Origin of the sequence: Pseudomonas sp. M2, from assembly GCF_015751845.1 — a bacterium.
Taxonomy (GTDB): domain Bacteria; phylum Pseudomonadota; class Gammaproteobacteria; order Pseudomonadales; family Pseudomonadaceae; genus Aquipseudomonas; species Aquipseudomonas putida_E.
On record NZ_JADOUD010000001.1, the window covers coordinates 2,871,758 to 2,928,022 of the forward strand.

General features: G+C 61.8%; 50 protein-coding genes, 1 tRNA gene and 3 pseudogenes (1 of these 54 running past the window's edge). 24 read left to right on the forward strand and 30 right to left on the reverse strand.

Going from position 1 to position 56,265, the window contains the following annotated elements; genetic code table 11:
* Positions 1–151 precede the first annotated feature (151 nt).
* Both IWW33_RS13280 and istB read left to right on the forward strand, forming a co-directional pair.
* A pseudogene (locus tag IWW33_RS13280) lies at positions 152–442 on the forward strand (transposase); the annotation flags it as partial.
* Positions 443–444: 2 nt separating this feature from the next.
* Positions 445–738, forward strand: a pseudogene (gene istB, locus IWW33_RS13285) (IS21-like element ISPre4 family helper ATPase IstB); the annotation flags it as partial.
* Between the two features lie 103 nt (positions 739–841).
* Here the strand turns inward: istB and IWW33_RS13290 are convergent.
* The 8 genes and pseudogenes from IWW33_RS13290 to rpsU form a co-directional block, all read right to left on the reverse strand.
* A pseudogene (locus IWW33_RS13290) lies at positions 842–1,083 on the reverse strand (nuclease-related domain-containing protein); the annotation flags it as partial.
* A 221-nt stretch (positions 1,084–1,304) separates the two neighbouring features.
* The gene (locus tag IWW33_RS13295) at positions 1,305–2,639 is read right to left on the reverse strand and encodes a type II toxin-antitoxin system HipA family toxin (RefSeq protein WP_174141937.1); all 1,335 of its coding nucleotides are present in this window, start codon (positions 2,637–2,639) and stop codon (positions 1,305–1,307) included.
* A 2-nt stretch (positions 2,640–2,641) separates the two neighbouring features.
* On the reverse strand, positions 2,642–2,902 hold the full coding sequence (locus IWW33_RS13300) for a helix-turn-helix transcriptional regulator (RefSeq protein ID WP_115273038.1): 261 nt from the start codon (positions 2,900–2,902) through the stop codon (positions 2,642–2,644).
* 286 nt (positions 2,903–3,188) lie between these two features.
* A tRNA-Ile gene (locus IWW33_RS13305) sits at positions 3,189–3,265 on the reverse strand.
* A 16-nt stretch (positions 3,266–3,281) separates the two neighbouring features.
* Positions 3,282–7,025 carry an EAL domain-containing protein gene (locus IWW33_RS13310; RefSeq protein ID WP_174141936.1) on the reverse strand — a complete coding sequence of 1,248 codons (3,744 nt, stop codon included), beginning with the start codon at positions 7,023–7,025 and terminating at the stop codon, positions 3,282–3,284.
* Between the two features lie 121 nt (positions 7,026–7,146).
* A complete protein-coding gene (gene rpoD, locus IWW33_RS13315; protein ID WP_046787566.1) occupies positions 7,147–8,997 on the reverse strand; it encodes an RNA polymerase sigma factor RpoD in 1,851 nt (616 codons plus the stop codon).
* A gap of 67 nt (positions 8,998–9,064) precedes the next feature.
* A complete protein-coding gene (dnaG, locus tag IWW33_RS13320) occupies positions 9,065–11,047 on the reverse strand; it encodes a DNA primase (protein ID WP_046787567.1) in 1,983 nt (660 codons plus the stop codon).
* 299 nt (positions 11,048–11,346) lie between these two features.
* Positions 11,347–11,562: a 30S ribosomal protein S21 gene (gene rpsU, locus IWW33_RS13325; protein ID WP_003255575.1), complete on the reverse strand. Its 216-nt coding sequence runs from the start codon at positions 11,560–11,562 to the stop codon at positions 11,347–11,349.
* Between the two features lie 204 nt (positions 11,563–11,766).
* Here rpsU and tsaD point away from each other — a divergent pair, with 204 nt between their 5' ends.
* Positions 11,767–12,792 carry a tRNA (adenosine(37)-N6)-threonylcarbamoyltransferase complex transferase subunit TsaD gene (gene tsaD / locus IWW33_RS13330; protein ID WP_012316572.1) on the forward strand — a complete coding sequence of 342 codons (1,026 nt, stop codon included), beginning with the start codon at positions 11,767–11,769 and terminating at the stop codon, positions 12,790–12,792.
* Between the two features lie 16 nt (positions 12,793–12,808).
* Here the strand turns inward: tsaD and plsY are convergent, their stop codons facing one another.
* Positions 12,809–13,378 carry a glycerol-3-phosphate 1-O-acyltransferase PlsY gene (gene plsY, locus IWW33_RS13335; protein ID WP_012316571.1) on the reverse strand — a complete coding sequence of 190 codons (570 nt, stop codon included), beginning with the start codon at positions 13,376–13,378 and terminating at the stop codon, positions 12,809–12,811.
* A 74-nt stretch (positions 13,379–13,452) separates the two neighbouring features.
* Between plsY and folB the strand changes: the two genes are divergently transcribed.
* On the forward strand, positions 13,453–13,809 hold the full coding sequence (gene folB / locus IWW33_RS13340) for a dihydroneopterin aldolase (RefSeq protein ID WP_009682799.1): 357 nt from the start codon (positions 13,453–13,455) through the stop codon (positions 13,807–13,809).
* Positions 13,800–14,309, forward strand: a complete 510-nt coding sequence (gene folK / locus IWW33_RS13345; protein WP_039602169.1) for a 2-amino-4-hydroxy-6-hydroxymethyldihydropteridine diphosphokinase — start codon at positions 13,800–13,802, stop codon at positions 14,307–14,309. The genes folB and folK overlap by 10 nt, the downstream gene beginning before the upstream one ends.
* Positions 14,310–14,365: 56 nt before the next feature.
* On the opposite strand, the gene IWW33_RS13350 is transcribed toward folK, so the two are convergent.
* From IWW33_RS13350 to IWW33_RS13400, 11 genes are all read right to left on the reverse strand, one after another.
* Positions 14,366–15,478 carry a multifunctional CCA addition/repair protein gene (locus tag IWW33_RS13350; RefSeq protein WP_174141935.1) on the reverse strand — a complete coding sequence of 371 codons (1,113 nt, stop codon included), beginning with the start codon at positions 15,476–15,478 and terminating at the stop codon, positions 14,366–14,368.
* A 58-nt stretch (positions 15,479–15,536) separates the two neighbouring features.
* Complete coding sequence (locus IWW33_RS13355) at positions 15,537–17,105, reverse strand: SpoVR family protein (protein WP_012316568.1); 1,569 nt, start codon at positions 17,103–17,105, stop codon at positions 15,537–15,539.
* Positions 17,102–18,373, reverse strand: a complete 1,272-nt coding sequence (locus IWW33_RS13360) for a YeaH/YhbH family protein (RefSeq protein WP_012316567.1) — start codon at positions 18,371–18,373, stop codon at positions 17,102–17,104. Before IWW33_RS13360 ends, IWW33_RS13355 begins: the two co-directional genes overlap by 4 nt.
* A 176-nt stretch (positions 18,374–18,549) precedes the next feature.
* Positions 18,550–20,472, reverse strand: coding sequence for a PrkA family serine protein kinase (locus tag IWW33_RS13365; protein WP_012316566.1), 1,923 nt, complete (start codon positions 20,470–20,472; stop codon positions 18,550–18,552).
* Positions 20,473–20,753: 281 nt separating this feature from the next.
* Entirely contained in the window at positions 20,754–21,083 is a 330-nt protein-coding gene (gene glpE, locus IWW33_RS13370; protein WP_046787571.1) for a thiosulfate sulfurtransferase GlpE, read from the reverse strand.
* Between the two features lie 15 nt (positions 21,084–21,098).
* Entirely contained in the window at positions 21,099–21,965 is an 867-nt protein-coding gene (locus IWW33_RS13375) for a symmetrical bis(5'-nucleosyl)-tetraphosphatase (RefSeq protein WP_115273034.1), read from the reverse strand.
* On the reverse strand, positions 21,965–22,345 hold the full coding sequence (apaG, locus tag IWW33_RS13380) for a Co2+/Mg2+ efflux protein ApaG (RefSeq protein ID WP_012316563.1): 381 nt from the start codon (positions 22,343–22,345) through the stop codon (positions 21,965–21,967). The genes IWW33_RS13375 and apaG overlap by 1 nt, the downstream gene beginning before the upstream one ends.
* A gap of 159 nt (positions 22,346–22,504) precedes the next feature.
* Positions 22,505–23,305 carry a 16S rRNA (adenine(1518)-N(6)/adenine(1519)-N(6))-dimethyltransferase RsmA gene (gene rsmA / locus IWW33_RS13385; RefSeq protein ID WP_046787573.1) on the reverse strand — a complete coding sequence of 267 codons (801 nt, stop codon included), beginning with the start codon at positions 23,303–23,305 and terminating at the stop codon, positions 22,505–22,507.
* A complete protein-coding gene (gene pdxA / locus IWW33_RS13390) occupies positions 23,302–24,291 on the reverse strand; it encodes a 4-hydroxythreonine-4-phosphate dehydrogenase PdxA (RefSeq protein ID WP_115273033.1) in 990 nt (329 codons plus the stop codon). Before pdxA ends, rsmA begins: the two co-directional genes overlap by 4 nt.
* Entirely contained in the window at positions 24,288–25,607 is a 1,320-nt protein-coding gene (gene surA, locus IWW33_RS13395) for a peptidylprolyl isomerase SurA (RefSeq protein WP_046787602.1), read from the reverse strand. The genes pdxA and surA overlap by 4 nt, the downstream gene beginning before the upstream one ends.
* The gene (locus tag IWW33_RS13400; protein WP_119687865.1) at positions 25,588–28,398 is read right to left on the reverse strand and encodes an LPS-assembly protein LptD; all 2,811 of its coding nucleotides are present in this window, start codon (positions 28,396–28,398) and stop codon (positions 25,588–25,590) included. Before IWW33_RS13400 ends, surA begins: the two co-directional genes overlap by 20 nt.
* A gap of 130 nt (positions 28,399–28,528) precedes the next feature.
* On the opposite strand from IWW33_RS13400, the gene IWW33_RS13405 reads away from it, so the two are divergent.
* From IWW33_RS13405 to IWW33_RS13415, 3 genes are read left to right on the forward strand one after another with little or no spacing between them, the layout of a single operon-like run.
* Positions 28,529–29,548, forward strand: a complete 1,020-nt coding sequence (locus tag IWW33_RS13405; protein ID WP_115273031.1) for a phosphotransferase — start codon at positions 28,529–28,531, stop codon at positions 29,546–29,548.
* Positions 29,545–30,216 (forward strand): N-acetylmuramate alpha-1-phosphate uridylyltransferase MurU, encoded by a 672-nt coding sequence (murU, locus tag IWW33_RS13410; protein WP_115273030.1) that lies wholly within the window; start codon positions 29,545–29,547, stop codon positions 30,214–30,216. The genes IWW33_RS13405 and murU overlap by 4 nt, the downstream gene beginning before the upstream one ends.
* A gap of 1 nt (position 30,217) precedes the next feature.
* Positions 30,218–30,982, forward strand: coding sequence for a TerB family tellurite resistance protein (locus tag IWW33_RS13415; RefSeq protein WP_046787603.1), 765 nt, complete (start codon positions 30,218–30,220; stop codon positions 30,980–30,982).
* A gap of 78 nt (positions 30,983–31,060) precedes the next feature.
* Here IWW33_RS13415 and IWW33_RS13420 read toward each other — a convergent pair whose 3' ends face one another.
* Positions 31,061–32,056, reverse strand: a complete 996-nt coding sequence (locus tag IWW33_RS13420) for an alpha/beta hydrolase family protein (RefSeq protein ID WP_174142586.1) — start codon at positions 32,054–32,056, stop codon at positions 31,061–31,063.
* Between the two features lie 95 nt (positions 32,057–32,151).
* Between IWW33_RS13420 and IWW33_RS13425 the strand changes: the two genes are divergently transcribed.
* The 9 genes from IWW33_RS13425 to trpE all read left to right on the forward strand — a co-directional run bounded on the left by IWW33_RS13425 (position 32,152) and on the right by trpE (position 42,928).
* Positions 32,152–34,539, forward strand: a complete 2,388-nt coding sequence (locus IWW33_RS13425) for a sensor histidine kinase (protein ID WP_174142585.1) — start codon at positions 32,152–32,154, stop codon at positions 34,537–34,539.
* Between the two features lie 7 nt (positions 34,540–34,546).
* A complete protein-coding gene (locus IWW33_RS13430) occupies positions 34,547–35,179 on the forward strand; it encodes a response regulator transcription factor (RefSeq protein WP_174142587.1) in 633 nt (210 codons plus the stop codon).
* Between the two features lie 211 nt (positions 35,180–35,390).
* Positions 35,391–36,515: an ABC transporter ATP-binding protein gene (locus IWW33_RS13435; RefSeq protein WP_039601666.1), complete on the forward strand. Its 1,125-nt coding sequence runs from the start codon at positions 35,391–35,393 to the stop codon at positions 36,513–36,515.
* 40 nt (positions 36,516–36,555) lie between these two features.
* A complete protein-coding gene (locus IWW33_RS13440; protein WP_115273027.1) occupies positions 36,556–37,590 on the forward strand; it encodes an ABC transporter substrate-binding protein in 1,035 nt (344 codons plus the stop codon).
* A gap of 67 nt (positions 37,591–37,657) precedes the next feature.
* The gene (locus tag IWW33_RS13445) at positions 37,658–38,905 is read left to right on the forward strand and encodes an ABC transporter permease (RefSeq protein WP_046787582.1); all 1,248 of its coding nucleotides are present in this window, start codon (positions 37,658–37,660) and stop codon (positions 38,903–38,905) included.
* Positions 38,906–38,916: 11 nt separating this feature from the next.
* Positions 38,917–39,744, forward strand: coding sequence for an ABC transporter permease (locus tag IWW33_RS13450; RefSeq protein ID WP_012316549.1), 828 nt, complete (start codon positions 38,917–38,919; stop codon positions 39,742–39,744).
* A gap of 145 nt (positions 39,745–39,889) precedes the next feature.
* Positions 39,890–40,564: a ribulose-phosphate 3-epimerase gene (gene rpe, locus IWW33_RS13455; protein ID WP_012316548.1), complete on the forward strand. Its 675-nt coding sequence runs from the start codon at positions 39,890–39,892 to the stop codon at positions 40,562–40,564.
* The gene (locus tag IWW33_RS13460) at positions 40,561–41,379 is read left to right on the forward strand and encodes a phosphoglycolate phosphatase (RefSeq protein ID WP_174142584.1); all 819 of its coding nucleotides are present in this window, start codon (positions 40,561–40,563) and stop codon (positions 41,377–41,379) included. Before rpe ends, IWW33_RS13460 begins: the two co-directional genes overlap by 4 nt.
* Positions 41,380–41,446: 67 nt before the next feature.
* Positions 41,447–42,928 carry an anthranilate synthase component I gene (gene trpE, locus IWW33_RS13465; RefSeq protein WP_174142583.1) on the forward strand — a complete coding sequence of 494 codons (1,482 nt, stop codon included), beginning with the start codon at positions 41,447–41,449 and terminating at the stop codon, positions 42,926–42,928.
* Between the two features lie 36 nt (positions 42,929–42,964).
* On the opposite strand, the gene estP is transcribed toward trpE, so the two are convergent.
* Positions 42,965–44,854, reverse strand: a complete 1,890-nt coding sequence (gene estP, locus IWW33_RS13470) for an esterase EstP (RefSeq protein ID WP_174142582.1) — start codon at positions 44,852–44,854, stop codon at positions 42,965–42,967.
* Between the two features lie 373 nt (positions 44,855–45,227).
* Here estP and IWW33_RS13475 point away from each other — a divergent pair, with 373 nt between their 5' ends.
* The 4 genes from IWW33_RS13475 to IWW33_RS13490 are packed head-to-tail and all read left to right on the forward strand — an operon-like array spanning position 45,228 to position 48,460.
* Entirely contained in the window at positions 45,228–45,821 is a 594-nt protein-coding gene (locus IWW33_RS13475) for an aminodeoxychorismate/anthranilate synthase component II (protein ID WP_046787586.1), read from the forward strand.
* Between the two features lie 9 nt (positions 45,822–45,830).
* Entirely contained in the window at positions 45,831–46,880 is a 1,050-nt protein-coding gene (trpD, locus tag IWW33_RS13480) for an anthranilate phosphoribosyltransferase (protein WP_115273023.1), read from the forward strand.
* A complete protein-coding gene (trpC, locus tag IWW33_RS13485) occupies positions 46,877–47,710 on the forward strand; it encodes an indole-3-glycerol phosphate synthase TrpC (protein ID WP_115273022.1) in 834 nt (277 codons plus the stop codon). Before trpD ends, trpC begins: the two co-directional genes overlap by 4 nt.
* Before the next feature lie 45 nt (positions 47,711–47,755).
* Positions 47,756–48,460: a lipoate--protein ligase family protein gene (locus IWW33_RS13490; protein WP_125924639.1), complete on the forward strand. Its 705-nt coding sequence runs from the start codon at positions 47,756–47,758 to the stop codon at positions 48,458–48,460.
* On the opposite strand, the gene crp is transcribed toward IWW33_RS13490, so the two are convergent.
* Positions 48,457–49,101 (reverse strand): cAMP-activated global transcriptional regulator CRP, encoded by a 645-nt coding sequence (gene crp, locus IWW33_RS13495; RefSeq protein ID WP_046787604.1) that lies wholly within the window; start codon positions 49,099–49,101, stop codon positions 48,457–48,459. The genes IWW33_RS13490 and crp overlap by 4 nt on opposite strands.
* 191 nt (positions 49,102–49,292) lie before the next feature.
* Here crp and IWW33_RS13500 point away from each other — a divergent pair, with 191 nt between their 5' ends.
* The gene (locus tag IWW33_RS13500; RefSeq protein WP_004376171.1) at positions 49,293–49,715 is read left to right on the forward strand and encodes an OsmC family protein; all 423 of its coding nucleotides are present in this window, start codon (positions 49,293–49,295) and stop codon (positions 49,713–49,715) included.
* Between the two features lie 111 nt (positions 49,716–49,826).
* Here the strand turns inward: IWW33_RS13500 and IWW33_RS13505 are convergent, their stop codons facing one another.
* From IWW33_RS13505 to hemJ, 6 genes are all read right to left on the reverse strand, one after another.
* The gene (locus IWW33_RS13505) at positions 49,827–50,867 is read right to left on the reverse strand and encodes a DUF2157 domain-containing protein (RefSeq protein WP_174142581.1); all 1,041 of its coding nucleotides are present in this window, start codon (positions 50,865–50,867) and stop codon (positions 49,827–49,829) included.
* Positions 50,868–50,877: 10 nt separating this feature from the next.
* Positions 50,878–51,525 carry a 2-polyprenyl-3-methyl-6-methoxy-1,4-benzoquinone monooxygenase gene (gene coq7, locus IWW33_RS13510; protein ID WP_012316538.1) on the reverse strand — a complete coding sequence of 216 codons (648 nt, stop codon included), beginning with the start codon at positions 51,523–51,525 and terminating at the stop codon, positions 50,878–50,880.
* Positions 51,526–51,591: 66 nt separating this feature from the next.
* On the reverse strand, positions 51,592–51,930 hold the full coding sequence (locus IWW33_RS13515) for a histidine triad nucleotide-binding protein (protein ID WP_115273019.1): 339 nt from the start codon (positions 51,928–51,930) through the stop codon (positions 51,592–51,594).
* Between the two features lie 65 nt (positions 51,931–51,995).
* Complete coding sequence (locus IWW33_RS13520) at positions 51,996–52,778, reverse strand: SDR family oxidoreductase (RefSeq protein ID WP_115273018.1); 783 nt, start codon at positions 52,776–52,778, stop codon at positions 51,996–51,998.
* A gap of 67 nt (positions 52,779–52,845) precedes the next feature.
* The gene (locus tag IWW33_RS13525; protein ID WP_115273017.1) at positions 52,846–53,802 is read right to left on the reverse strand and encodes a nitronate monooxygenase family protein; all 957 of its coding nucleotides are present in this window, start codon (positions 53,800–53,802) and stop codon (positions 52,846–52,848) included.
* Between the two features lie 30 nt (positions 53,803–53,832).
* On the reverse strand, positions 53,833–54,258 hold the full coding sequence (gene hemJ / locus IWW33_RS13530) for a protoporphyrinogen oxidase HemJ (RefSeq protein WP_046787594.1): 426 nt from the start codon (positions 54,256–54,258) through the stop codon (positions 53,833–53,835).
* Between the two features lie 142 nt (positions 54,259–54,400).
* On the opposite strand from hemJ, the gene argC reads away from it, so the two are divergent.
* Positions 54,401–55,435 (forward strand): N-acetyl-gamma-glutamyl-phosphate reductase, encoded by a 1,035-nt coding sequence (gene argC, locus IWW33_RS13535; protein WP_046787595.1) that lies wholly within the window; start codon positions 54,401–54,403, stop codon positions 55,433–55,435.
* Between the two features lie 167 nt (positions 55,436–55,602).
* The gene (gene erpA / locus IWW33_RS13540) at positions 55,603–55,953 is read left to right on the forward strand and encodes an iron-sulfur cluster insertion protein ErpA (protein WP_046787605.1); all 351 of its coding nucleotides are present in this window, start codon (positions 55,603–55,605) and stop codon (positions 55,951–55,953) included.
* A gap of 59 nt (positions 55,954–56,012) precedes the next feature.
* Here the strand turns inward: erpA and IWW33_RS13545 are convergent, their stop codons facing one another.
* Positions 56,013–56,265 carry the final stretch of an anhydro-N-acetylmuramic acid kinase gene (locus IWW33_RS13545; protein ID WP_115273016.1) on the reverse strand. Its footprint extends 839 nt past the window's final position, so only the last 253 of its 1,092 coding nucleotides appear in the window; its start codon lies off the right edge, out of view; it ends in the stop codon at positions 56,013–56,015.

Below are 56,265 nucleotides of genomic sequence, written 5' to 3' on the forward strand. Positions count from 1 at the left end.
ACGCCGGCCTGTCCGTGCGCAATATCGATCGTGTCCCGGGAAGTGGTGTAACTGAACCAGCCGAAGGCGCCCTGCGGGCGAAAGAGGATGGTCATCGTGGTTCTTGGCTAACGTTGAGTTTGCGGACTTAACATTCACCAGAGAAACCACGATGACCAAGCCCACTATCGCATTGACCGAGTTGGTTGAGAAAGGGGCAGATGCTGATCTGCTCAAGCAAATGATCCAGTTCGTTGCCCAGCGCATGATGGAGTTCGACGTCGAAGGCCTGTGCGGTGCTGGCTTCGATGTCAAAAGCCCAGACCGGACAAATAGCCGTAATGGCTACCGTGATCGCCTTTGGCAAACCCGCGCCGGCGACGTTGACCTGAAGATCCCGAAGCTGCGCCAAGGCAGCTACTTTCCTGGCTTCCTCGAACCCCGACGTACCGCCGAGAAGGCCAGATGGCGGGTTATGCCAAGACCGACTTGCTGATCCTGGATGACTGGGGCCTGGCGCCGTTTACCGCCGCACAACGGCGCGACATGCTCGAACTGCTGGACGACCGCTACGGCAACCGCTCGACGCTGGTGACCAGCCAGATGCCGGTAGACAAATGGCACGCACTGATCGGCGATCCGACCTTGGGCGACGCGATCCTCGACCGGCTGGTGCACAACGCTTACCGGATCGAACTGAAGGGCGAATCGATGCGCAGGCGCGCAACGAAATTGACGACGACAGGGGCTTCAGACTAACAATGCAAACCTGCGTCCCTGCGCTCCGACTGCCTGTCCGAATGAGCGTGGAACGAGTGTCCGGATGTTCGTGGGCTGAGTGTCCGAATGGCGTGGAATCCGCAATCCAGCCGCTCATGTTCTTCGTTTCCAGCACGAGATGCCGTAGGGCGAAAGGAATATGTGGTCGATCTGCGTGGTGCCGTCGGGTGTGCTCAGGGTGACGTTGTGCAGGCGGCGGTGGGTCTGCTGATCCAGCTGCCAATGGGTAAACAGTCGCACCAGGAGTTCGCCAATATGGCCCTTGTTCCAGGGCGATTTAAGTAGACCGATCAACAGTGCTGCTGGAGTAAACCAGATCAGCATGCTTTAGACTTGCGCAATGACGGGGGTGAATTCCATTTTCCAACCTTCAGCAATCCTGAGTTAACCAAATAGTACCGAAATCTGGCGTAAAGGCGCGATGATATTTATTGGCTGTATTCGGCTCATTTCGTGAGTCGAATAGTTAAGGCCAATCAGCTCACTGTGGCGTCTTAGCGCACAGCTTCGGGGGGATCTGCAGCCATTGGCCCTGCGCCATGAATTCAGCGCTTCTTTGCCAGCAACTCAGAGCGGCCAATCACCTCTCGGCTGCATTGTGGTTTGCGCGGCCCGGAGAAGCCGGCGTCTTCAATGGCGGTATCCAAGCCGCGAAAGTGCGGGGCGGCGTTGGGGCTGCGCAATGTCTCCATTCCCTCGTTCCAGGCATGCACCATGTGTTTGGCCACATCGCGCCAGGCAGGCTCGTTTTTCGCGGCTTCGATCACTTCTCTACCGACCGCTACGGCGGACTCGCAGAGTTGCTCGACCATGGTGGCATACTGGCGCGGTGGAATACCTAGGACGGCTTTGAAAAAGGTTTCCAGCGAACGGCCCGGTGTCCAGGTTTGTCTGCCGCCTACGGACAGGCCAGGTGGGTTGCTGGCGAAGCGCGGGTAGGCCTGAGTGGTCACCAGGTCATAGGCCGGAGTAAAGGCCACGTCAGCACGCGAGGTGTAAAACAGCGCGATGTTCTTCGCGTGGCAATCAGCATTGCGTACCACGTAGTTGGTCAGCAGCTGCCAGCCTAGATGCTCGCGTTGCGTCTGCAGACGATCAGCGGGGATATAGGCCCGCGTGGCCTTCCACACCCGCTCGGTGGTGGGGGCGTACTTTTCATGTGGTGGTAAACCAAGCAGCCCACAGGCGTCTTCGACTCCGTAGCGGGGGATGCCGTGCGCGTCCACGTCGAAACGATCCACTACCAGGACTTTGCCGTCTTCTGACATACGACAGGTGGCGACAGGCACGACATTCAGCCGGGCCAGTACGCGCATGGTGTAGAACTCGTTGAAGCCTAGAAAAGGGGTCGTGTCGTCGGATCCCTTGATGATGTGCGAACCGGTGCGCAGTGTCGGTTTACCCAGCGGCTCCCGAGGTTCGGCGGCGTCGCTGGAGATGAACTTTGGCACGACCCCCGACACGGCTACCCGCGCGTATTGCCGCACCAGTGCGGCAAAGCGTTCGTTGGTGTTTTCTGCCTTGAGTAGGTGTTCTATCTCGAGCGGGGCGATCTCGGCGCCAGGCTGGACGCCTTCAGGCGTCACTGAGACTCTGCCGATGCCGGTGCCACCCACGACGCCCAGCAGCGACAGGTCGGTGCCATCAAGCAGCGGGCCGAACTCTTCGCGGATAACGCCCAGTAAATACCCTTCGGGCAGGTTCTGGCGGAAAAACGGGAACAGGTCACGGGGCCAGCGCCATGCTTCTTCGCGAACCGGCATAGTCAGGCTGACAAAGTCTTCCGCTGCGCTGCCTGGCAGGTATTTCAGCACGTATTCATCGCGCTCCCGATAGAGCTTGGCCACCAGCCTTGAGCTGACGTGGACATCGAGAATCATGCTCACGCGCTCCCTGACCGCTGCTCGCTGAGGATGTCTTCAACAGTGCGCTGGTGTCCGGCTTTGACTAGCTTCAGGTCGTAGCCGGCCGCTTCCAGCAGGCGAACCAGCACTGAAACACTCATATCGCCTTTGGCCAGTGTTTCCATACGTGCCACGGTCGTGCGCGAGACGCCGGCACGTCCGGCCAGCGCTTCCTGGCTCAGCTTCGCCTCACCACGCGCCTGTTTCAGCATTTCGGAGACATCGTAGAGAGAAGTCATTTGTAGCCCTTGGGCATCAAAAATAGGTGTAATGCTGTAAAATGTAGCCCGTAAGCTACATTCGAACAAGTGTCGCCGGGACAAATTTTGTAGCTCATAGGCTACATAGTGCGTGGGTCAGCGTGATTTTGTGGCTCAGGGGCTACAAGGACACAGGTATTGCTCAGCATCTGCATCGGTTTCCGGTGCTGTTAGCTTTTGCGCGCCCTACCTCACAGCCCTGGCGTGCTATTTCCTTCTGCGCACAGCGGACATGAAAAAGCCGCGCAATGCGCGGCTTTGAAGGTGGTGGGCCCACACGGACTCGAACCGTGGACCAAAGGATTATGAGTCCTCTGCTCTAACCAACTGAGCTATAGGCCCTCAGTAAGTGCCCGGATTATAACGAGGGTTTCGAAAGCGTGCCATCCGAAAGATCGGTTAGTGCTATGCGAAGAAACGCCGCTGCAAAATCATCTGGTGGCAGCGGCAGGCTGACGATATAGCCCTGGATCTGTTCACAACCTTCGGCGGCCAGGAACCGTTGCTGCGCCTGGTTCTCCACGCCTTCGGCAATGATGGTCAACTGCATGCTGCGCCCCAGCGCGATGATGGCGCGGGCGATGGCTGCATCGTGCGGGTCGTCCGGCAAGCCGCGGATGAACGACTTGTCGATCTTGAGGATGTCCAGTGGCAGGCGCTTGAGGTAGCTCAGGGATGAGTAACCGGTGCCGAAATCATCGATTGCCAATTGCACACCCAGCTGCTTTAGCTGGTGCAGCACGGCCAGGGCTTCTTCGGCCTGGCTCATGATGAAGTTTTCGGTAATTTCCAGCTGCAGGTCGCCTGCCTTCAGTTGGTAGGTCTTGAGCAACTGCTCGATGCGCTTGGCCAGGCCATGGTGGCGCAGCTGCGCCCCGGCGAGGTTTATCGACAGCGGGCCGAAGGCCTGGTAGTGCTTCTTCCAATGGTGCATCTGCCGGCAGGCCTGCTCCAGCACCCAGTCGCCGAGCTGCAGGATGGTGCCATTCTCTTCGGCGAGGTGGATGAAGTGCTCTGGCGGCACCTCGCCGAAGCTGGGGTGGCTCCAGCGGATCAGCGCTTCGGCGCCAACCAGGGTCTGGGTCTTGAGGCTGAACTTGGGCTGGTAGCACAGGCTCATTTCGTTGCGTTCTATGGCGCGGCGCAGCTCGTGCTCCAGGGCAATACGTTCGCTGGCCTGGGCTGTGAGGTCACGGGTGTAGGCTTCGACACGGTTGCGGCCTTTGGCCTTGGAGCGGTACATGGCGGCGTCGGCGTTGCGGATCAGTGTGGCAACGTCGGTGCCGTCCTGGGGATAGAGGCTGATGCCGATACTCGCGCTGGTGAAAAACTCGTGTTCGCCGGCCTGGAAGGGGGCGCTGAAGCAGGACAGCAGTTTGTTGGCGATGGCGCTGGCGTCACTGGGTTTGTGCAGGCCGGGCAGCAGGATGATGAACTCGTCACCACCCAGGCGCGCCACGGTGTCGACGTCGCGCACTTGCTCCTTGAGACGCTGGGCGATGCCCTTGAGCAGCAGGTCGCCGACCGGATGGCCGAGGCTGTCGTTGATGTGCTTGAAGCGATCAAGGTCAAGGAACAGCACAGCGCCCTGGCGGTTGGAGGCTTGCGGGCAGGTGAGCGCGGCCTGCAGGCGGTTTTCGAACAGCGCGCGGTTGGGCAGGCCGGTGAGCGGGTCGTGGTGAGCCTGGTAGTCGAGCTTGGCCTGAGCGTGCTTGAGGCTGGAGATGTCGGCAAACACGGCGACAAAGTGGGTGATCTCGCGGTCGCTATTGCGCACCGCGCTGATGGTCAGCCAGCCCGGGTAAAGTTCGCCATTTTTGCGTTTGTTGTAGATCTCGCCCTGCCAATGGCCTTCGGCTGTGAGCTGATGCCACATGGCGGCGTAAAAGGCGCTGTCATGCTGACCGGAGGCAAGCAGGCGCGGAGTCTGGCCCAGGGCTTCGGTCTCGTTGTAGCCGGTGATTTCGCTGAACGCACGGTTTACCGCGCTGATGCGCTGGTCGATATCGGTGATCAGCACGCCTTCGGCGGTGTTTTCGAACACGGTGGCGGCCAGTTGCAGTTTTTCCTGCATCAGGTGGCGCTCGGTGATGTCGCGGGCGATGGTCAGCATGCAGTCGACGCCGGCAATCGGCAGTGGCCGTGCGGACAGCTCGCAAAGGCGTATCTGCCCGTCGCTGCGGCGGATATGGCAGCTGAAATCGCGCACAAAACCATCGTGGGAGAGTTGAGCGATCAGGCGTTTACGTTCGTTGAGGTCGACCCAGATGCCCAGGTCGAAAGACGTCTGGTCCAGGGCAGGATCGAGGTCATAGCCAGTCAGCCGGCAGAAGCCCTCGTTGACCTCGATCAGCAGGCCATCGCTCTGGCGCGACAGCAGCAGGCCGTCCGGAGACGCGTGGAAGGCCTTGGCGAATTTCTCTTCGGAGGTTTGCAGTTGCTGCTGGGTTTCTTTCAGTTGGCTGATGTCGCGAACCGCCACGACGAAAGCCAGGGTGCCATCCAGCTCGAAGGTTTCGGCAGAGGTCAGGCCCGTGAACAATTGGCCATTGCTGCGACGGAAGCTCATTTCCAGGTTGCGGATACCTCCCTGGTGCAGGCGCTCGAGCAGCAATGGCCCGGCACCTTGCGCACCCCACAGGTTCAGCTCTGTAGCGGTGCGGCCGACCACCTGACCTGGGGTCAGGCCGATCTGCTCCTCGAAAGCTTCGTTGACCTCCAGCAGGCACCCATCACTGTGGCGCGCAATCAACAGGATGTCGGGGCATTGCTGGAATACCGAAGCGAACTTCTGCTCCGACAGGCGCAGGGCGTCTTCAGTGCGCTTGGTTTCACTGATGTCGATCATCAGCCCGCGCATCACAGGCCGGTGGCCGTGCTCGATCATGCTGACGATATTGCGCACCCAGAGTGAATGGCCATCGGCACGCATCACCCTGTAATCGAGGCTGTGGTCGCGCCCGGCTGCTGTTTCACTTTCGCAGTAGGCCTGGGCCCAGAGTGCGTCCTCCGGGTGCAGGATACTGCGCCAGAAGCCTGGTTTGAGCCATTCATGCAAAGGGTAGCCAAGCAGGTCTTCGGCATGGGGTGAGACGTAGCTATAGGTGAAGTCATTGGCGTCAGCTTCCCAGGCGATGGCTGAGAGGCTTTCGATCAGCCCGCGGTAGTGGTACTCGCTGCTGCGCAGTTCCTGTTCCAGGGCAATGCGCCTGGATATTTCCGAGCTGAGGCGGCGGTTGATGCGGATCACCACGGCCAGGATGGCGATCAGCAAAAGGACGCCGGGCAGCCCGTACATGAGCATGTCATTCCAGAACGTGCGTTGATCGACCACATTGCCGACCCAGCGTTGCTGGATCTGCCTGATCTCGTCACTCGACATGTCGGCCATGACCTTGTCGAGGATGCCGACCAGGACCTTCTTGTCGCGCGGTGCGGCCATGGCCAGCTGATAGCGATAGGGCGTTTCGCCGCTGACATAAAGGCCGTCCAGCTTGAGCTGGCGCAGGCTCCAGATGCTCGAGGCGAGGTCACCGACCACAGCATCCACCTCATCGGTGGCCAGTGCCTGCAAGGTCGAGCTGACATTGGGCATGGCGACCAGGTTGAGATCTGGATGGTGGGTACGCAGCAGTTCGTGTGGAGCGTAATTCTCCACCACAGCGATTTTCAGGCCGTACAGGTCCTTCAGTGTGCGGGGTTGCTGGCCGCCTTCATGGGCCAGGATGACGATGGGGAAATCCAGATAAGGGCGTGTGAAAGCCAGGAAGCCCTGGCGTTCGGGGGTTGACATGACGCCGGGTAAAAGGTCGATGCGGCTTTCGCGCGCCTGTTCAAGTACCTCGGTCCAGGTGCTGGGTTCGACCGGCTTGAATGCCACGCCCAGACGGTCCTGGAGCATGGCGATGTAATCGGCGGCCAATCCCTGGTACCGGCCTTGCTGGTCACGAAATTCGAACGGTGGCCAGGAGGCGTCGACGCCCAGCTTCAACTGCGGGTGGGCAGCGAGCCAGTTTTTTTCCTCGTCTGTCAGGGTCAGGGCGCCGGCCGTTGTGTTCCACAGGATCAGGAGCAGCAACAGAATGGCCGGCATTGGCGGCATGGCAGCCTCGCATTCAGGTGGTCTGAATTCGAGTGTAGACGGGCAATCGCCGCGAAGGGTAGCTACTTGCCACGACCTTTTGTCACATAAGAAAAACCCCGGCCTGGGCCGGGGTTTTTCATCACTCGTCGAGGAAGGATCGCAGGTGCTCGCTGCGCGTCGGGTGGCGCAATTTGCGCAACGCCTTCGCTTCGATCTGACGGATCCGTTCACGGGTCACGTCGAACTGCTTGCCCACTTCTTCGAGGGTGTGGTCGGTGTTCATGTCGATACCGAAACGCATGCGCAGCACCTTGGCTTCGCGTGCGGTCAGGCCCGAAAGCACGTCGCGAGTCGCTTCCTTGAGGCTTTCGACCGTGGCCACGTCGATCGGGGACTGCATGGTCGAGTCCTCGATGAAGTCGCCCAGGTGCGAATCTTCATCGTCACCGATCGGGGTTTCCATGGAGATCGGCTCTTTGGCGATCTTCAAGACCTTGCGGATCTTGTCCTCAGGCATCTCCATGCGCTCACCGAGCTCTTCCGGGGTCGGTTCGCGACCCATTTCCTGCAGCATCTGCCGGGAAATACGGTTGAGCTTGTTGATCGTCTCGATCATGTGCACCGGGATACGAATGGTGCGTGCCTGGTCGGCGATCGAGCGGGTAATCGCCTGACGAATCCACCAAGTGGCGTAGGTCGAGAACTTGTAACCGCGACGGTATTCGAACTTGTCCACCGCTTTCATCAGGCCGATGTTGCCTTCCTGAATCAGGTCGAGGAACTGCAGGCCGCGGTTGGTGTACTTCTTGGCGATGGAAATCACCAGACGCAGGTTCGCCTCGACCATTTCTTTCTTGGCGCGGCGAGCCTTGGCCTCACCGATGGACATGCGGCGGTTGATGTCCTTGATCTCGGCAACGGTCAGGCCGGTCTCGGTCTCAAGGTCGATCAACTTTTGCTGGCAGGCGACGATGGCGGCGTCCTTTTCACCCAGGGCAGCAGCCCATTTGGTGTTGCGCTTGGCCAGGTCACCGCTCCAGGTCTGGTCGGTCTCGTTGCTCGGGAACAGGCGCAGGAAGTCGGCACGCGGCATGCGCGCATCACGTACGCACAGTTGCATGATGGCACGCTCTTGCTGACGCAGGCGGGCCAGGGCATCACGAACGCGCTCGACCAGCACCTCGAACTGCTTGGGCACCAGCTTGATCGGCATGAACAGATCGGCCAGGGCCTGCATTGCACCGATGCTCTCGGCGTGGCTGCGGCCATGCTTTTTCAGCACCTTGAGGGTGATGGCGAGCTGATCCGATACCGCGCCGAAACGCTGGGCTGCAACGACTGGGTCCGGACCGCTCTCGGTCTCTTCCTCATCGTCACTGCTATCGTCGCTTTCTTCCTCGTCGTCGGCCTCTTCCTTCGTGGCAGCGGCCTTGGCGCCAGGGATCGGCACTTCTTCGGTCGGAGCGGCGATATTGTCGTCAGGGTCGATGTAACCGCTGAGAACATCGGACAGACGGCCACCTTCGGTGGTGACGCGGTCGTATTCACCGAGGATGTAGTCAACTGTGCCCGGGAAGTGGGCAATAGCGCCCATCACTTCACGGATGCCTTCCTCGATACGCTTGGCGATTTCGATTTCGCCTTCGCGGGTCAGGAGCTCGACCGTACCCATTTCGCGCATGTACATGCGCACTGGGTCGGTCGTGCGGCCGATATCGGTTTCAACGGCCGCCAACGCAGCAGCGGCTTCTTCGGCCGCGGCTTCGTCGGTGTCGGCTTCCGCCAACAGAAGGGCATCCGCATCCGGAGCACTCTCGAATACGTTGATCCCCATGTCGTTGATCATGCGGATGATGTCTTCCACCTGTTCAGGATCTGAAATATCCTCAGGCAGGTGGTCGTTGACCTCCGCGTAAGTCAGGTAGCCCTGCTCACGACCGCGGGTGATCAATTCTTTGATACGAGACTGCTGTTGCGCTTTTCCGGACATAACACCCTATCCACTGAAGGTCTTGGCGGGCAAAAAACAAGCCGAGGATTATACCCGAGCATGGGCCTCACGCGCCAGATGAGGTCGGCGTTTGTGCGGGAACATTCCGGCTCAGCAGGGCGAGAAGCTGAGATTTTTCCTCGCTGCTCAACTCGCTTTGACGTGCTTTCCTGAGCAGATGTTCCAGGCTGCGCTCGCGTTGGCGGGCGGACAAGCTAGTTATAGTGTCGAAAAACTGTTGTTCAAGGTTGTCGGCCACGATCAGCCATTCCTTTTCTGCCAGGGCCCGCAGCAAGCGGCCCTGTTCAGTGCCGTGCCAGCGTGCGATCAGCTGCATTGAGCTTAGCCCAGGATTTTTCTGCGCGGCCTCGATCAGCGCCACCAGCAACTGGCTGTAGAGATGCTCTTCGTCGGCAAAGTGGCTGGCGTCCTCGACTTTGCCGGCCAGCAACGGGTGGTGCAGCAGCGTGCGCAAGGCCGCCAGGGTCGGGGGTTCCACCGGTGCCGGCGTGCGTGGCGGCGCTTCATCGCGCTGCTGCCACGGCTTGCCTCCCTTGCGGTTCTTGTCCCAGGGCTTGTCGCTCCACGGCTTCTTGCCGCCCCCCTTGTTCGGCTTCCACTGCTGCTCCTGCTGCGCCGGGGCGTAGTCGTGTTGCGGCATGTCGCCATAGTCGGGGGTGTAACTGGCCATGGCGTCGTAGTCGTAGCCAGGGTCATAGTCCGGCACGCTGTTGGCGGCAGGCGCCTGCTGGGCCAACTGCTCGACCTGCTGTGGATCGAGGCCGGTAATTTCCTTCAGGCGATTGCGCATCAGCTGGCGCAGGTTGGCGCCGGGGATTTTTTCGATCAACGGTGCAGCCAGGGTCGCCATGTGCGCCTTGCCTTCAAGCGAGCGCGGGTCGGCCTCGACGCTCAGTTGCTCGAAGAAATAGTCGGCCAGCGGCTGGGCGTGCTGGTTGATGCGCGCCATGAAGGCATCGGTGCCCTCTGCGCGTACCAGGCTGTCCGGGTCTTCGCCTTCGGGCAGGAACAGGAAGCGCGCACGGCGCCCGTCCTGCAGTGCCGAGAGGGTCGACTCCAGGGCGCGCCAGGCGGCCTTGCGCCCGGCCTGGTCGCCGTCGAAGCAGAACAGTACGCTGGGCACCACGCGAAACAGACGCTTGAGGTGTTCTTCGCTGGTGGCGGTGCCGAGTGTCGCTACGGCATTACGCAGGCCCTGCTGGGCCAGGGCGATGACATCCATGTAACCCTCGACGACGATGATCTCGTCGAGGTTGCGGTTGTGCTTGCGTGCCTCATACAGCCCGTAAAGTTCCTGGCCCTTATGGAATACCGGGGTCTCCGGGGAGTTGAGGTACTTGGGCTTGTCGTCGCCCAGAACGCGGCCGCCAAAGGCGATGATGCGCCCGCGGCTGTCGCGTATCGGGAACATCACCCGGTCGCGGAAGCGGTCGTAGCGTTTGCCGCTTTCGGCGTTTTCGATCAGCAGGCCGGCGTCGATCATCACCTTCTGTTGCAGGGTGTCCGCGCCGAGGTGCTTGAGCAGGTTGTCCCAGCCAGGTGGTGCGAACCCCAGGCCGAAGTCACGGGCAATTTCGCCCGACAGGCCGCGGCCCTTGAGGTAGTCCACTGCGGCTTTGCGGGTCGGGTGGCTGCGCAGGGCCTGGCGGTAGAATTCCGAGGCTGCATCCAGCAGCGGGTAAAGCGGCGAGTCTGTAGGCTGTCGCGGCTTCTGGCCGCGACGGCCTTCCTCGCGGGGCACTTCCATGCCTGCGGCACGGGCCAGTTCCTCGACGGCCTGGGGGAAGTCCAGGTTGTCGTGGTCCATGACGAAGCCCAGGGCGTTGCCGCCTGCGCCGCAACCGAAGCAGTAATAGAACTGCTTGTCCGGGCTGACCGTGAAGGACGGGGTTTTCTCTTTGTGGAACGGGCAACAGGCAGAGTAGTTCTTGCCGGCCTTTTTCAGCTGGACGCGCGAACTCACCACGTCGACGATGTCGAGGCGGTTGATCAGGTCGTCAATGAAGCTTTGGGGAATCAGCCCGGCCATGGCAGTCTCGTCATCTGGCAACTGGCAAGTCTAAACGCTAGCGCGCCGTTAGGGGCAAGAGCTGCTAGGGGATGTGCGAGGGAATGTGTGCTCGTCGGTAGCCTCCAGGTAACCAGGGGCTCGTCAGTGAGGACGTGCACGACTGGTCGAAACCAGCTCTGACGTTTTGATGCGCTTTGCCCATTGCAGGTTGCGATGGACGCCTTGAACTAGCTGCTCAAGGTTGAAACAAACCGCTGCCATCGGCCCGGCGGTGAGCCGGGCAGGGCAGAAGCTTTGCGTAGAACGGCTGTACTGTATTAGTACAGACGAACGGCGCGGCGCTGTTCGCGCTGAACTTTCTTGGCGTGACGCTTAACAGCAGCAGCTGCTTTACGCTTACGCTCGGCGGTCGGCTTCTCGTAAAACTCGCGGCTACGAACTTCAGCCAGTACACCGGCTTTTTCGCAGGAGCGCTTGAAACGACGCAGAGCTACGTCGAAGGGTTCGTTCTCTTTAACTTTGACGGCTGGCATCCAGGGCTACCTTAATTCATTACCGGGGTAGACGTGCTCCTGGCAAAACAAAGGTGTGCTGGAGAACGTCGGTTTTCAAGGGTTGCGGATGTTAACCCTTAGCAAGCCGGAATGCAAAGCCTCTGATCGAAAACCGCTGGTCGGCACCCGGCACGGGGACTATCATGCGCGGCTTCGAAATCAGCCCCCACAAGGGACGAGCCCATGCTAGTACTGGGATTGGAAACATCCTGCGACGAAACCGGCGTCGCATTATACGACAGCGAACGCGGTTTGTTGGCCGACGCGCTGTTCAGCCAGATCGACCTGCACCGCGTGTTTGGCGGGGTGGTACCCGAGCTTGCCTCACGGGACCACGTCAAGCGCATGCTGCCCCTGATCCGCCAGGTGCTGGACGAGGCGGGCTGCGTGGCCACCGAGATCGACGCCATTGCCTACACCGCAGGCCCTGGCCTGGTCGGAGCGCTGCTGGTGGGTGCGTCCTGCGCCCAGGCTCTGGCTTTCGCATGGGATATTCCGGCGATCGGCGTGCACCATATGGAAGGCCATCTGTTGGCGCCCATGCTTGAGGAAAATCCTCCGCAGTTTCCGTTCGTCGCTTTGTTGGTGTCTGGGGGGCATACCCAGCTGGTTCGGGTCGATGGCATCGGCCAGTACGAGTTGCTGGGCGAGAGCCTGGATGATGCTGCTGGCGAAGCGTTCGACAAGACTGCCAAGCTGATCGGCCTCAATTACCCGGGTGGCCCGGAAATCGCTCGCCTGGCAGAACGGGGCGTACCGGGGCGTTTTGTGTTCCCGCGGCCGATGACCGACCGTCCGGGCCTGGCGTTCAGCTTCAGTGGCCTGAAGACCTTTGCCCTGAACACTTGGCAGCAGTGCCGCGATGCTGGTGACGACAACGAGCAAACCCGTTGCGACGTGTCCCTGGCGTTCCAGCAGGCTGTGGTGGAGACTCTGACCATCAAGTGCAAGCGCGCACTGAAGCAGACCGGCCTCAAGCGTCTGGTGATTGCCGGTGGCGTGAGCGCCAACAAGGCATTGCGTGCCTCCCTCGAGGACATGCTCGGCAGTATCAAAGGCAACGTGTACTACGCGCGTCCCCAATTCTGTACCGACAACGGCGCGATGATCGCCTATGCCGGTTGCCAGCGGCTGTTGGCCGGGCAGCAGCAGGACCTGGCGATCAGCGTGCAGGCGCGCTGGCCGATGGAGCAGTTGCCACCGTTGTAAGCCGCTTGCGTGTGCGTCAGAAGTGGCGTTCGCGCCCGGCGAACAGGTCGCGCAGGTTATTGCGGTGGCGCCAGACGATCATCACGGTCAGCACGCTGATCGGCAGCAGGGCCGCTGGCTCGCGCCAGGCCAGCAGTGGCAGGGTCAGCGGTGTGGCGATCAGCGCGGCCAGCGAGCTGGTGCGGGTAAGGTAGAACGTCAGCAGCCAGGCGGCGATGGCCAGTAGCGCGGCGGGGAAGTACAGGCCCATGAGCATGCCGGCCGCCGTGGCCACGCCCTTGCCGCCCTGGAAACGGAAGTACACTGGGAACAGGTGGCCGAGCACCGCGCAGACGCCTACCCAGGCCTGCTCTTGCAGGTCGAGCCCGGCCAGGCGTGCCAGCATTACGGGCAGCAAGCCCTTGCACAGGTCGCCAAGCAGGGTCAGGATCGCCATTTTGCGGCCCGCCAGGCGTAGCATGTTGGTGGCGCCGGCATTGCCCGAACCGCAGGAGCGCGGGTCCGGGCTGCCCGAAAGGCGGCTGAGGACGATGGCGAAGGACAGCGAGCCGAGCAGGTAGGCGAGCAGCGCCAGTAACCAAAACATGCTAACTATTCCGGGCGAGGACGCCCTGATTCTAACGGCGCCAGTCGCCCTTGTCGTGCTGTGGAGAGAAGTGCTTGGACAGAGTGTTCATCGAAGGCCTGGAAGTCGATACCGTCATCGGTGCCTATGACTGGGAACGGGATATTCGCCAGTGCCTGCGCCTGGACCTGAGTTTCGCCTGGGACAATCGCCCGGCAGCGGCTGGCGATGATCTGAACCTGGCGTTGGACTATGCCAGTGTTTCGGCGCGTATCCAGGCCTTTGCCGAGCAGGCGCGTTTCGAGCTGGTGGAGACGTTCGCCGAGCGGCTGGTCGCGGCCCTGATGGAAGAGTTCCACATCCCTTGGGTGCGGCTCAAGCTGACCAAGCCGGGTGCGGTCCCTGCGGCCCGAGGCGGTGTTGGCGTGGAGATCGAGCGCGGATGTCTCTGAGCACGGTTTACCTGGGCCTGGGCAGCAACATCGATCGCCATGCGCACCTGTGCGCAGGGCTCGATGCATTGGCGGCGATCCTCTGTGACATGCGTTGTTCTCCGGCGTTCGAAAGCCAGGCTGTGGGGATCAAGAGCGGCCCATTCATCAATTTCGTGGTGACGGGCAAGACCGACCTTGGGTTGATGGAGCTGGACCGCCGGCTCAAGTTCATCGAGGCTGACAATGGCCGCTACGCGCCCGACCGCAAGGGCCTGCCGCTGGATATCGATGTGCTGATGTATGACGATCTGCATGGCACGTTCGATGGGCTGGTGTTGCCCAGGGCCGAGATTCTGAAGAACGCTTTCGTGCTATGGCCGTTGGCGCTGCTGGCGCCTGAGCTGGTGCATCCGGGAGAGGGTAAGAGCATGGCCCGGTTGTGGCAGGAGGCCAATATCGACCAGGTGTTGGCGCCGGTCGCGTTTGAATGGCGCGGTTTGCAGCTTACCAGCGTCTGAGCCGGGGTGATCGCTGCTCGTACTGGCCCCTTCACGGGTAGGTACGAGCAGTTGGATCAGTTTTCGGCATTGGCCTTGTAGGCCTTCAGTGCCTCCAGGCGCTGATGCTTCAGCGCCTCCCCCAATGCCTGCCCAGTCAGCCCTGCTTCCACCAGGGGCTTCGCCTCTACCGCCCTGGCGGCCGCTGCCGCTGCGCGCAGGTAATCCGCCTGTGGAAAAGCCTGTGCGCTTCCTTGGGCAACCATCTGGCACACGGAAATGAAATCCTCGAAGCGTTGTGGTCGCCGATACACGTCGAACTTCTGAAGCAATGCCAGCATGTCTTCTGGCTCCAGCTGCAAGGCCCTGTGGCCGTTGCTGGCGCATTCACCCACCAGCATGGCCAGTTCCTGGCATTCACGCGGCGCCTTGAAGCGCTGGTTGAGCGCTTTGATCGAAGCTGGCTCCAGGCTATGCAGCAGGCAGGCCCAGCGAATGTGCAGTGGCTGATGATGTTTGGCTGCTTGCGTGAGTGCCGCCAGCGCAGCTGCATCTCCCTCAAGCTCAGGCATCAGTTGTTTCAGAGCTGCACAGTCGCTCAGCACGTTGATGAACACCTGTGGCTCATCTTCCATCAGCGCTCGCTCGATCTCTTTCCAGCTGCGTTCAGCCGTCAGCGCCTGCAGTTCGCCAGAAGTCGCGATCTGCTTCATCAGCTCCAGTGTTTCATCGGCGACCCTGAACCCCAACGGCGCATAGCGTGCGGCAAAGCGGGCAACACGCAGTACGCGCAAGGGGTCTTCGGCGAATGCCGGGGACACATGGCGCAGAAGGCGTTGCTCAAGATCGGCCCGACCGTGAAAGGGGTCCAGAACGTTCCCCTGATCATCCTCGGCCATGGCATTGATGGTGAGGTCGCGACGGATCAGGTCTTCTTCGAGGGTCACCTCGGGGCTGGCGTGGAAGGTAAAACCGCCATACCCGCGCCCGCTCTTGCGCTCGGTACGCGCCAGGGCATATTCCTCGCCCGTCTTTGGGTGCAGGAAAACCGGGAAGTCAGCGCCAACTGGGCGAAAGCCCTTGGCGTTCATTTCTTCGACGCTGGCACCCACCACCAGCCAATCGATGTCACTGACCGGGCGCCCGAGCAGGCGGTCGCGCACGGCGCCGCCGACTTTGTAGATTTGCATGTGCAGCCTCCATTACTGCCCACAGGATACCCTGTCGGCAGCAATGGTGGTGTGCAGGCTAGAGGTGATGGATGACGGCCAGGTCCATGCGGCCGTAGTCGCCGGCTTCGCCATGCTCGCCACGCGGTGGCATGTGGTGGGTCTTGACCACTTGATCGCCTTGCACGGTTTCCAGGTGGATGTCGAAGCCCCAAAGGCGGTGCAGGTGCTTGAGCACCTCCTCGGTGGAGTCACCCAGCGGTTTGCGGTTGTGTTGCTGGTGGCGCAAGGTCAGGGAGCGGTCGCCGCGGCGGTCGATGCTCCAGATCTGTACGTTGGGTTCGCGGTTGCCCAGGTTGTACTGGGCCGCGAGTTGCTCGCGTATCGCCCGGTAGCCAGCTTCGTCATGGATCGCAGGCACCAGCAGGTCGTCGCGCTGGTCGTCATCCAGGATGCTGAACAGCTTGAGGTCGCGGATCACTTTGGGAGACAGGTACTGCAGGATGAAGCTCTCATCCTTGAAGCTGCTCATGGCGAACTTGATGGTCGACAGCCAATCACTGCCGGCGATGTCCGGGAACCAGCGGCGATCTTCCTCGGTAGGGTTTTCGCACATGCGGCGGATGTCGGTGTACATGGCGAAACCCAGGGCATAAGGGTTGATGCCGCTGTAATAAGGGCTGTCGAAGCCGGGCTGGAACACCACACTGGTGTGCGACTGAAGAAATTCCATGATGAAGCCGTCGGTAACCAGGCCCTCGTCGTACAGGTCGTTCATCAGGGTGTAGTGCCAGAAGGTCGCCCAGCCTTCGTTCATGACCTGCGTCTGGCGTTGGGGGTAGAAGTACTGCGCGATCTTACGCACGATACGCACCACTTCGCGCTGCCAAGGCTCGAGTAGCGGGGCGTGTTTTTCGATGAAGTAAAGGATGTTTTCCTGCGGTTCGGCGGGGAAGCGCGCATCATCGCGGTCGCCGCCTTTCTCTGCGCCTTTGGGAATGGTGCGCCACAGGTCGTTGATCTGGCGTTGCAGGTGCTCCTCGCGCTCCTTCTGGCGGCGCCGCTCCTCCTCGGCGGAGATCGGGTAGGGGCGTTTGTAGCGGTCCACGCCGTAGTTCATCAAGGCGTGGCAGGAGTCGATCAGGTCTTCGACAGCATCGATGCCGTGGCGCTCTTCGCACTGGGCGATGTACTGCTTGGCGAACACCAGGTAGTCGATGATCGAACTGGCATCGGTCCATGTGCGGAACAGGTAATTGCCTTTGAAGAAACTGTTGTGGCCATAGCAGGCGTGGGCAATCACCAGTGCCTGCATGCACATGGTGTTTTCTTCCATCAGGTAGGCGATGCAGGGGTCGGAGTTGATCACGATCTCGTAGGCCAGGCCCATCTGGCCGCGGCTATAGGACTTCTCGGTGCTGAGGAACTGTTTACCGTAGGACCAGTGGTGATAGCCCAGCGGCATGCCGACGGAGGCATACGCGTCCATCATCTGCTCGGCTGTGATCACTTCGATCTGATTGGGGTAGGTGTCCAGGGCATAACGTTCGGCCAAACGGCCGATTTCCCGATCGTAGGTCTGGATCAGCTCGAACGTCCACTCGGACCCGGTGGAAATGGGTTGGCGTCTCTGTGCTCTGGCGGTCATGTGGCTAACCTGCGCTGGAAGAGTTCACGGAAGACCGGGTAAATGTCACCGGCCGAAACCAACTGCTGCTGGGCGAACGTGTCGGGGAAAGCCTCGCCGATACGCTCGTATTCGTACCACAGCGCCTGATGCTCGCGGGGGGTGATCTCCACGTAAGTGTAGTACTGCACGTGCGGCATGATCTGTTTGGAAAGGATCTCACGGCAGATGGGCGAGTCGTCGTTCCAGTTGTCGCCGTCGGAAGCCTGGGCGGCGTAAATGTTCCAGTCACTGGCCGGGTAACGTTCGGCCATGATCTCCTGCATCATCTTGAGTGCACTGGAAACGATGGTGCCGCCGGTCTCGCGGGAATAGAAGAACTCTTCTTCGTCCACTTCGCGGGCACTGGTGTGGTGGCGGATGAACACCACCTCGATGCGGTCATAGTTGCGCTTGAGGAACAGGTACAACAGGATGAAGAACCGCTTGGCGATGTCCTTGGTGGCCTGGGTCATCGAGCCGGACACGTCCATCAGGCAGAACATCACGGCCTTGGAACTGGGGTTGGGCTGCTTGACCAGCAGGTTGTACTTGAGGTCGAAGGTATCCAGGAACGGCAGGCGGTTGATACGGGCCTTGAGCCGCTCGATCTCTTGCTCGACCTCCTGGATGTCGGTGAAGTTGTCGGGCTCCTCGACTTTCAACCGGGCCAGTTCCTTCTGCGCCTCGCGCAGCAGTGCGCGGCTGCTGCCGGTCAAGGCGATACGCCGGGCATGGGCCGAGCGCAGGGTGCGCACGATATTGATGCGCGACGGGTTGCCTTCGTTGGCGATACCGGCGCGCACGGTCTTGAAGGTGTCGGCACCGGTCAGGTGGCGTTTGACCAGGTTGGGCAGCTCGAGGTCTTCGAACATGAACTCGAGGAACTCTTCCTGGGTGATCTGGAAGACGAAGTCGTCCATGCCCTCGCCGGAGTTGCCTGCCTTGCCGCGGCCACCACCGCCGCCACCGCCCTGCGGCCGGGCGATATGTTCGCCAGCAGTGAATTCCTTGTTGCCCGGATGCACGATGGTCTGCTTGCCGCCGCGGCCATGGTGCAGCACCGGTTCGTCGATATCACGTCCCGGGATGCTGATCTGCTCGCCGTGCTCCATGTCCATGATGGAGCGACGGCTTACGGCCTCTTCGACGGCTTTCTTGATGTGTTCACGGTAGCGCCGCAAGAAACGCTGGCGGTTGACCGTGCTCTTGTTCTTGCCGTTCAGGCGTCGGTCGATAACGTAGCTCATGGTCCCTCCGGTGACTGGATGCAGCTGCAACTGCAAGCCACAAGCTTCAAGCCACAAGCTTCAAGAAAGAGCAGCCAGCGCTGCTGCAGGCTGTGGCGTCGGGTTTGAACCGAGCGCGCACAACTTGCAGCTTGCTGCTGGCGGCTTGGAGCTTGCTGCAGGGGCAGCTTGCCGCTTTATTGCGATTTCCTGACCCGCAGGTACCATTCCGACAGCAGGCGCACCTGTTTATCGGTGTAGCCACGCTCCACCATCCGCGTGACGAAGTCGTTGTGTTTCTGTTGATCTTCTTTGCTGGCCTTGGCGTTGAAGCTGATGACTGGCAGCAAGTCTTCGGTGTTGGAGAACATTTTCTTCTCGATCACCACCCGCAGCTTCTCGTAGCTGAGCCAGCTTGGGTTCTTGCCGTTGTTGTTGGCACGGGCACGCAGTACGAAGTTGACGATCTCGTTGCGGAAATCCTTCGGATTGCTGATGCCAGCTGGTTTTTCGATCTTTTCCAGCTCTTCGTTCAGGGCAATGCGGTTGAGGATCTCGCCAGTTTCCGGGTCGCGGTATTCCTGATCCTGGATCCAGAAGTCGGCGTATAGCACGTAGCGGTCGAAGATGTTCTGACCGTATTCGCTGTAGGACTCGAGGTAGGCGGTCTGGATTTCCTTGCCGATGAACTCGATGTAGCGTGGCGCCAGGTATTCCTTCAGGTAGCGCAGGTAGCGTTCGCGCACTTCAGCCGGGAATTGCTCCTGTTCGATCTGCTGTTCCAGCACATAGAGCAGGTGCACGGGGTTGGCCGCCACTTCGTGTGGGTCGAAGTTGAACACCTTGGAGAGAATCTTGAAGGCAAAACGCGTGGACAGGCCGTTCATGCCTTCATCGACACCCGCAGAATCGCGGTACTCCTGGATCGATTTGGCTTTCGGGTCGGTATCCTTGAGGTTTTCGCCATCGTAGACACGCATCTTGGAGTAGATGTTGGAGTTTTCCGGCTCCTTCAGGCGTGAAAGCACCGTGAACTGGGCGAGCATCTTGAGCGTATCGGGTGCGCAATGGGCCTTGGCCAGCGAACTGTTGACCAGCAGTTTGTCGTAGATCTTGATCTCGTCGCTGACGCGCAGGCAGTACGGCACCTTGACGATGTAGATCCGGTCGATGAACGCCTCGTTGTTTTTGTTGTTGCGGAAGGTGTGCCACTCCGATTCGTTGGAGTGGGCCAGCAGGATCCCGGAATAAGGGATCGCGCCCAGGCCTTCGGTACTGTTGTAGTTGCCTTCCTGGGTGGCGGTCAGCAGCGGGTGCAGGACTTTGATGGGCGCCTTGAACATCTCGACGAATTCCATCAGGCCCTGGTTGGCCCGGCAAAGCGCACCCGAGTAACTGTAGGCGTCGGCATCGTTCTGCGGGAATTCCTCGAGCTTGCGGATATCCACCTTGCCGACCAGGGCCGAGATGTCCTGGTTGTTTTCGTCGCCTGGCTCGGTCTTGGCGATAGCGATCTGGTTGAGGATCGAGGGGTACAGCTTGACCACCCTGAACTTGCTGATGTCGCCACCGAACTCCTGCAGGCGCTTGGTGGCCCATGGCGACATGATGGTGTTCAGGTAGCGCCGCGAGATGCCGTACTCTTCTTCGAGGATGGCGCCATCTTCAGTGGCGTTGAACAGGCCCAGCGGCGACTCGAAAACCGGCGAGTCCTTGATCGCGTAGAAAGGGACCTTTTCCATCAGCTGCTTGAGCTTTTCGGCCAGCGACGATTTGCCGCCACCCACCGGGCCCAGCAGATAGAGGATCTGTTTCTTCTCTTCAAGGCCTTGGGCGGCGTGGCGGAAGTAGGAAACGATCTGGTCGATGCACTCTTCCATGCCATGGAAGTCTGCAAAGGCCGGATACCGGCGGATCACCTTGTTGGAGAAAATGCGCGACAGTCTGGAGTTGCTTGAGGTGTCGATCAGTTCCGGCTCGCCGATGGCCAGCAACAGCCGTTCAGCCGCCGATGCGTAGGCACTGCGATCCTCTTTGCACAGCTCGAGGTACTCCTGCAGCGAGAGTTCTTCCTGGCGCGTAGACTCGAAACGTTGTTGGAAGTGGCTAAAAATACTCATGACGTCACCTCGCTCGATACGTGGAGACGACGCCGGATCAGTCAGCTGATGCTGGCATGCAACCGGGCTTGCCGATTGCTGTATACCCCCCAGAACACCCTGTAACGCTACCGATGACCCGCACGCCGGTGTACCGGCTCTCCCCTTTTTTGGATGGCCTGCGCTTAAGAATAGTTGGTTATCCGCAAGGTCAAGGGCAAGCGGCGCAGAAGTTGTCGGCGACCGTTCGTCAGGTGAGGCGCGAGCCCGCGTGGGGCGCGGGCTGGAGTGGAATTAAAAAATTATTCAGGGGTGCCTTGCGCGGTCTCGTCCGGGTAGGTGGTGCGCCACAGCTCGAAGCCGCCATCGACGCTGTAAACGTCGGAAAAACCTTGGCCAACCAGGTACGCGGCCGCGCTCTGGCTGGAGTTGCCGTGGTAGCAGACCACAAGGGTCGGGGCATCCAGGTCGGCATTGCGGATGAAGTCGGCAACCGAATGATTGTCCAGGTGCCGGGCGCCGGCGATGTGGCCGGCGGCATAGGCCTGCGGGTCGCGAATGTCGACGACGACCGCACCTTGCGCGCGCAAGGCCAGGGCCTGCTCGGGAGGGATGCGTTTGAATTCGCTCATGGGTAGGGCTTTCCTTCAGGGCTGATCGTTAAGTTTAGTCGGTTGTGCCGGCGGGCGCAGGGTGCCGTCGTCGGCGCAGTCGCAGCGCAGGTATTCACCGCTGTCGACATTGTAGAGGGTCATGGTGCCACCCCATACACAGCCCGTATCGAGGGCGATGATGCCGGGCTCCTCGACGCGCCCTTCGAGTGCGGCCCAGTGGCCAAAGATGATCTTCACATGCCGCGAGCGGCGGTCCTTGTGCGCGAACCAGGGCTTGTAACCTTTCGGTGCCGTGCCCAGCCCTTCCTTGCTCTTGAGGTCGAGCTTGCCTGTGCCAGTGCAGAAGCGCATGCGGGTCAGGTAGTTGGTGATCACCCGAAGGCGCTCGACGCCGCTGAGGTTCTTGCTCCACTTGTTCGGCTCGTTGCCGTACATGCCATCGAGGTACAGCTTCAGGCGCTCGTCATCGCGCAGCACCTCCTCGACTTCGCCAGCCAGCTCCAGGGCTTTGCCCAGTGTCCACTGGGGGGGGATGCCAGCGTGCACCAAGGCAATGCCGCGCGGCTCGTCATAGTGGAGCAGTTTCTGTTGGCGCAGCCAGTCGAGCAGTTGATCGGCATCTGGCGCCTCGATGATTTCGCGCAGGGTATCGCTTTTCTTCAGGCGTTCGACATTTTGCCATGCAGCCAGCAGGTGCAGGTCATGGTTGCCCAGCACGCAGGTCAGCGAGTGGCGGATCGAGTAGAGGTAGCGCAGTGTCTGCAGCGATTCAGGCCCGCGGTTGACCAGGTCACCGACCAGCCACAGGCGATCGACAGCCGGGTCGAACTTGACGCGCTCCAGCAGGCACTTGAGGGGTTGCAGGCAGCCTTGCAGGTCACCGACGGCGTAGGTAGCCATCAGTGCAGGGCCCCCGGCACCGCCAGGCGGAAGGGGGCAATGTCGGCCTCGAAGCGTTTGCCGTCCTCGGCGAACATCTGGTAGCTGCCCTGCATGGTGCCCACGCGGGTGCTGATCACTGCACCGCTGCTGTACGTGTGGCTCTGGCCCGGCTCGATGGTCGGTTGTTGGCCGATCACACCTGCGCCGCGTACCTCCTCCACTTCACCATCACCGTTGGTGATCAGCCAGTGTCGAGACATCAGCTTGGCTTTGATCGAGCCATTGTTCTGCACTGTTATGGTGTACGCGAATGCAAAGCGATCGCTTTCGGGGTCGGATTGGTCTTTCAGATAGCGGGTCACGACGCTGACGTCGATCTGGTAACGGGGATCGGACATGCATGGGCCTTGGTCAAACAAGCGAATACGGCGATACCTGCAGTCTAGGCCATTGGCGGGGGGGAGGGCCAGTGGTGTCGGGGAGGGAGGGGGCTTTAAAGTCTTGGGCTGTGGCAGCGTCTTCGCAGGTTGCCCGCGAAGACGCCGGTGCCAGCGCTGTCAGGCTTGCTGGTCTGCCAGCTGGTCTGCCAGGCGTACGAATGCGGCCAGGTCCAGCTGCTCGGGGCGCAGGCTGCCATCCACGCCAGCGGCCTCGATGGCCTGGCTGTCGAGCAGGCCTTTGAGGGTATTGCGCAGCGTCTTGCGGCGCTGGTTGAAGGCTTCGCGCACGACGCGTTCCAGCAGCAGGTGGTCCTTGGCCGGGTGCGGCAGCACCTCATGCGGTACCAGGCGTACGATGGCCGAGTCCACCTTCGGCGGCGGGTTGAACGCACCTGGGCCTACGTTGAACAGGTGCTCGACCCGGCAGTGGTACTGCACCATGATCGACAGCCGGCCCCAGTCACCGCCGCCAGGCCCTGCGGCCATACGCTCGACCACTTCCTTCTGCAGCATGAAGTGCATGTCGCGAATCAGCCCGGCGTGGCTGAGCAGGTGGAAAATCAACGGCGTGGAGATGTTGTAGGGCAGGTTACCTACGACTTTGAGGCTGCGTGCCGGCACGCCCAGCTGGTTGAAATCGAACTTCAGGGCATCGCCCTGGTGCAGGCGGAAGTTGTCGCGCCCGGCAAACTTGTGCTGCAGGATCGGCACCAGGTCTTTGTCCAGCTCCACGACGTCCAGCTGCGCGCCGCTGCCCAGCAGGCCCTCGGTCAGGGCGCCCTGGCCCGGGCCGATCTCCAGCAGGTGTTCGCCGGCTTTGGCATTGATGGCGCGCAGGATGCGGTCGATGATGCCAGCGTCATGCAGGAAGTTCTGACCGAAGCGCTTACGCGCCCGGTGTTGATAATGCTCGTTCATGGTCGGTTCTCGGCCATCTGGTAGGCGGTTTCCAGGGCGACGCGCAGGCTGCCGGTGTCGACGTTGCCGGTACCGGCAAGGTCCAGGGCGGTGCCGTGATCGACCGACGTGCGGATGATCGGCAGGCCCAGGGTCACGTTGACTGCAGCGCCGAAACCTTTGTACTTGAGTACAGGCAGGCCTTGGTCGTGGTACATCGCCAGCACCGCGTCGCAGTGCTCCAGATATTTGGGGGTAAACAGGGTATCGGCCGGCAGCGGGCCGCGCAGGTCCATGCCTTCGGTGCGCAGGCGGGCCAGTGCCGGTTCGATGATGTCGATTTCTTCGCGGCCCAGGTGGCCGCCTTCGCCGGCATGCGGGTTGAGCCCGCAGACCAGGATGCGTGGGTTGGCGATGCCGAACTTGTCGCGCATGTCGGCATGCAGGATGCGGGTAACCCGCTCCAGGCGCTCAGGGGTGATAGCGTCCGCGATGTCGCGCAGTGGCAGGTGCGTGGTTACCAGCGCCACGCGCAGGCCATGGGTCGCCAGCATCATCACGACCTGGGCGGTGTGGGTCAGCTCTGCCAGGAATTCGGTATGGCCGGAAAAGGCGATGCCGCTTTCGTTGATCACACCCTTGTGCACAGGGGCCGTGATCATCCCTGCGAAATGCCCCTCAAGGCAGCCTTGCCCGGCCCGCGTCAGGGTCTGCAGGACAAAAGCCGCGTTGGCCTTGTCCAGCATGCCCGGCACCACGGGGGCGGCCAGGGGAGTATCCCAGACGTAGAGGCTACCTGCCGGCGCCGGCTGGTCAGGCCACTGGCCCGGCGCTACCGCAAGCAGGTTGACGGCCAGCCCCAGCTGCGTGGCCCGCTCGGCGAGCAGGTCACGGCTGGTGATGGCGATCAGGGGGTGAGGCTGGGGCTCGGCGGCGAGCAGCAGGCACAGGTCGGGGCCTATGCCAGCCGGTTCGCCGGGAGTGATGGCGAAGCGCAGGGGCTTCACTGTGCGGCCTGGTCAGCGCCAGGCAGCTTGATTTCAACGTAGGCTTCGTCGCGGATCTGGCGCAGCCAGGTCTGCAGCTCTTCGTCGTACTTGCGGTTACGCAGTACGTTCATTGCCTGCTGCTCGCGTGCCTGTTCGGTGCTGTCGGTGGCACGACGGCCCAGCACTTCCAGGACATGCCAGCCGTACTGGGTCTTGAACGGTTTGGTCACGACACCCTGCTGGGCGTTGGCCATCTGCTCGCGGAACTCCGGTACCAGGCTGTTCGGATCGACCCAGTTGAGGTCACCGCCGTTAAGCGCTGAACCCGGGTCTTCCGAGAAGCTTTTCGCCAGCTCGGCGAAGTCTTCGCCGTCCTTGATCCGTTCGTACAGGCGCTCAGCCAGCTGCTCGGTGGCGGCTTCGCTGCGGATTTCGCTTGGCTTGATCAGGATGTGGCGTACATGCACTTCGTCACGCAGCACGTTTTCGCTGCCGCCGCGCTTCTCTTCGAGCTTGATGATGATGAAGCCGCTAGGGATGCGCAGTGGCTGGGTGATGTCGCCCGTGGCCATGCTGCTGAGCAGCTTGGCAAATTCCGGCGGCAACTGGCCAGCTTTACGCCAGCCCATCTCGCCACCTTCAAGGGCGTTCTCGCTGGCCGAGTTGGCAATCGCCATCTGGCCAAAGTCAGCGCCCTGGCGCAGTTGCTGGTACACGTCACCGACCTTGCGCGCAGCCTTCTGGATGTCGTCCGAGTTGGCGCCTTCCGGGGTTGGGATGAGGATGTTGGCCAGACGGTAGTCTTCGGACATCTGCATCTTGCCCAGGTCCGAGGCGAGGAAGTTTTTCACTTCCTGCTCGGAAACCTGGATGCGCTCGGCCACACGGCGCTGGCGCACGCGGCTGATGATCATCTCGCGTTTGACCTGCTCGCGGGCGTCGTCGAACGACAGGCCGTCGCGGGCCAGCGCGGCGCGGAACTGGTCCAGCGACATGCCATTGCGCTGGGCAATGGTGCCGATGGCCTGGTTGAGTTCCTCGTCGGTGATGCGGATGCCCGAACGTTCACCGATCTGCAGCTGCAGGTTCTCGACGATCAGGCGTTCCAGTACCTGCTGCTCCAGCGCGCTGGTCGGCGGTACGCCGCCGCCGCGCTTGGCGATGGTTTGCTGAACCTCCTGGACGCGCTGGTCCAGTTGGCTTTGCATGACCACGTCGTTGTCGACGATGGCCACCACACGATCCAGGGGTTGCACCGCGGCATGCACCGCGCCACTCAGCAATACAGCGCCCAGCAACACTGGGCGCAGACGATCAATAAGCTTGGTCTTCACGTGTACGGTAACCTTGAATGCCTTCGTCGAGGAACGATTCGACCTTGTTGCCTACCACACCACCGAGACCTTTGAGCACGATCTGAAGGAAGATGCCGTGGTCGCCTTTCTCGTTCTGTGGGGTAGCCTGGCTGAAGTCGTCGTAGTCGATCCAGTAGCGGTTGATCAGACGCAGTTTCCAGCAGCAGTTGTCATACTCGAAACCGCCCATGGCTTCCAGGGTGCGGTTGCGGTTGTAATCGTGCTGCCAGCGGGCGATCACGCTCCATTGCGGCACGATCGGCCAGATGACCGAGAAGTCGTGCTGCTGGATCTTGTAGTAATCCTTGATGTAGTTCGCGCTGCCCGGCGTGCCATAGTCGCCGCCGCCCACTTTCCAGGTACCGGTGGTGGAATCGTAGGCGATGGTGTCGTTGCGGTAGCGATAGCCCAGGTTGACGACCTTGTTCGGGTTGTCTTCCGGCTGGTAATGGAACATCGCGGCACCCGAGCGTGGGCTGCTGGTTTCCGGGTCCCAGTTGTAGTTGGCGTTGAAGCGCCAGTCGCGGTTGAAGCGGTAGCCGTACAGCAGGGCGTAAGGCGACACATCTGCCTGCGAGTCGGTGCGGGTGCGATAGTCGATGCCTGGCAGCTGGACCTTGCGATCCTTGAAGTAGTAAGCCTGGCCAACGCTCAGGAACTGGCGCTCGAAGCCGTTTTCTTCGATCCACCGCGTGGTCAGCCCCAGCGACAGCTTGTTCTCGTCACCGATGCGGTCGGTGCCGCTGAAGCGGTTTTCACGGAACAGGGAGTCGTAACTGAACAGCGTTTCACCCGTGTCGAACAGCGGGATGTCCATCTGGTCTTTGTACGGGACGTAGAGATAGAACAGGCGCGGTTCGAGGGTTTGACGGTAGTTGGTGCCGAACAGCGAGGTGTCGCGGTCGAAGTACAGGCCGCTGTCTACGCTGAAAATCGGGATGTCGCGGCTCTGGCTGCTCGAGAAGTCACCGCGCAGGTCGCGTGTGGCTTGCGAGGCACTGGCCAGGTCAGATTTGCCTTCGCTGTCCAGGTCCAGATCGTAGTTGGTGTACATGTAGGTCAGCTTCGGCTTCACGTAGCCGTAGCTGGCCTCCATCGGCAGGCTGATGGCCGGCGCGATGTTCAGGCGGTTACCGTTGGCCCTTGCCAGGCCGAAGATGTTCTCGTCAAGACGCTGGCCGTTGGCACCGGCAGTAGTGTCCAGCTGGCCATCTTCGTTGAAGACGGGGCCGTTCTTCAGGTCGCGATCAAAGCGCACGGCTTCGGTCTTGTAGCTGAAGTCGAAGCCACCCGGGTGGTACGGCAGCATGCCGTTCAGGGTGATTTGAGGCAGCTTGTTATATGGGGTGATCTTCGAGATGGTGGCCATCTCGTAGGCCTGCAAGTTCAGGCGAGCCTGGTAGCTGTCGCCGCGATAGGTCAGTGCGCCTTGCTGGTTCAGCGCATCTTTGCTCTCGACGCCGATCTGGTCAGACTCCAGGTCCTGGAAGTAGAACGGGTCGCTGATGTCGGTGTAGTCCACCTCGGCCAACAGGCGCTCGTCCAGGCCACCTTTGTGCTGCCAGTTGACCATCCAGCGCTGATCTTCGTAATCAGTCTGCTCTTTGCGATCGTCGTTCTTGTCGTTCAGGTACGCGCCGCCGAGCTGGCCTTCGCTGGACTTGGTCAGGTAGCGGAATTCGCCTTCCATCAGCAAGCCACGCTTGGTCATGTAACGCGGGTACAACGTGGCGTCGTAGTTGGGCGCCAGGTTGAAGTAGTACGGCGTGACCAGCATGAAGCCGGTGTCGCTGGTGCTGCTGAACGACGGTGGCAGGAAGCCGGATTGGCGACGGTCGTCGATCGGGAAATAGATGTACGGTGTGTAGAACACCGGGAAATCCTTGACCCGCAGGGTGACGTTGGTCGCGGTACCGAAGCCGGTGGCCGGGTTCAGGGTGATGTTGTTGCCCTTGAGCTGCCAGGCGTTGCTGCCCGGTTCGCACGTGGTGTAGGTACCATCCTTGAGGCGGATGATGGCGTTCTCGCTACGCTTGGCGTACAGGGCGTTGCCGCGGATGTGCGACTTGTGCATCACGTATTCGGCGTTGTCGACCTGGGCTTCGCCCGTGTCGAGCTGGATCTGCGCCTCGTCGCCCACGACCAGCGAGCCGTTGTCGCGAATCCTGACGTTGCCCTTGAGCTCGCCACGGTTCTCGGCCTGGTACAGGTTGGCCTCATCGGCTTCGGCCTGCATGCTGCCTTGGCGCATGACCACGTCACCGGCGAGGGTAGCGATCTGCTGCTCCTGCTGGTACTTGGAGACCTTGGCGTTGATGTAGGTCGGCGATTCGTCCTTGGGCGTGGTGTCGGCCATGCCTGGGCGAGTCGGCTCGATGTACGCGCCACCGCAGTACGGGCCGGTTTCGGCCAGCTGGGCAGCGGTGAGCTTTTCGCGCGGGACCCAATCGAGATGGCTGTAATCCTCGCTGCGCGACTTCAGGCCACGGCCTTTGCTCTCGGTGACCAGCACCGGCTTGTCAGCACTTTCGGCCTCGGCCGATGGGGCCTCGGTGCCGGAAGTGAGCGCAGCGCCGTCATGCACTGGGCGCGGTGGCAAGTTGTTGACTGGGCTCTTGGGCTTGCAGTCCCAACCACCGGAGGCGGACACTTGGCAGTCGAACTGCTCGGCTGCTACCACGTACGAGGTGGCAAAAGGTTGCAGGGCCAGCAGACCGCCGGTGACCAGCAACGGAAACTTTCTACGAAACGCGGGGGATTTCAATGCCATCTTATTAGTCCGGGCTTCCTGCGTGCCATCTGCCCGCGTGTGGGGCCGCACGCCTCTCGATGGTCTGAAAAAGATGCTGGATAATAAAGCATGACCCGCTTGACGGCTAGGGCCGTCGGAGACCCTTGTAATGCCTGACCACGATGTACGCCTGCAACAACTGACTGTCTGGCTCGCCGAGCAGCTCAATGTTCTTTTCCGCAACAACGCCTGGGGCGAGGTGCCCGAAGGCAGCCTGACCGCCGCCAGCAGCGATGCGAGCTTTCGCCGTTACTTCCGCTGGCAGGGCGCAGGCCACAGTTTTGTGATCATGGATGCGCCGCCGCCACAGGAAAACTGCCGCCCGTTCGTTGCCATCGACCATCTGCTGGCCAGTGCGGGCGTGCATGTACCGGTGATTCATGCCCAAGATCTGGACCGTGGTTTCCTGTTGCTGGGGGATCTGGGCCATCAGACATACCTCGACATCATTAACCCGGATAACGCCGATGCATTGTTTGCCGACGCGATCGACGCCCTGCTGGCGTTCCAGCGCCTGCCGATGGAAGCGCCGTTGCCGAGCTATGACGACGCCTTGCTGCGCCGTGAGGTCGAGCTGTTCCCCGAGTGGTATGTCGGGCGTGAGCTCGGCCTGGCCTTCAACGAGGCGCAGCAGGCCAGTTGGCAGCGCATCAGCCAGTTGCTGATCGACAGTGCCCTTGCCCAACCCAAGGTGCTGGTGCACCGCGACTACATGCCGCGCAACCTGATGCAGAGCGAACCGAACCCGGGCGTGCTCGACTTCCAGGACGCGGTGTACGGTCCGGTCACCTATGATATTACCTGCCTGTTCAAGGACGCTTTCCTCAGTTGGCCACAAGCGCGAGTCGAAGGCTGGTTGCGCAACTACTGGGACAAAGCGCAAGCCGCCGGGATCCCGGTTCAGCCGTCGTTCGAAGATTTCCAGCGCGCCAGCGACCTGATGGGTGTGCAGCGCCATCTGAAGGTGATCGGCATCTTCGCGCGTATCTGCCACCGTGACGGCAAGCCGCGCTACCTGGCTGATGTGCCGCGTTTCTTCGCCTATATAGACGAAGTGGTCGGCCGTCGCCCTGAACTGGCCGAGCTCGGCCAGTTGATCGCCGAACTCAAGGCCGGAGCGCGTGGATGAAAGCGATGATTCTCGCCGCAGGCAAGGGCGAGCGCATGCGCCCGCTGACCCTGCACACGCCAAAGCCGTTGCTGCCCGTGGCCGGCCAGCCGTTGATCGAATACCACCTGCGTGCGCTGGCGACAGCCGGTTTTACCGACGTGGTGATCAACCACGCCTGGCTTGGCCAGCAGATCGAAGATCACCTCGGCGATGGCAGCCGCTTCGGCCTGAGCATTCGCTACTCCCCTGAGGGCGAGCCGCTGGAGACGGGGGGCGGCATATTCCAGGCATTGCCTTTGCTGGGCGACGCCCCGTTCCTGCTGGTCAATGGCGATGTCTGGACCGATTACCCGTTCGCGCGCTTGCGTGCACCGCTGCAGGGCCTGGCGCATCTGGTGCTGGTCGATAACCCTGGCCATCACGGGCGGGGCGACTTCCGCCTGCAAGGTGGGCAGGTGGTGGACGGTGACGAGACCCCTGGCACCCTGACCTTCAGCGGCCTTTCAGTGCTGCATCCAGCCTTGTTCGCAGGTTGCCAGGCGGGGGCCTTCAAACTGGCGCCACTTCTGCGCCAAGCCATGTCGGCAGGCAAGGTGACCGGCGAGCACTACCGTGGCGCCTGGGTCGATGTCGGTACCCAGGAGCGCCTGGCCGAGGCCGAGCGCCTTATACGCGAGCGTGCCTGAGATGTGGTGGCCAGGCACGGTAATCGGGCTAGGCGCGGGTTTCGCTGTCGCCAGCATCCCTGGCGCGCTGCTGGGGGCATTGCTTGGCCAAGCCATGGATCGGCGCCTGCGTGTGCAGGGCTGGGAAGACATGCGCGAACGGTTGGGAGGCCGGCCGGCCCTGCGTGACGAGGAGTTGTTGTTCGTCCTGCTTGGGCGGCTGGCCAAAAGCGATGGGCGAGTGGGTGAACAGCATATTCAGCAGGCGCGCCAGGAGATGGTCCGGCTGGGCCTGGCCGAGGCCGCCAGGATGCGCGCGATTGCCGCCTTCAACCGCGGCAAGGCGGGCAAGGACCGCTTGGCCCACCACCTGCGTCGCATTCGCTTGCAGCCACATGCGGCCGAGGGCACGTTGCGGGCGTGTTGGCGTATGGCCTGGGCTGACGGCAAGGCCGGGGATCATGAGCGGGAACTGCTGCTGGACTGGGGGCAGAAGCTGGGGCTCAGCCGGCGCCAGGTGCAGGCCATGTCGCTGGAATATGAGCCACGCAAAATGAGCACGGCCAGTAGCGTCATGACCTATGCGGCTGCGCTGCGCTTGCTGGGGATAGATGCCGATACGGAAGGCGACCGGGTCAAGCAGGCCTATCGCCGGCTGGTCAGCCGGCACCATCCGGACAAGCTGGCCGGGAGCGGTGCCAGTGAAGCGCAGCTCAGGGAGGCGACCGAACGCACTCGAGAGCTGCACCAGGCTTATGCGTTGATCCGTAAACGGCGGGGGCTCTAAGGCCCCTGTCACCGGCAAGCGGCGCTGTACCTGTGGCAGCCAGCCTGCTGGTGCAACGGCCGGAGCTGGCCCGTCACTTCATTCCTGCGGGCTCATCCACCCCCTGGCCCGGCGGAACAACTGTTCCTGTTCCGCGCTCTTGTTCCCCGGCATCGCAATCAGCGAAAGCTGCTTGTACTGGCTGTCTTTCTGGCGCTTGCTGGCCTGCAGGCGTTGCATGGCGGCATTGCGGTCGCCGGTGCGGGTTGCGTAGTAGATATCGGCAGTCGGCACTTTGAGGGTAGGTGTCAGGCTTTCCAGGTCGTGCTCGACCCTTGCCGGGGTCTGCGCGGCGATCATCACCAGCTTCTGTACCTGCGGTGGTTGCTTTTCGCCCAGGTAGCGGGCTGCCCAGTAGGCGCCGCTGCCATGGCCGATCAGCACGATGCTGCGTGAGTTCTGTTGCTGAGCGTACGCCACCGCAGCATCCAGGCGCGCGAAGATGCGTTCGGCATCAGCCTGATCGTTCTGTTCGCTGGCCTGTTCGGCATCGGTGCTTTCTGCCGTGTCGGCATCCGCCGCAGTAGCCTGGGCCACGTTGGCGTTGGCATCGACGGGGGTTTCCTTTGCCGGTGCGCTCTCGCCCTGGTCTGGCTGCGGTGCGGCAGCTGGCGTGGCCTGGACCCGTGCCTGTGGGCTATCGGCGAGCAGGTCGGGCAGGCTCATGCTGAGGCTGTTCCAGCCGGCGTCAGGGAACTTGCGTCGCAATGGGCCGACCGCATTGGGCCAGTCGGCGGTTTCTCCGGCGCCAGGGACGATGATCACCGTGCCTTGCGGGTCGCTGTCGTTGGCTGGTTTCCACAGGGCCAGGAAGCTGTCGGACCCGGCTTCCAGCGTTTGCTGCTCGGCTTTGGGCAACAGGCGTTCAAGGGCCTGCGCATCTTCCTGGCTACGCTCCAGCAGCGGTGGGCGTGGCGCAGGTGCGGCGGCAGCCTCTTCGGTTGCTGGTTTTTCGGCGTCGGCGGCCAGGGCACCAAGTGGTAGGAGCGAGGCAAGGCAGCACATTGCCAGCGTCGTGCGATAAAGTGTGAACATGAATCAACCCAAGGCCAGAATGATACCGGCAGCCTAATAGTATTTGCCCGCGACGGCCATGCTGCATGGCCGCCCTTGCCAAGACGAGCGTGTAGATGAAGCGATTGCGTCGCCTGTTGGTTATCGGCTGCTTGTGGCTACCCTTGATTGCCTTGGCAAGGCCTGAGGCAGCACCTGCGGTGGTACTCGAACCTGCCCAGCAGCAATGGCTGGACACCCATCGCAGCCTGCGGGTCGGCCTGGTGCTGCAGGCGCCCTATGCCCAATTCGACCGCCGTCTGCAGCAACTCTACGGGGCCAATGTCGAGCTGGTGAACTGGCTGGCGCAGGCGCTCAAGCTGGACCTCACCTGGCGTAACTTCACTGACCAGGCCAGCCTCGAACACGCCCTGCAGGCGGGTGAAATCGACTTTGCCCCGGGCCTTACACAAACACCGGCCAGCTTGCGTCTGTGGTTGTTCAGCGACCCCTATATGCGTGTGCCGCAACTTGTGGTGGGGCCGCGGACCGGTGCGTTGGCCGTCGAGCTGGAAAAGCTTGAAGCCAACGAGCGTGTGGCGGTACGCATGCCCAGCGTGCTGGCCGATTACCTGCGGGGCAATTACGCCAATCTCAACCTGCAAGGTGTGCCCAACGAGCGCCAGGCCTTGCAACTGGTGGTAGGGGGCCAGGCCAGCTACGCGGTGCTGGATGAAGCCCAGCTCAGCCGGTTGTCCCGTGAAAGCGAGTTCGGTGACCTGGCAGTGCTCGGCGATATCGGCCTGCCGCAATTATTGCGCGTGGGTTCGCGGCGTGACTGGCCGTTGCTGGCCGATGTGCTTGAACGGGGCCTGCAGGCCATGCCCGCCAAAGAGCTGGAGCAACTGCATCAGCGTTGGTTGCAGCCCAAATACCCGCGTCTGAGCGAGTCCACCGGTTTCTGGCAAAACCTTGCTTTGCTGTTCGGCATGTTGCTGCTGTGTGCCGGGGCCACCCTGGTGTGGCAGCGCCGCCAGCAGCGCCAGCTCGAGCGTAGCCTGCTGGCGGCGCGGGAGCACCTGGCTGAGCGGCAGGTGCGCGAGGAGGCACTGCGCCTGAGCCAGTTCGCCATCGACCAGAGTACGGTGGGCATCCTCTGGGTCAACTGGGACAGCCACGTGCGTTACGCCAACCACGCGGTGGGGCGCATGCTGGGTTATGCCGAGGCGGCGTTGCTGGAGCGTCCGCTGAGCGACTTCGAGCCGAACCTGAGCATGGACCGCTGGCTGCAGTTGTGGCGGGCCGCGCGAGCCGGGGAGGCCGGGGCTCGGCAGTTCGAAACCCAATGCCTGTGCGCCGACGGCAGTCTGTTGCCTGTTGAGTTGTCGTTGAGCTTCCTGCGCTTTCGCGATGCCGAGTACCTGGTGGTGTACCTTGCCGATGTCACCGAACGCCACCGCGCCCTGGCGGCGCTGCGTGAAAGCGAGGCGCGGCTCAAGGGTATTGCTGGCAATGTGCCGGGGCTGGTGTTCCGTTTGGAGCCCGCACCAGCGGAGGGGGACCCGGAGTTCCCCTACATCAGCGAGGGCAGTGAGGCGTTGGTGGGTTATACGCCCGCGCAGATCCAGCACCCGCAGATGGGCTTGCGCAATCTGGTCCACCCGCAAGATCGTGCTGACTACCACCAGGTGCAGGACTTGGCCATTGCCAGCGATCAGGACTGGTCCTGGCAAGGGCGAATCCTCACCCGTGAAGGTGAGCAGCGGTGGGCCGACATCAAGGCCAGTACCCGCCGCCTGGCCAACGGCCGGGTGGTCTGGGACGGTATTGTCTGGGACATTACCCAGAGCAAGCGCGCGGAGCTGGCGCTTGCGAGGTCCCAGGAGCAACTGCGTGAACTGTCGGCACACCTGGAGAGCGTGCGCGAGGAAGAAAAGGCCCGTATCGCCCGCGAAGTGCACGATGAACTGGGGCAGATGCTGACCGTGCTCAAGCTTGAAGTGTCGATGTGCGAATTGGCTTTTGCCGAGCTTGACCCTGCGCTGAACGAGCGCCTGGCCAGCATGAAGCGCCTGATCGCTCAGCTGTTCCAGCTGGTGCGCGATGTGGCAACGGCGTTGCGCCCGCCGATCCTGGACGCCGGTATCGCCTCGGCCATCGAATGGCAGGCACGGCGCTTCGAAGCGCGCACGCAGATCCCCTGCCTGGTGCAGGTACCGGATAATCTGCCAGCATTGAGCGATGCAAAAGCTATCGGCTTGTTCCGTATCCTGCAGGAGGCTCTGACCAACGTCATGCGCCATGCAAAAGCGCACAGTGTCGAGGTAGAGCTGGTGCGCGAGGGCGAAAAACTGCGTATGACGGTCAGTGATGACGGTAGCGGGTTCTGCCTGGACCAGCCACGGCCGACCTCTTTCGGCCTGGTGGGGGTGCGTGAGCGGGTACTGATGCTCGGTGGCAGCATGGTGTTGAATAGCGAGCCAGGTGAAGGCACCAGCCTGAGCGTGACCATAGCGTTGGATTAGGAGAACGATCGTGATTCGAGTGCTGGTGGCCGAAGACCACACCATTGTCCGCGAAGGTATCAAGCAGTTGATCGGCCTGGCCAAGGACATGCAGGTGGTGGGGGAGGCCGGTAATGGTGAACAGCTGCTGGAAACCCTGCGCCACACCGCCTGCGAAGTGGTGTTGCTGGATATCTCGATGCCCGGTGTCAGTGGGTTGGAGGCGATTGCGCGGATCCGCGCGCTGCACAACCCGCCGGCGATCCTGATGCTGTCGATGCACGACGAAGCGCAGATGGCCGCGCGCGCGCTCAAGGCCGGCGCTGCCGGCTATGCCACCAAGGACAGTGACCCTGCCTTGCTGCTGACCGCAATCCGGCGGGTGGCCGGCGGCGGGCGCTACATCGATCCGGCGTTGGCCGACCGCATGGTCTTCGAGGTTGGCCTGACCGAAACTCGGCCGCTGCACACTCTGCTGTCGGAGCGCGAGTTCTCGGTGTTCGAACGCTTGGCTCAAGGTGCCAACGTCAACGATATCGCTCAGCAGCTGGCGCTCTCCAGCAAGACCATCAGCACCCACAAGGCGAGGCTGATGCAGAAACTCAAGGTCAACTCGCTGGCTGAACTGGTGAAGTACGCCATGGAGCACAAGCTGGTATGACCGTTCTGTTTGCGACATAGGTTATCTGCCAGGCACCGCTTTCCCGCTGGCTGGCTGAGACTTGCATTCCAATCCCGCCATCGGTGTAGGGCAATCCCTACACAAACTCTTCCAACCGGATGATGGCATTCTCTCAGCGCCCCCGATTTCCGGGCGCTTGCGTCTTCTTTAGTCTTTGCCTACGCAGTCATTCCAACAAGAAGGTGCAGGCATGAGCGAGGCGAATTCGAACGCGACCACCGGTGAGACGCTGGTCAGTTTCCGTGGTGTGCAGAAGAGCTACGACGGCGAATCGCTGATCGTCAAAGACCTCAACCTGGACATTCGCAAGGGTGAATTCCTCACCTTGCTCGGCCCTTCCGGCTCGGGCAAGACCACCAGCCTGATGATGCTGGCGGGTTTCGAGACCCCGACCGCCGGTGAAATCCAGTTGGCCGGGCGCTCCATCAATAACGTGCCGCCGCACAAACGTGACATTGGCATGGTGTTCCAGAACTACGCACTGTTCCCCCACATGACCGTGGCGGAAAACCTCGCTTTTCCGCTGAGCGTGCGCAACCTGAGCAAGACCGACATCAGTGAGCGGGTCAAGCGGGTACTGAACATGGTGCAGCTCGATGCCTTCGCCAAACGCTACCCTGGCCAGCTTTCCGGTGGCCAGCAGCAGCGCGTGGCCTTGGCCAGGGCGTTGGTGTTCGAGCCGCAGCTGGTGCTGATGGACGAGCCGCTCGGCGCGCTGGACAAGCAGCTGCGTGAACACATGCAGATGGAGATCAAGCATATCCACCAGCGCCTGGGTGTAACCGTGGTCTACGTAACCCACGACCAGGGCGAGGCGTTGACCATGTCCGACCGTGTGGCCGTGTTCCATGAGGGCGAGATCCAGCAGATCGCCGACCCGCGCACTCTTTATGAGGAGCCGCGCAACACCTTCGTCGCCAACTTCATCGGCGAGAACAACCGCATCAACGGCACGCTGCTGGCCAGTGACGGTCATCGTTGCCAGGTGCAGCTGGCCCGCGGCGAGCGGGTCGAGGCGCTGGCGGTGAACGTCGGCCAGGCTGGGGAGCCGGTGACCCTGTCGGTACGCCCGGAGCGCGTGCGCCTCAATGGCCACAGCCAAAGCTGCGTCAATCGCTTCTCCGGCCGCGTGGCCGAGTTCATCTACCTGGGCGACCATGTACGGGTACGTCTGGAAGTCTGTGGCAAGGCTGACTTTTTCGTGAAACAGCCGATTGCCGAGCTCGACCCGGCCTTGGCCGTGGGCGATGTGGTACCGCTGGGCTGGGAGGTGGAGCACGCGCGCGCGCTCGATCCGATTGCCGAAGCCCACTGATGGATTGCTTCACCAACCCTGTACTGTGGAGAGAATAATAATGCGCAAGCAGCTGAAACTGACCGCCCTGGCCCTTGGCCTGTTCGCCGCCGGCCAGGCCATGGCGGCAGACCTGACCGTAGTGTCCTTCGGCGGCGCCAACAAGGCGGCCCAGGTCAAGGCGTTCTACGAGCCATGGGAGAAGGCCGGCAAGGGCAAGATCGTCGCTGGCGAGTACAACGGTGAAATGGCCAAGATCAAAGCCATGGTCGACACCAACAGCGTGTCCTGGAACCTGGTGGAGGTGGAGTCGCCAGAACTGGCCCGTGGTTGCGATGAAGGCATGTTCGAGGAGCTCGACCCGGCTCTGTTCGGCAACGAAAGCGATTATGTGAAGGGCGCCATCCAGCCGTGCGGCGTGGGCTTCTTCGTTTGGTCCACGGTGCTGGCCTACAACGCTGACAAGCTCAAGACAGCCCCGACCAGCTGGGCCGATTTCTGGGACACGAAGAAATTCCCGGGCAAGCGCGGCCTGCGCAAGGGCGCGAAGTACACGCTCGAGTTCGCCCTGATGGCCGACGGCGTTGCGCCCAAGGATGTGTACCAGGTGCTGGCCACCAAGGGCGGCGTGGACCGCGCCTTCAAGAAACTCGACGAACTTAAGCCGAGCATCCAGTGGTGGGAAGCGGGCGCCCAGCCGCCGCAGTACCTGGCCTCGGGTGATGTGGTCATGAGCTCGGCCTACAACGGGCGCATTGCTGCGGTGCAGAAAGAGAGCAACCTCAAGGTGGTGTGGAACGGTGGCATCTACGACTTCGACGCTTGGGCCATCCCGAAAGGGGCCAAGAATGTCGAGGAAGCGAAGCAATTCATCGCTTATACCGTTCAGCCCGAGCAGCAGAAGACCTACTCCGAGAACATCGCCTACGGCCCGGCCAACTCCAAAGCCGTGCCGCTGCTGGCGGACGCGGTGAAGAAGGACATGCCGACCACGCCTGAAAACATCGCCAACCAGGTGCAGATCGATGTGGCCTTCTGGGCCGACAACAGCGAGCAACTGGAGCAACGCTTCAACGCCTGGGCGGCGAAGAAGTAAGGCGCCTCGAAGGAGCGCCGGCCCGTTGGCTGGCGCTCCCTGTTCCCCTGTTTTTGCGGAGTTCGCCATGGCCATTGCAGTGCCCCTCAACGAAGGCGCAGGTCCAAGTCTCAAGCAGCGCCTCAAGCACGCCGAGCGGGTCAACCGCTGGAAGGCGCAGGCGCTCATCGCGCCGCTGGCGCTGTTTCTCCTGCTGGTGTTCCTGGTGCCCATCGCGGCGCTGCTGTTCAAGAGCGTCGACAACCCGGAAGTGGTCGGCGGCCTGCCGCGCACGGTCCAGGCTGTGTCGCAGTGGGACGGCAAGAGCCTGCCCGGCGAGGAGGTTTACAAGGCCCTGAGCCAGGACCTGGCCGAATCGCGCAAGAACCAGACCTTGGGCGACCTGTCCAAACGCCTGAACATGGAGCTGGCCGGCTACCGCAGCCTGCTCTCCAAGACCGCTAGGGCGCTGCCGTTCAAGGCCGAACCTGCCTCTTACAAAGAGGCCTTGCAGGCCCTCGATGAACGTTGGGGCGACCCGGCTTACTGGCAGGCGATCCGCCGCAACACCAGCAGCGTGACTTCTTATTACCTGCTGGCATCGGTCGACCACCGTATCGATGACCTCGGCGAGTTGGCCAAGGCCACCCCCGACCAGTCCATCTACCTGGACATCTTTGCCCGCACCCTGTGGATGGGTGTGGTGATCACGGCCATCTGCCTGGTGCTGGCGTATCCGCTGGCTTACCTGCTGGCCAACCTGCCGACCCGCCAGGGCAACCTGTTGATGATATTGGTGTTGCTGCCGTTCTGGACGTCGATTCTGGTGCGGGTGGCAGCGTGGATCGTACTGCTGCAGTCAGGCGGCCTGATCAACAGTGCATTGATGGCCATGGGCATCATCGATCAGCCGCTGGAGCTGGTGTTCAACCGCACCGGCGTGTACATCTCGATGGTCCACATCCTCTTGCCGTTCATGATCCTGCCGCTATACAGCGTGATGAAGGGCATTTCGCCGAGCTACATGCGTGCAGCGATCTCCTTGGGTTGCCACCCGTTCGCCAGCTTCTGGCGGGTGTACTTCCCGCAGACCTACGCGGGCGTGGGCGCCGGTTGCCTGCTGGTGTTCATCCTGGCCATCGGTTACTACATCACCCCGGCGCTGCTCGGCAGCCCGAACGACCAGATGGTCAGCTACTTCGTGGCCTTCTATACCAACACCAGCATCAACTGGGGCATGGCTACCGCGCTGGGCGGGCTGTTGCTGCTGGCGACCGTGCTGCTGTACCTGATCTATAGCTGGCTGGTCGGTGCCAGCCGCCTGCGCCTGAGCTGAGGAGCCTAGTGATGCTTAGCCCATACATGTCGCCCGTGGAACGGGTGTGGTTCTACAGCCTGCGTATCCTTTGTGGCCTGATATTGCTGTTTCTGGTGTTGCCGGTACTGGTGATCGTGCCGCTGTCGTTCAACAGTGGCAGCTTCCTGGTGTACCCACTGCAAGGCTTTTCCCTGCAGTGGTATCACGATTTCTTCGCCTCGGCCGAGTGGATGCGCGCCCTGAGGAACAGCGTCATCGTCGCCCCGGCGGCCACGCTGCTGGCCATGGTGTTCGGTACGCTGGCAGCGATCGGGCTTACCCGCGCCGATTTTCCGGGCAAGTCGCTGGTCATGGCGCTGGTGATTTCGCCGATGGTGGTGCCGGTGGTGATCATTGGTGTAGCCAGCTACCTGTTCTTTGCCCCGTTGGGGATGGGTAACAGCTTCATTTCGCTGATCCTGGTGCACGCGGTGCTGGGTGTGCCGTTCGTCATCATTACCGTGTCGGCGACCTTGCAAGGCTTCAATTACAACCTGGTGCGTGCGGCTGCCAGCCTGGGGGCCTCACCGGTGGTTGCGTTTCGCAGGGTCACCTTGCCGCTGATCGCCCCCGGAGTGATCTCTGGGGCGCTGTTCGCCTTCGCGACCTCGTTCGATGAGGTGGTGGTGACGCTGTTCCTCGCCGGGCCAGAACAGGCCACCCTGCCGCGGCAGATGTTCAGCGGCATTCGCGAGAACTTGAGCCCGACGATTGCAGCGGCGGCGACCTTGCTGATCGGTTTTTCGGTGGTGCTGCTGCTGACCCTGGAGTGGTTGCGCGGGCGCAGTGAGAAGCTGAGGACTCAGCAGCCTGCGTGATTGATCGGCCTTTTCGCAGGACTGCCTGCGAAAAGGCCGATGCTGGCGTCGCAGTGACCCCTTCACACGGATTGATGCCAATCAGCCCCTATCCAGTTCGCTGAGTTACAATGCGCGCCACCTAGATTCTGCCAACAGGTGCGCCATGCAGCCCTACGCTATTGCCCCCTCCATTCTCTCCGCCGATTTCGCCCGTCTGGGCGAGGATGTCGACAAGGTGCTGGCCGCGGGTGCCGACATCGTCCACTTCGACGTGATGGACAACCACTACGTACCCAACCTGACCATTGGCCCGATGGTCTGCACCGCCTTGCGCAAGTACGGTGTGACCGCGCCGATCGATGTGCATCTGATGGTCAGCCCTGTAGACCGCATCATCGGTGACTTCATCGAAGCCGGTGCCAGCTACATCACCTTCCACCCGGAAGCCTCGCAGCACATCGACCGCTCGCTGCAGCTGATCCGTGACGGTGGCTGCAAGGCCGGCCTGGTGTTCAACCCGGCCACCAGCCTGGACGCGCTGAAGTACGTGATGGACAAGGTCGACATGGTGCTGCTGATGAGCGTCAACCCAGGCTTTGGCGGGCAGAAATTCATCCCCGGCACCTTGGACAAGCTGCGCGAAGCCCGTGCGCTGATCGACGCCAGTGGCCGTGATATTCGCCTGGAAATCGACGGTGGGGTGAACGTCAACAACATCCGCGAAATCGCTGCCGCTGGCGCAGATACCTTCGTCGCCGGCTCGGCGATCTTCAACGCGCCGGATTATCAGGAAGTGATCGCCAAGATGCGCGCCGAACTGGCTCAGGCCCGCCCATGAGCGGCTTCGAGCAGCTGTTCCCCGGGACGCTGCCCAGGCTGGTGATGTTCGATCTGGACGGTACCCTGATCGATTCAGTCCCCGACCTGGCCGCAGCCGTTGACCGTATGCTGCTCGAACTTGGCCGTCCGGCCGCCGGCCTTGACGCCGTGCGGCACTGGGTCGGCAACGGCGCACCGGTGCTGGTGCGCCGCGCACTTGCCGGCGGCCTTGACCACGCGGCTGTAGACGATGAACTGGCCGAGCGCGGCCTTGCACTGTTCATGGAGGCGTACGCCGAAAGCCATGATCTGACGGTTGTCTACCCTGGTGTGCACGACACCTTGCGCTGGCTGCGCAAGCAGGGCGTGGAGATGGCGCTGATCACCAACAAGCCTGAACGCTTCGTCGCACCGTTGCTCGACCAGATGAAGATCGGCCGTTATTTCCGCTGGATCATCGGCGGCGATACCCTGCCACAGAAGAAGCCCGACCCTGCTGCGTTGCTGTTCGTCATGAAAATGGCCGGCGTCGAGCCCGGCCAGGCGCTGTTTGTGGGGGACTCGCGCAGTGATGTGCTGGCGGCCAAGGCTGCCGGCGTGCAGTGCGTTGGGCTGAGCTATGGCTATAACCACGGCCGGCCGATCGATGAGGAAGCGCCCAGCCTGGTCATAGGCGACCTGCGCCTGCTGCTGCCTGGTTGCGTAGTCACCGACACTGGGATAACGTTGGCGGACCTTCAAGCCTCACAAGACAGAGAGCCCACCGTGGTGGTTACCGGCAAATTGTGGATGAAAGTCATCAAGGCCCTGGCCCGTTGGCGTTGGCGCGCCTGACTTCTGCCCGCCGGCCTTTGCCGGCCCGTCCGTTTGCCCGACTCTCATTGTTGCTCCGAGGCTACTCATGACCCGCGAAGAATTCCTGTGCCTGGCCGCTGCCGGCTACAACCGCATTCCATTGGCCTGTGAAACCCTGGCCGACTTCGATACCCCGCTTTCTATCTACCTGAAGCTGGCAGACCAGGCCAACTCGTACCTGCTCGAGTCGGTGCAGGGCGGTGAGAAGTGGGGCCGTTATTCGATGATCGGCCTGCCGTCGCGTACGGTGATGCGTGTGCATGGCTATCACGTGAGCATTCTGCACGATGGCGTGCAGGTCGAAAGCCATGATGTCGAAGACCCGCTGGCATTCGTCGAAACTTTCAAGGACCGCTACAAGGTCGCTGACATTGCCGGCCTGCCGCGTTTCAACGGTGGCCTGGTCGGTTACTTTGGCTATGACTGCGTTCGCTACGTGGAAAAGCGTCTGGGCGCCTGCCCCAATCCTGACCCGCTGGGTGTGCCGGATATCCTGCTGATGGTTTCGGATGCCGTGGTGGTGTTCGACAACCTGGCCGGCAAGATGCATGCGATCGTACTGGTCGACCCGTCCGAAGAGCAGGCTTTCGAGCAAGGCCAGGCGCGCCTGCAAGGCCTGCTGGCCAAGCTGCGCGAACCTATCACGCCGCGACGCGGCCTGGACCTGAGCGGCCCCATGGCGGCAGAGCCGGCGTTCCGCTCCTCCTTCACCCAAGAGGATTACGAGCGCGCTGTGGACACCGTGAAGGAGTACATCCTGGCCGGTGACTGCATGCAAGTGGTGCCGTCCCAGCGCATGTCGATCGACTTCAAGGCAGCGCCCATAGACTTGTACCGTGCGCTGCGCTGCTTCAACCCGACGCCATACATGTACTTCTTCAACTTCGGGGACTTCCACGTTGTTGGCAGTTCGCCGGAAGTGCTGGTGCGGGTGGAAGACAATCTGGTCACCGTGCGCCCGATTGCCGGTACCCGTCCAAGGGGGGCCAACGAGGAGGCCGACCGAGCGCTGGAAGATGACCTGCTTTCGGACGACAAGGAGATCGCCGAGCACCTGATGCTCATCGACCTGGGCCGCAACGATGTGGGCCGTGTGTCCTCCACCGGTAGCGTGCGCTTGACCGAAAAGATGGTGATCGAGCGCTACTCCAATGTCATGCACATCGTTTCCAACGTTACCGGGCAACTGGCCGAAGGCTTGACCGCGATGGATGCACTGCGGGCGATTCTGCCGGCGGGTACCTTGTCGGGTGCACCGAAGATCCGCGCGATGGAGATCATCGACGAACTGGAGCCGGTCAAGCGTGGCGTCTACGGCGGTGCGGTGGGCTACTTTGCCTGGAATGGCAACATGGATACCGCGATTGCCATTCGCACGGCCGTGATCAAGGACGGCGAACTGCATGTGCAGGCAGGTGGCGGCATTGTCGCCGACTCGGTGCCGGCGCTGGAGTGGGAAGAAACCATCAACAAGCGCCGGGCGATGTTCCGTGCGGTGGCGTTGGCTGAGCAACGTCCTGCCGAGTAATTCTCAGGCGTGGGGCCGCATGGCGGCCCCATCCGGTTAAAAGTCGACGCTGACGCCCAAGCTTATTCCTTGCTGGGTCAACTCGTCGCTCTTGCGCCAGTTGTAGTTCCCGCGCAGGTGCACCCCCGCCACCAGCTCATGGCTGACCCCAAGGCTGGCACGAGTCAGGTCGCTCTGCGGTGTGTACCCGGTCAGCGTGAAGTCATTGGCTCGCAGTGTCGTCAGGTGCATCGTCACATCCTGCTGGTCATCCTCGAACTCATGTTCTTGCGCCACCTCGGCAAACAGCCTGGTGCTGGCCAGTACTTGCACGCTGCCCAGCAACCCTACGCCCAGGCGACGCGAAGTGCGTTCCTGGTCATCGAAGCCCAGGGCCGTCGAACGTCCGCTCTTCTCGTCATAACCATCCACCTTCACTCGCGCGTAGTCGGCGCTGATGAACGGCGCCAGCTGCCAGTCACTGCTATCGGCTGCCAGGTTGTATCCCAGTCGACCGGTCACAGCCCAGGCTTCGCCGTCGGTATCACCTTTCTCGCTTCGGTCATTCACGCCTAGGGCGAAGGTGCGTTTGAGGTCGTGATAGTCCAGGTGCCCTGCGCTCAGCATTGCGTCGGCCCACCAGCGGTCCTCACGAAACTGGGCGAAGGCACTGGCCAGGTAGCTGTCGAGCTTGTAGTCCGAGTCTTGTTCGCCTGCCTCCAGTTTCTGGCGATAGACCCCGCCGGCAAGCCCTAAGCGCCAAGCGTCGTTCAGCCGGTAGCTGCCACCCAGGGTGAGGTTGTAGCCGCGCCCGTCAGCGTTGGCAGAACTGCGCTCGCCGTCGAAGTCCAGATCTTGCGCGCCAGTGGCAACAAAGGCCTGCCATTGGCCAGCCGCCTGCCAGGGCGCCTGCCATTGATTACGTAGTTCGTCCTGATGCGCGCGCAGGCTGGCGTGGGCCATTTCCGGCAGCAGCGTCAGCTCCCAGGGTGCGGAAAGGATCGAGTAGCCGTAGTCGGCAATCAGTTGCTGGCCGGCGATGGTTGGGTGTACCGAGTCGTTGAACAGCAGCTTGGTGGGGTCGGGCGTGGTGCCATTGATGCCGTACAGCGGGTTTTCCACGCAACTGTTGCCGCTGTAGCAGGTGCCGACCAGATTCTGCCCGCTGGCCAGGCCGAATTGCGTCGGGCTGGCCAGTGCTTCGTTCAGCAGTACGGGAATGTTCAGTGGAATGATTTCGGCATCGATCTGGCCCAGTTGGCGGACCAGTGACTGGTTGAACACGCTGGACAGTTGCGACAGGGCGTTTTGCTGCGGCGTGCCGCTGAAATTCGGCGTTTGGCCGAGGTCGGGTAGCAGCCAGACCATGATGTAGCGGGCACCGCCTTGTTGCAGGGCCTGGGCGCTGGCGGCCAGGCGCGATCCTGCGACGGCGGCATCGGCAGGGCTGCTCACCAGGCCTTGCAGAAAGTCGTTGCCGCCACCGGTCAGGTAGTAGAGGGCATTGGGGTCTGCGCGCAAGCCATTGGCCAGATACCCGGGCTTGTCGCGTAGTACCAGGCCGGCAAAAGGTTGGCCTGGCGGAATGACTGTCTCGGAAGTGGTGGTGATCGAATCCAGGATCTGCTGCGTGGTGTAGCCGCCAACGGCCCAGTTGTTGCCGTCGGGGCGTATGCCGAGGGACGTGGACGGATTGAGATCTTCCGCGCTCACACCCAGGCGTGCGCCGAGGATCATCGGCGAGACAGGTGCAAAGTTGCCATTCTCATCACGGTTGGTAAAACGCATACCGGCAGTACCGCCGGTCAGGTCAGGAAATTGCCCGGCATCGCTGAGGCTGTCGCCGAAGACGATCATTGTCGAGTAAGGCGAGGGGGCTGCGAAAGCCTGGCTGCAGGCGAGCGCCAACGTAGCCAAGGTGAAACGTAGCAAAGGTGCTTTTCGCATCTGGGAACATCCTTTTCATTGTTTTTATGAGGACAACCCGATCGACCTTAGCAAATCGCGGGGCATGCCTTCCAAGTCCATTCGTTTCCCGTATTTACGGGCATATTGCGCCCGCCGCGCCGGTAGGCTACTGTGCCTGCAAGTATGAGCGAGACCTATCCCGTGTTGATCGTCAGCAAACTCTTGATGCGCGTTATCAAGGCCCACGCCCGTTGGCGTTGGCGCGCCTGACTTTATCTCTTGCCGGCCTGTCCGGCCCGCCCCCGTTTGCCTTCCTGTCCGTTTCCGAGCGCCCCTAGTGGCAACGCCGTGTCTGTTTTTGGTGTAGGAAGGTTCGACTTTTAAAGTCAGTAGATTCTAGAGGTTTAGCCCGATGTTACTGATGATCGACAATTACGACTCATTCACTTACAACGTCGTTCAATACCTTGGCGAGTTGGGTGCCGAGGTCAAAGTCATTCGCAACGACGAAATCACCGTTGCCGAGATAGAAGCCCTCAACCCTGAGCGCATCGTCGTCTCCCCTGGCCCTTGCACGCCGAGCGAAGCCGGTGTGTCCATCGAGGCCATTATGCATTTCGCCGGCAAGCTGCCGATCCTTGGGGTCTGCCTGGGCCACCAATCAATCGGCCAGGCGTTTGGCGGCGATGTAGTGCGTGCCCGCCAGGTCATGCACGGCAAGACCAGCCCGGTATATCACCGCGACCTGGGCGTGTTCGCCGGGCTCAACAACCCGCTCACCGTAACCCGCTACCATTCCCTGGTGGTCAAGCGCCAGACCCTGCCAGAGTGCCTGGAAGTGACTGCCTGGACTGCACATGACGATGGTTCGGTCGACGAGATCATGGGCCTGCGCCACAAGACACTGAACATTGAAGGGGTGCAGTTCCACCCCGAGTCCATCCTGACCGAGCAGGGCCACGAGCTGTTCGCCAACTTCCTCAAGCAGACCGGCGGCCGCCGCTAAGGACCGAGCATGGATATCAAAAGCGCGTTGAGCCGTATTGTCGGCCACCTGGACCTTTCCACCGAAGAAATGCGCGATGTGATGCGCCAGATCATGACCGGCCAATGCAGTGAGGCGCAGATCGGCGCCTTCCTGATGGGCATGCGCATGAAGAGCGAGAGCATCGACGAGATCGTTGGCGCGGTTTCGGTCATGCGTGAGCTGGCTGACAAGGTCGAGCTGAAAAGCCTTGATGGCGTAGTCGACATCGTCGGTACGGGCGGTGATGGCGCCAACATCTTCAACGTTTCCACCGCCTCCTCGTTCGTCCTGGCGGCGGCAGGCTGCACCGTGGCCAAACATGGCAATCGCGCAGTTTCCGGTAAGAGCGGCAGCGCTGACCTGCTGGAAGCTGCCGGCATCTACCTGAACCTGACACCTACCCAAGTGGGGCGCTGCATTGACAGCCTCGGTATCGGCTTCATGTTCGCCCAGAGCCATCACTCGGCCATGAAACATGCCGCAGGCCCGCGCCGCGACCTGGGCCTGCGTACCCTGTTCAACATGCTCGGCCCGCTTACGAATCCGGCTGGGGTGAAACACCAGGTGGTTGGTGTATTTAGCCAGGCCTTGTGCCGCCCGCTGGCGCAAGTGCTGCAACGCCTGGGTAGCAAGCATGTGCTGGTCGTGCATTCCAAGGATGGCCTGGATGAGTTCAGCCTGGCCGCGCCTACCTTTGTCGCCGAACTGAAGAACGACCAGATCAGCGAATACTGGGTCGAGCCTGAAGACCTTGGCATCAAGAGCCAGAGCCTGCATGGCCTGGCAGTCGAGAACCCACAGGCGTCGTTGGAGTTGATCCGTGATGCACTGGGCCGGCGCAAGACCGAGAATGGCCAGAAGGCTGCCGAGATGATAGTGCTCAATGCGGGCGCTGCGTTGTACGCCGCTGACCACGCCATGAGCCTGAAGGCTGGTGTGGATCTGGCCCACGATGTGCTGCACACCGGGCTGGCCTGGGAAAAGCTGCAGGAGCTGGGTGCCTTTACAGCGGTATTCAAGGTGGAGAACGAAGCATGAGTGTCCCGACGGTGCTGGAAAGGATCATTGCCCGCAAGTTCCAGGAAGTGGCAGAGCGCAGCGCGCGCGTCAGCCTCGCCGAAATGGAGCGCCTGGCCAAGGCGGCGGATGGCCCGCGCGGGTTTGCCAATGCCCTGATCGAGCAAGCCAAGCGCAAGCAGCCAGCGGTGATTGCCGAAATCAAGAAGGCCTCGCCGAGCAAGGGCGTGATCCGCGAAAACTTCGTGCCGTCGGAAATTGCCGTCAGTTACGAAAAGGGCGGGGCGACTTGCCTGTCGGTGTTGACCGATGTGGACTATTTCCAGGGTGCCGATGAGTACCTGCAGCAGGCGCGCGCCGCTGTTTCGCTGCCGGTGATCCGCAAAGATTTCATGGTCGACCCTTATCAGATCATCGAAGCACGCGCCTTGGGCGCAGACTGCGTGCTGCTGATCGTGTCGGCGCTCGATGACGTCAAGATGGCCGAGTTGGCCGCTACCGCCAAGGACGTCGGTCTCGACGTGCTGGTCGAAGTACATGACGGTGACGAGCTGGAGCGTGCGTTGAAAACGCTTGATACCCCGCTGGTGGGGGTCAACAACCGTAACCTGCATACTTTCGAAGTCAGCCTGGAGACCACTCTTGACCTGCTGCCACGCATCCCCCGGGATCGCCTGGCCATCACCGAGAGTGGCATTCTCAACCGTGCCGATGTCGAGTTGATGGAAATCAATGACGTTTACTCGTTCCTGGTGGGTGAGGCGTTCATGCGGGCCGAGCAGCCGGGGTTGGAACTGCAGCGGTTGTTCTTCCCTGAACAGGTGAAGAAGACTGTGCAGCAACTGGACTAAGCAACGTTGAAGCCGGCAATCGCCGGCTTTATCGAAGGTGGATCAATGACCGATCAACCCCTGGCCCTCACCGTCGAGCAGGGCCTGCACGCCGAGCAAGATCTTTTGGCTGCGGTCTGCCGTGGCGAAACCGAAAGTGGTGTGCTGTTCTGGCGCCCGACGGATCATGCGCTGGTCATGCCTCGGCGCATGAGCCGCCTGGACAACTTCGAGGCAGCCTGCTCGGAGTTGGCGATCGCTGGCTGGCCAGTGCTGTTGCGTGAAACCGGTGGGGAGCCGGTCCCTCAGTCGCATTCGACAGTGAATGTGGCGCTGGTGTATGTCGCTCCACGCAGCGAAGGCGACCATGGCCGTATCGAGAACGCGTATGAACGCCTCTGCCTGCCGTTGTGCGATGTACTGCGCGAATGGGGCGGTGTGGCTTCGGTGGGCGAGATCGACGGGGCCTTCTGCGACGGCCGCTATAACGTCAACCTCAATGGCCGCAAGCTGGTGGGGACTGCCCAGCGCTGGCGCCAGGGGCTGGGTGGAAAACGGCCGGTGGTGCTGGTGCATGGTGCGTTGTTGCTGGATAACGAGCGCGAGTCGATGGTCGCGGCGGTCAACCGTTTCAATGAATGTTGCGGGCTCGAGCAGCGTTGCCGGGCCGATAGTCATATTGCCCTGCACGAAGTGGCGCCCGCTGTACCCTGGTTCGAGCGCCTGTCGAAGGCTTACAGCGAAGTGCTTGCAGCGCTGCCCAAGGACTAACGGGTACCGTAAACCACCATGGTCTTGCCCTTGACCTGGACCAGGCTGCGTTCCTCGAGGTCCTTGAGCACGCGGCCGACCATTTCTCGCGAGCAACCGACGATACGGCCAATTTCCTGGCGGGTGATCTTGATTTGCATGCCGTCCGGGTGGGTCATGGCGTCTGGCTGCTTGCACAGGTCCAGCAGGCAACGGGCGACCCGGCCGGTAACGTCGAAGAAGGCCAGGTCGCCCACCTTGCGCGTGGTGTTGCGCAGGCGCTGGGCCATCTGGCTGCCGAGGGCGTAGAGAATCTCCGGGTCCTGGCGGGCCAGGTCGCGAAACTTGTCATAGCTGATCTCCGCCACCTCGCACTCGGTCTTGGCGCGCACCCAGGCGCTGCGCTGCTGATCGCTGCCGGCGGGTTCGAACAAACCCAGTTCGCCGAAGAAATCGCCACTGTTGAGGTAGGCGATGATCATCTCGTGGCCTTCGTCATCCTCAATGAGGATGGTGACTGAACCCTTGATGATGAACGACAGCGTTTCGGCCCGGTCACCCGCGCAGATGATGTTGCTCTTGGCGGTGTAGCGGCGGCGCTGGCAGTGCATCAGCAGCTTGTCGATGTTCTTGATCTTGGCGGGTAGGGCTGAGGCAACCATCACGAAATCCTGTTCGATACGACCCATAGGCTCTGGTGGGGAGTCGGCTAACGCGACGCGTCAGTCAATTGGCGCCAGCTTATCAGACACTGCAGGATGTTTCGGCACAAATGCCAAACGTGTGGAGCTTTTCCGACAGCCACACAAGGCTTAAGCTGACACCCTTTTGCGAGATTCAGGAGTACGGACAGATGAAGGCACGCATCCAATGGGCCGGTGAAGCGATGTTCCTTGGCGAATCGGGGAGCGGGCACGTCGTGGTGATGGACGGCCCACCCGAGGCTGGGGGCCGCAATCTGGGCGTGCGCCCGATGGAAATGCTCCTGCTCGGCCTGGGTGGCTGCAGCAGCTTCGACGTAGTGAGTATCCTGAAGAAATCGCGCCAAGCGGTGGAAAGCTGCGAAGCCTTCCTGGAGGCCGAGCGCGCCAGCGAAGACCCGAAGGTGTTTACCAAGATTCATATGAACTTCGTGGTCAAAGGGCGCGGGCTGAAAGAGGCGCAGGTCAAGCGTGCGGTGGAGCTGTCGGCGGAAAAATATTGCTCGGCGTCGATCATGCTGGAGCGCGCGGGCGTGGAAATCACCCACGGCTACGAGATCGTTGAGCTGGGTTGAGACTTGTGGGCTGCTGCGCAGCCCTTTCGCGACACAAGGCCGCTCGAAGGTTCGCGGTCTGTGGGCGCGGCCTTGCGTCGCGAAAGGGCCGCAAGGCGGCCCCGGCGCTCTTCAGTTGCGCAAGGCTGGGAGAGCCACTACCAGCCAACGAGGTACGCAACGCCTCAATGACTGGCTGAGGTGCTCCCGGCGCTTTTGATAACCCAGCCCCAGCCCGATCACCCCCAACCCGATCAAGGTCAGCACCACCGGGAACAGCAGCGACTCGGCAAATACCTCGTAAGACAGGTAGCCAAGATAAGCTGCCACCCCCAGCGCCCCGAACACCATGAACACCGGCCGGCGCAGCAGCACCGCCATTGCCATCAGACCCAGGTTGATCAGACAGTACAGCGCCTTACCCAGCTCGCTGTCGCTTTCGATCATCGTCAGCCCACCCCAGAACGCTGCCAGCCCTGCCAGGTAACCCCAGTGGGCGTAATCCTCACGCGTGCGCCCGTCGACCACCAGAAACACCATGAGCAGCCCGAGCCCGAACCACAGCGAAACCGTGCGCCGCTGTTCCCAGCTGAAGGGTGAGCCGAACACCCACTCGCTAAGGTCCATCGACATGAACCATAAGGCCACGGCAATCGGCATCACGATAAACGGGTAGGGGATCAGGCGCAGCATCAACAAACCGGCGACCACCGTGGCCGCCTCCATCATCAGCCATCCGCCCTGCACATAGGTGTAGTACTGGTGATAGTCCGTTTGCCGATCGTCCAGTGGCCACCACCCGGCCAGGCGTTCGATGGCAAAGACAGCCAGGGGCACGATGCTTACCGCGACCGCCGCCAAGACGCCAGCTGCGATGGGTTGCTGGCGTTTTTGCAGGTTGAGGGCGACCAGGGTGAGAAGACCGATGTAAAGAACGGCGATGGCCAGCAGCGCCCAATCACCGATTCGCATCCAGGCTTCGGTCAGCAGCCAGCCCATCGCCCCCATGATCAGTAGGGCGCCGAAATAGAAGGCGACGTGTGCCAGCTGGAAACTGCCACGAGCTGCTGGCTGCTGGCGCAGAAAGTCCAGCAGGGCCTTGTCCTGGCCCGGCTGGAGAACTCCTGCTTGTACGGCGCGCGCCAGGTCCTTGGCGTCGATACGGTCCGTCATTGGCGTGCCCTTAGATGCGGTAAGTGCTTTTGGTCATGACCTTGGCCAGCATGCTCATACCGAAACGTACGGGCGCGGGGAAGCGATAGCCACCTGCTTCAAGGGCCGAATCGGCGTGTTGCTCTTCGTCGACGCGCATCTGCTCGAGAATGGCACGGGACTTTTCGTCCTCATGGGGGATCTGCTCCAGGTGTTCGTCCAGGTGTTTGCACACCTGATGCTCGGTGGCAGCGACGAAGCCCAGGCTGACCTTGTCGCTGACCATGCCGGCGAGCGCGCCGATGCCGAACGACATGCCGTAGAACAGCGGATTGAGCACGCTGGGGTGGCTGCCCAATTGACGGATGCGCTGTTCGCACCAGGCCAGGTGGTCGATTTCTTCCTCGGCTGCATGCTCCATTGCCTTGCGCACCTGGGGCAGCTTGGCGGTCAGGGCCTGGCCTTGGTACAGCGCCTGGGCGCAGACTTCGCCGGTATGGTTGATGCGCATGAGCCCGGCGATGTGGCGGGTCTGGCTTTCGTCGAGCTCGACGTCGGGCTGGACAATGGCCGGAGACGGCCGGGAGGGTTGGCCGCTGAAGGGCAGCAAGGTGCGCATGGCGGTATCGGCCTGCAGCAACAAGCGGTCGAGCGGCGAATAGTGACGTTCGGTAGCCATCGGGCACCTCCGCTGAAGTGATGCCCGACAGTTTACCTCAATCGCCCGGGGTGGGCTTGCCTTGGGTCAGCCCGGTGGCCAGTGCATCTGGCGCTGGCCGAGCACGTGCATGTGGATGTGGTAGACGGTCTGGCCGCCTTGCTCGTTGCAGTTCATGACCACGCGGAAGCCATCGTCGCAGCCAAGCTCCTTGGCCAGGCGCTGGGCGGTGAACAGGATGTGGCCGGCCAGGCCCTTGTCCTCTTCGGTCAGGTCATTGAGCGTACGGATGTGTTTTTTCGGGATGACCAGAAAGTGCACCGGCGCCTGGGGCGCGATGTCGTGGAAGGCCAGAACCTGGTCGTCCTCGTAGATGATCTTCGCCGGGATTTCCCGGTTGATGATCTTGATGAATAAATCGTCCACAGCACTTGCTCCAAGGTGAGTGTCCTGGCCGAGTGTACTTAGCCAGGCGCCGCTCGCCCAGTGGGCTATTCCATTCCGACCGGGCAGTAACGGCGGTGGATGAAGCCTGCAAGCTTGCGCGCCAACCAGCGGGGCAACAGGCGCGGGGCGAATGCCAGCCAGCGGTTGCGGCGAACCGGAATGATCAGCGCCCGGTTTTTCGCCAATGCGCGCACGGTGTACAGCGCCACCTCTTCGGGGCTGAGGCAGCGGCTGCTGCCTTCGAGCCTGGGAATACGCCGGCGCGAAGAGCGCACCGGGCCGGGGCAAAGGACCGAAACCTTGATGCCCGTGGGCTTGAGCTCTTCGCGCAGGGCTTCGGTGAAATGCAGCACATAGGCCTTGCTGGCGGCATAGGTGGCCATCCAGGGGCCTGGCGCTACGGCGGCCAGGCCGGCGACATTGAGGATCTGCCCACCACCCTGTACTGCCATGAGGTTGCCGATGGCATGGCACAGGCGGCTCATGGCGAGAATGTTCACCTCCAGCAGGTCCTGCTCGTCTGCCCACTCGTGGGCGAGAAACGGGCCATAGGTACGTTGGCCGGCGCAGTTGACCAACAGGTCGATGCGCCGCTCGCCCTCTTCCAGCTCGAGTACGAAACCGGACAGGCGCAGCGGTTGGCTGAGGTCGCAGGCGCGTAGCAGTACTTCGACGCCGAAGCGCTGGGTCAGCTCGATGGCTACCGGCTCAAGGGTTTCACGGTGGCGTGCCACCAGGATCAGATTGCGCCCGCGCCGCGCCAGAGCTTCCGCCAGGGCCAAGCCCAGGCCGCTGGAAGCACCAGTGATCATGGCGTAACGGGTCATGCAAGGCTCCTGAGGGCTAAAGAGGGCGCCTAGTGTACAGCGTGGCCAGGCCAGGTGTTGCCTTTTGCTACAAGGCCTTGGCGCGTAACGCCTGGCTGCGCTCCAGGGCTGCTCTGTATTCGCCGTGCAGGCGCTCGATCAGTGCTGCGGCGCCGGGCAGGTCATGGATATCTCCGACGCCTTGCCCGGCAGACCATACTGTCTTCCAGGCCTTGGCTTCATCATCGATTGGCTTGAGTTTGCCCTGTTCCTGGCCGGCCTTCAGTGCGGCCATGTCAAACCCAGCCTGTTCAAGGCTCTGGCGCAAAAAGCTTGCCGGTATGCCGGAAACCGCTGAGGTATGGACGATGTCCGCTGCATGGGCGCCGAGCAGCATCTGTTTATACGCCTCTTGGGCATGGCTCTCCTGGGTGGCAATGAAGCGAGTCCCCATGTAGGCCAGGTCCGCGCCAAGCAACTGGGCGGCGAGTATTTCATGGCCGTGGTTGATGCAGCCGGCCAATAGCAGGGTCTTGTCGAAAAACTGGCGGATTTCGGCCGCAAGGGCGAACGGGCTCCAGGTGCCAGCATGCCCGCCTGCACCTGCCGCCACCGCGATCAGGCCATCGACGCCGGCCTGTGCAGCTTTCTCAGCGTGACGCCGGGTGGTCACATCATGGAACACCAGGCCGCCATAGCCGTGTACGGCATCGACGACTTCCTTCACCGCGCCAAGACTGGTGATGACTATAGGCACCTGATGCTCGACACACAGGGCAAGGTCAGCCTGCAGGCGCGGGTTGGATGGGTGGACGATCAGATTGACCGCATAAGGGGCTGGCGCCTGCAGCTGCCCAAGGCCCGCTTCGATCTCCTCGAGCCAGCCCTTGAAACCGGCACTGTCGCGCTGGTTCAGGGCGGGGAAACTGCCGACCACGCCGTTGCCGCAGCAGGCCAGGACCAGCTGGGGGTTGGAGATCAGGAACATCGGCGCCGCCACCACGGGCAAGCGCAGGCGTTGTTCGAGCGAAGCAGGCAATGACATGGGCGGGGCTCCTGTACAGTGCGATTGTCGTCAGAACGGTTTGACCACCACAAGAATCACGATGGCCAGCAGGAACAGCACGGGTACCTCGTTGAACCAGCGGTAGTAAACGTGGCTGCGGGTGTTGGCACCGGTGGCAAAGCGTTTGCGCTGGGCGCCGCACATGTGATGGTAGCCGGTGAGCAGGAGCACCAGTGTCAGCTTGGCGTGCAGCCAGCCCTGGCTCAGCCAGCCTGGCGTGAGATAGAGCATCCAGGCGCCGAACACGTAGGTGGCAATCATCGCCGGGTTCATGATGCCGCGGTACAGCTTGCGCTCCATGGTCACGAAGCGGTCCTGGCTGATGCTGTCCTGGCTTTGGGCGTGGTAGACGAACAGCCGGGGCAGGTAGAACAGACCGGCGAACCAGCAGACGACGCTGACGATGTGCAGCGCTTTTATCCATAGGTAAAGCATGGAGAGAGTTCCTTCAGGTATTCACGGTCGTCAGATAGTAGAGGCCAAGCGCCCGAAGGGTCACCCGAAGAGTTGTTACAGGCGCCTTGCGCCCCTATCATCGTGCGCTTTCCAGACGGCTCGTTGATAAGGGGCAAGCGTTATGATCAAGGTCGGTATCGTCGGCGGCACGGGTTACACCGGCGTCGAACTGTTGCGTCTGCTGGCACAGCATCCACAGGCCGAGGTGGCGGTCATCACTTCGCGCTCCGAGGCGGGCGTAGCGGTCGCCGACATGTATCCGAACCTGCGCGGCCACTATGACGGCCTGGCTTTCAGCGTGCCGGACAGCAAGGCTCTGTCAGCCTGCGACGTGGTCTTCTTCGCCACCCCGCACGGTGTCGCCCACGCTTTGGCCGGTGAGTTGCTGGCTGCCGGGACCAAGGTCATTGACCTGTCCGCCGACTTCCGCCTGCAGGACGCTGCCGAGTGGGCAAAATGGTACGGGCAGCCGCACGGCGCGCCGGAGTTGCTCAAGGATGCGGTCTACGGCCTGCCTGAAGTCAACCGTGAGAAAATTCGCCAGGCGCGCCTGATCGCTGTGCCGGGCTGCTACCCGACCGCTACCCAGTTGGGCTTCCTGCCGCTGCTTGAAGCTGGCCTGGCCGACCCGTTGCGCCTGATCGCCGACTGCAAGTCGGGTGTCAGCGGCGCCGGTCGTGGCGCCGCCGTGGGTTCGCTGTTCTGCGAAGCTGGCGAGAGCATGAAGGCCTACGCGGTCAAGGGCCACCGTCACTTGCCGGAAATCAGCCAAGGCCTACGCCTGGCTGCAGGCACGGACATCGGCCTGACCTTCGTGCCGCATCTGACCCCGATGATCCGCGGCATTCACTCGACCCTGTACGCGACAGTGGCCGATAAGTCGGTCGACTTGCAGGCACTGTTCGAGAAGCGCTACGCAGACGAGCCGTTCGTCGACGTGATGCCAGCGGGCAGCCACCCGGAAACCCGTAGCGTGCGCGGTGCCAACGTCTGCCGTATCGCCGTTCATCGCCCGCAAGGTGGTGACCTGGTGGTAGTGCTGTCGGTCATCGATAACCTGGTCAAGGGCGCGTCAGGCCAGGCGGTGCAGAACCTGAACATCCTGTTCGGCCTGGACGAGCGCATGGGCCTGTCCCATGCGGGCCTGCTGCCCTGACAGCAGCCACAAGCGGCAAGCGGCAAGCTCTAAGCTGCAAGTGAGCGTATTGCGTTCAGCTTGGAGCTTGTCACTTGCTGCTTACGTATTGTTGACCGATTTTCTCGGAGAAGCGGATAATGCGCGTCATCGAGTTTTATGGCGGCTACTGCGCCGGGAGAATCAACATGAGCGTCGAAACCTTCACCCCCACGGCTTTGGAATTTACTCACGGCGCCGCGCAAAAGGTGAAGACCCTGGTTTGCGAGGAAGGCAATGATCGTCTGAAGCTGAGGGTTTTCGTGACCGGTGGCGGCTGCTCGGGTTTCCAGTACGGCTTCACCTTCGATGAAGATGTGGCCGAAGATGACACCATCGTCGAGCGCGAAGGTGTATCTCTGGTGGTAGATCCTATGAGCTTCCAGTATCTGGCGGGCGCGGAGGTGGATTACCAGGAAGGCCTTGAGGGCTCGCGCTTCGTGATCAAGAACCCGAATGCCGCTACCACTTGTGGCTGCGGCTCTTCCTTCTCGATCTGAAGCCCGGTGGTACAAAAAACGCCGCGCATTTGCGCGGCGTTTTCGTTGCGATCGCAAGGTCAGGCCGGGTAGATCGCGCCGAGAACCCGCAGCCCCTTGGCTGCCGTCACGCTGGGGCGGTTGGCGGCGATGCCTTCCAGGCAGCAGTGGGCCAGCCAGGCAAATGCCATGCCCTCGACCCAGTCGGGGTCTACGCCATATGCCTGGGTGCTGGTGACCCGGGCATCGGGTAGCAGCGCGTCAAGGCGAGCCATCAATGCACCGTTGCGTGCACCGCCGCCACATACAAGCAGCGCTTCTGTGCCTTGCTGT

What these genes read in the sequence shown, in the direction of transcription:
- rpe (WP_012316548.1), top strand. Translation starts at nt 39,890, where the DNA reads ATGCAGCCCTACGCTATTGCCCCCTCCATTCTCTCCGCCGATTTCGCC.
- IWW33_RS13500 (WP_004376171.1), top strand. Translation starts at nt 49,293, where the DNA reads ATGAAGGCACGCATCCAATGGGCCGGTGAAGCGATGTTCCTTGGCGAA.
- IWW33_RS13450 (WP_012316549.1), top strand. Translation starts at nt 38,917, where the DNA reads ATGCTTAGCCCATACATGTCGCCCGTGGAACGGGTGTGGTTCTACAGC.
- IWW33_RS13365 (WP_012316566.1), bottom strand. Translation starts at nt 20,472, where the DNA reads ATGAGTATTTTTAGCCACTTCCAACAACGTTTCGAGTCTACGCGCCAG.
- glpE (WP_046787571.1), bottom strand. Translation starts at nt 21,083, where the DNA reads ATGAGCGAATTCAAACGCATCCCTCCCGAGCAGGCCCTGGCCTTGCGC.
- IWW33_RS13520 (WP_115273018.1), bottom strand. Translation starts at nt 52,778, where the DNA reads ATGACCCGTTACGCCATGATCACTGGTGCTTCCAGCGGCCTGGGCTTG.
- trpD (WP_115273023.1), top strand. Translation starts at nt 45,831, where the DNA reads ATGGATATCAAAAGCGCGTTGAGCCGTATTGTCGGCCACCTGGACCTT.
- IWW33_RS13475 (WP_046787586.1), top strand. Translation starts at nt 45,228, where the DNA reads ATGTTACTGATGATCGACAATTACGACTCATTCACTTACAACGTCGTT.
- IWW33_RS13420 (WP_174142586.1), bottom strand. Translation starts at nt 32,056, where the DNA reads ATGTTCACACTTTATCGCACGACGCTGGCAATGTGCTGCCTTGCCTCG.
- murU (WP_115273030.1), top strand. Translation starts at nt 29,545, where the DNA reads ATGAAAGCGATGATTCTCGCCGCAGGCAAGGGCGAGCGCATGCGCCCG.
- IWW33_RS13460 (WP_174142584.1), top strand. Translation starts at nt 40,561, where the DNA reads ATGAGCGGCTTCGAGCAGCTGTTCCCCGGGACGCTGCCCAGGCTGGTG.
- tsaD (WP_012316572.1), top strand. Translation starts at nt 11,767, where the DNA reads ATGCTAGTACTGGGATTGGAAACATCCTGCGACGAAACCGGCGTCGCA.
- IWW33_RS13505 (WP_174142581.1), bottom strand. Translation starts at nt 50,867, where the DNA reads ATGACGGACCGTATCGACGCCAAGGACCTGGCGCGCGCCGTACAAGCA.
- estP (WP_174142582.1), bottom strand. Translation starts at nt 44,854, where the DNA reads ATGCGAAAAGCACCTTTGCTACGTTTCACCTTGGCTACGTTGGCGCTC.
- rsmA (WP_046787573.1), bottom strand. Translation starts at nt 23,305, where the DNA reads ATGAACGAGCATTATCAACACCGGGCGCGTAAGCGCTTCGGTCAGAAC.
- IWW33_RS13415 (WP_046787603.1), top strand. Translation starts at nt 30,218, where the DNA reads ATGTGGTGGCCAGGCACGGTAATCGGGCTAGGCGCGGGTTTCGCTGTC.
- apaG (WP_012316563.1), bottom strand. Translation starts at nt 22,345, where the DNA reads ATGTCCGATCCCCGTTACCAGATCGACGTCAGCGTCGTGACCCGCTAT.
- IWW33_RS13400 (WP_119687865.1), bottom strand. Translation starts at nt 28,398, where the DNA reads ATGGCATTGAAATCCCCCGCGTTTCGTAGAAAGTTTCCGTTGCTGGTC.
- plsY (WP_012316571.1), bottom strand. Translation starts at nt 13,378, where the DNA reads ATGTTTTGGTTACTGGCGCTGCTCGCCTACCTGCTCGGCTCGCTGTCC.
- hemJ (WP_046787594.1), bottom strand. Translation starts at nt 54,258, where the DNA reads ATGCTTTACCTATGGATAAAAGCGCTGCACATCGTCAGCGTCGTCTGC.
- rpoD (WP_046787566.1), bottom strand. Translation starts at nt 8,997, where the DNA reads ATGTCCGGAAAAGCGCAACAGCAGTCTCGTATCAAAGAATTGATCACC.
- IWW33_RS13295 (WP_174141937.1), bottom strand. Translation starts at nt 2,639, where the DNA reads ATGATTCTCGATGTCCACGTCAGCTCAAGGCTGGTGGCCAAGCTCTAT.
- IWW33_RS13300 (WP_115273038.1), bottom strand. Translation starts at nt 2,902, where the DNA reads ATGACTTCTCTCTACGATGTCTCCGAAATGCTGAAACAGGCGCGTGGT.
- folK (WP_039602169.1), top strand. Translation starts at nt 13,800, where the DNA reads ATGTCTCTGAGCACGGTTTACCTGGGCCTGGGCAGCAACATCGATCGC.
- IWW33_RS13375 (WP_115273034.1), bottom strand. Translation starts at nt 21,965, where the DNA reads ATGGCTACCTACGCCGTCGGTGACCTGCAAGGCTGCCTGCAACCCCTC.
- IWW33_RS13435 (WP_039601666.1), top strand. Translation starts at nt 35,391, where the DNA reads ATGAGCGAGGCGAATTCGAACGCGACCACCGGTGAGACGCTGGTCAGT.
- IWW33_RS13355 (WP_012316568.1), bottom strand. Translation starts at nt 17,105, where the DNA reads ATGACCGCCAGAGCACAGAGACGCCAACCCATTTCCACCGGGTCCGAG.
- crp (WP_046787604.1), bottom strand. Translation starts at nt 49,101, where the DNA reads ATGGTTGCCTCAGCCCTACCCGCCAAGATCAAGAACATCGACAAGCTG.
- IWW33_RS13405 (WP_115273031.1), top strand. Translation starts at nt 28,529, where the DNA reads ATGCCTGACCACGATGTACGCCTGCAACAACTGACTGTCTGGCTCGCC.
- erpA (WP_046787605.1), top strand. Translation starts at nt 55,603, where the DNA reads ATGAGCGTCGAAACCTTCACCCCCACGGCTTTGGAATTTACTCACGGC.
- argC (WP_046787595.1), top strand. Translation starts at nt 54,401, where the DNA reads ATGATCAAGGTCGGTATCGTCGGCGGCACGGGTTACACCGGCGTCGAA.
- dnaG (WP_046787567.1), bottom strand. Translation starts at nt 11,047, where the DNA reads ATGGCCGGGCTGATTCCCCAAAGCTTCATTGACGACCTGATCAACCGC.
- IWW33_RS13310 (WP_174141936.1), bottom strand. Translation starts at nt 7,025, where the DNA reads ATGCCGCCAATGCCGGCCATTCTGTTGCTGCTCCTGATCCTGTGGAAC.
- trpE (WP_174142583.1), top strand. Translation starts at nt 41,447, where the DNA reads ATGACCCGCGAAGAATTCCTGTGCCTGGCCGCTGCCGGCTACAACCGC.
- IWW33_RS13425 (WP_174142585.1), top strand. Translation starts at nt 32,152, where the DNA reads ATGAAGCGATTGCGTCGCCTGTTGGTTATCGGCTGCTTGTGGCTACCC.
- IWW33_RS13440 (WP_115273027.1), top strand. Translation starts at nt 36,556, where the DNA reads ATGCGCAAGCAGCTGAAACTGACCGCCCTGGCCCTTGGCCTGTTCGCC.
- IWW33_RS13350 (WP_174141935.1), bottom strand. Translation starts at nt 15,478, where the DNA reads ATGCAAATCTACAAAGTCGGCGGCGCCGTGCGCGACCGCCTGCTCGGG.
- IWW33_RS13445 (WP_046787582.1), top strand. Translation starts at nt 37,658, where the DNA reads ATGGCCATTGCAGTGCCCCTCAACGAAGGCGCAGGTCCAAGTCTCAAG.
- coq7 (WP_012316538.1), bottom strand. Translation starts at nt 51,525, where the DNA reads ATGGCTACCGAACGTCACTATTCGCCGCTCGACCGCTTGTTGCTGCAG.
- IWW33_RS13360 (WP_012316567.1), bottom strand. Translation starts at nt 18,373, where the DNA reads ATGAGCTACGTTATCGACCGACGCCTGAACGGCAAGAACAAGAGCACG.
- IWW33_RS13490 (WP_125924639.1), top strand. Translation starts at nt 47,756, where the DNA reads ATGACCGATCAACCCCTGGCCCTCACCGTCGAGCAGGGCCTGCACGCC.
- IWW33_RS13525 (WP_115273017.1), bottom strand. Translation starts at nt 53,802, where the DNA reads ATGTCATTGCCTGCTTCGCTCGAACAACGCCTGCGCTTGCCCGTGGTG.
- trpC (WP_115273022.1), top strand. Translation starts at nt 46,877, where the DNA reads ATGAGTGTCCCGACGGTGCTGGAAAGGATCATTGCCCGCAAGTTCCAG.
- rpsU (WP_003255575.1), bottom strand. Translation starts at nt 11,562, where the DNA reads ATGCCAGCCGTCAAAGTTAAAGAGAACGAACCCTTCGACGTAGCTCTG.